This is a genomic window from Gemmatimonadota bacterium (genome assembly GCA_026706345.1).
In the GTDB taxonomy this organism is placed as follows: Bacteria; JAAXHH01; JAAXHH01; order JAAXHH01; family JAAXHH01; genus JAAXHH01.
The window spans coordinates 1-44795 of the sequence record JAPOYX010000015.1; the positions used below are offsets into that span (position 1 = coordinate 1).

Below are 44795 nucleotides of genomic sequence, written 5' to 3' on the forward strand. Positions count from 1 at the left end.
CCCTCGTGGTCTTCGACCAGGCGGGAAACCTCCTCTGGGGCACCAGTTTCTCGCACATCGTCCTAGTCCTGGGCGTGATCTGCGGCCTCGTGTACTTCTTCTTTTCACTGGAACACAAGGGTATGCTGGGACGCGTCTCCCGGGCGGGCATCTGGGTGTTGATGGTGACCTTCGGCGCCGCCTTCGGGTACACGGTCATGGCGCGCATATCCCTGCTCACCGGCAGAATGGAAGCCCTGGGCGCGTGGATCGGCACGATCTTCTAGCCGATGCCGTTCGATCGGCGATTCGTCTGCGCGATTTTCCGGGACGAGACCGATGTCGACGCCTATGATTTCTGTTGCGCACGGCCATGCCCCCCTGTTTCTTACAGAACCGTTCAATTCGGTCCCGGCGCGCTCCGCCGGGAGAGGGCGCACACGCAAGGGAGTTTCATGAAAGCCATTATTCCCGTCGCCGGCAGCGGCAGCCGATTGCGCCCGATCACGCTCGAAACCCCCAAGGCCATGGTCCCCGTCGCGGGGAAGCCGGTACTCGAATACATCCTCGACCAGGTTGCGGGCCTGGGGATCCGCGAGGTCGTGCTGGTCATCTCCCCCTCGGGAGACGCCATCCGCCGGTTCGTCGATCAGCGCGAAGACCTCGAAGCCCGGTACGTCGTGCAACAAGAGCCCCTTGGAATCGGCCACGCGGTGTACCAGTGCCGGACTCTCGTGGATGACGCGCCCGTCCTGATCGTGCTGGGCGACGTCATCTACCTCTCGGATTACGCCTTCCTGGGCAGGAAACCGCCGGGCAACGCGATCGGCGTCAAAAAGGTCGCGGGGGACCTGAGCCGCTACGGACTGGTGGAAGTCGCGGGAGACCGCATCACTCGGCTGGTGGAAAAACCCGACCGTCCGGTTTCAGATCTCGCGATCGCCGGGATCTACTATTTCTCCCGGGCCGCGCCGCTTATGGCGGGACTGGAAAGCCTGGTGCGATCCAGCCGGAAGACCCGTAACGAGTATCAACTGACGGACGCGTTGCAGTGGATGGTGGAACAGGGCGAGCACCTGTCGCCTTTCGAAGTCGACGACTGGTATGACTGCGGCACGCCGGACCGGCTGCTGGAGGCCAACAGGCGGCTCCTCGACCTGAACGGCGGGGCCTGCAGCATACCCGGCAGCGTGATCATCCCGCCCGTCGACATCGCGTCGGACGCCCAGGTCCACCGGTCCGTCGTCGGTCCCCACGTCGCCGTCTCGTCCCGGGCCTCCATCGCGCGCACTATCGTCCGTGACGCCACCATCGGAACTCACGCCCGGATCGAAAACTGCGATCTCCGGGGATCCATCGTCACGCCGCACGCCGTCCTGGCCGACCGGGTGCAACGGGAGACCGCCGGCGCGCACTGCGAGGTTTTCGTCTGACCGTACATCTGACCATATACCGGAATCGATCGTTTCCGATCCGCATGTAGTTCGTTAGGAGCATGACGCATGACACCTGGTTACCTCTTTACTTCCGAATCCGTTACCGAAGGCCATCCCGACAAGGTCGCCGACCAGATTTCCGACGCCGTGCTGGACGCCGTCATCGAACAGGACCCCTATTCCCGCGTGGCCTGCGAGACTTTCGTCACCACGGGCCTGGTGCTCGTCGGCGGCGAAATCACGACGGCGGGTTCCGTGGACGTCCAGAGCGTGGCACGGGAGACGGTCAAGTCCATCGGATATACCGATGCGGGCTTCGGTCTGGACTGGGAATCCTGCGGCGTGATCGTCTCCCTCGACCAGCAGTCGGCCGATATCGCCATGGGCGTGGACCGGCAGGGCGCGGGCGACCAGGGCATGATGTTCGGCTACGCGACCGACGAGACCCCCGAAATGATGCCCCTGCCCATCACCCTGGCCCACAGGCTGACCAGGAACCTCGCGGCGATCCGGAAGAACGGCGTCGCGCCTTACCTGCGCCCGGACGGCAAATCCCAGGTCACGGTGGAATACGTGGATGGCCGTCCCGGCCGGATCGACACGGTGGTGATCGCCGCCCAGCACGATCCGGACGTCTCAAACGACCGGATCAGGGAGGATGTCGTCAACGAGGTGATCGCCCCCGCGCTGCCGGCGGAGCTGATCGATCCGGGCCGGATCAAGTACCACGTCAACGCGACCGGCCGTTTCGTCACCGGGGGGCCGCAGGGCGACGCCGGTCTGACGGGCCGGAAGATCATCGTGGACACCTACGGCGGGTATTGCCGCCACGGCGGCGGCGCGTACTCGGGCAAGGACCCGACCAAGGTGGACCGCTCGGCTTCCTACGCCGCGCGCTACGTGGCCAAGAACGTCGTAGCCGCGGGGCTGGCCGGGAAATGCGAGATCCAGCTCGCCTACGTCATCGGCGTGGCCGAACCCGTCTCGGTAAACGTCAACACCTACGGCACCGGCACAGTCGAAGATCTGGAAATCACGCGCCTGATCCGCAAGCACTTCGACCTGACGCCCCAGGGAATCATCGAAAGCCTGGACCTGCGCCGGCCCATCTACGGTCCCACGGCGTCTTACGGCCACTTCGGCCGGAACGAGGCGGGTTTTACCTGGGAAAACTGCGACAAGGCGGAGGAACTCCGGAACCACGCCTGAGCCGAATGGGGCTGCTCCGGCCGGTCAGCCTGGTCAGGCTGACCAGCGAACGCGGTCCAGCCCAGCACCGGTCTCATTTCGGCGCCCTGACCAGCAGGACAAGCGCCAGTAATCCGAACAGAGCATTGGCACCCCATGCCGCCGCCATGGGCGGCAGTAAGCCGGCGTGTCCGAAAGCTTGCGCAAAGCGCAGCAGCCCCCAGTAGACGAAACAGATCCCAATGCTCAGGGCGAATCCCACCGCTACGCCTCCGCGTCTCAGGTGGGAGGCCAGCGCGCCTCCCAGGAGCACGATGATCAGGCCCGCGGAGGGGAAGGCGATCTTCAGGTTGAGGTCCACCAGGTAGCCCTGCACGTCTCCTCCACCGCGCCGCACGTTCTGTATCAACTGAGCGAGTTCGCCGTAGCTCATCTCTTCCGGGCGCTTTTGTCCTCGTAGAAAGTCCTCCGGCGTTTCCGCCCATCCGTCGGGTTCCAACGAGGCGAATGAGGTGAATCCGGATAGGCCGCCTCCGATCTGAAACCGTCGTTCCACTCCGTTGGAAAGCAGCCATCGCCCGTCCGTCCAGGCGGCGCTTTCCGCCGTCAGCACGCTGGAAACAGAGCCGCCTCGGAACTCGGTGACGCATATTCCGGTGCCTTCCGCGCTGTGTCCGTCGAATACGCGCATGTAGAACTGTCGTCCACCCTCTCCCCTGAAATACACGTCGTACCGGACGTGCTGTCCTTCGCCACCCTGCATGTCCACGTGTTCCGATTGGATTTCCGCCCTTTTCATACTCGTATGGGGCACGAGCCATTCACCGGCCCAGAACAGGCACGCACTGATCACGGCGCTCACGAGGAGCAGGGGCCGCAGCAGCCGGTACAGACTCAGTCCCGACGCTTTCATGGCCGTCAATTCGCCCAGCCTGGTCAGCTGGCCGAAGGTATAGAGGCTGGCGAGCAGCAGACTGACGGGAATTGTGAGTACGAAGATATAGGGCAGGTAATAGACGTAATAGAGCGCGATGTATCCCGGCGCTACGTTGCGGTCCAGGAAACGGTCCAGCTGCTCGATGAGATCGACGACAAAGAAAATGCTGACGAAGGCGACCAGGCTGACGGCGATCGCGGTCATGAACAGGCGGAGCACGTACCGGGTGATCAGGGACATGAAACGGCAATCCTTTGATGATTAGGAGGCATATTCGTCAGACGCGGTCTCTCCCGACAATCCAGACCAGGAAGGCTCCGGGCACGCCGATGACGATATTCGCCGCCCACATCGCCCAGACCGGATCGAACAGGTCGCGGTCCGCCAGTTCTTCACCGCCGAGCAGACATGCCCAGTAGAGCAGGAAGAAGCACAGGCTGACGCCGACGCTCACACCCATGCCGCTCCGGCGGATACGCACACCCAGCGGTGCGCCGATCAGCACGAAGACGAGACACGCCGCCGAAATGGCGTACTTCTTGTGGATTTCCACGATATAGCTGTTCTTCTGGCGCTGCTTCAGCGAGATCGTCCGCTGCGCCTTGGCCCTGGCTGCTTCGATGGAATCCGTCTTCGCCTCCGAGGGGACCGGTCCGGGTTCAAGATTCGCCGCGACCTCGTCGATCTCCCGTTGCCAGTCATCGATCTTCTCACGCATCATTTCGATGTTCAACTCGCGGTCGCCCCGGGTTCCCGCCTCCGACCGCTGCACGCCGCTCGGCGTGGTGCGAATCGAAAACCGCTGCCGCTCGAAGACTTCTTTGAAATAGCGCCCCGAAGCTTCGTTCTGTTGCAGCAGTTCCCCGTCGTAAAGCATGAGATCGAGCCGGCTGCCCGTCTCGTTGACGTGAAATACACCCGACTTCGCCGTCATGAGGCGCGGGTAGCGCATGTTCTCCGTCTCGTAGATGGTAATACGGGAAATCTCGTTGTTTCTCGGATTGACCCGGTCGATCAAGATACTGTATCCCGGAATGTCCTTCATGAATATGCCCCCGGTGAAGAGCAACGTGGGCCGCGCCCGGTGGATATCGTTCATGAGTGACCGCGCCCGGTAATTGGCTTCGGGCAGTATGACGTCCATGAAGTACAGATGGCAGGTCCCCAGAAGGATTCCCGACACCAGGACCGGTGAGACCATCTGGAAGAAACTGACGCCTCCCGCCTTGAACGCCGTGACTTCGTTATCGGCCGAAAGGCGGCCGAAGGCCATGAGCGTGGCGACCAGTACGGACATGGGAATCGAAACGGCGACGATCCAGGCCAAGTTGAGCACAAACACCTCGAGCACGATAAACAGGTCGAGGTTCTTTCCGATGATGAGGTCGGCAATCTGGAATATGATGTCCATCACGAGGATGAACGTGATGATCACGAAGGCAAACAGAAATGGCCCGATATGCGCTCTTAAAACGTATCGGTAGAGGTGAACCGGGAGGGTCATGGGCCAATCCGGCGGATAACGGACCGGGCGGGGCGTTCCGGCGGGTCCGATTACGGGTCCCGTCGACGAAAGTTCGATGTTTTCTACGATGTTTTCAAGGGCCCCTCGACTAACGGAATATACCGCGCGGCATCAAGGTGAGGCAAGCTGTTTTGTCCTGCGCGACAGTCCGGATATACAGGGTGAATTCGCTTGACTTGCCATACGTACCGCGCTATACTCATTTCTACCATTTTCTATAAGGAGTAACCTTGATGGCCAGTTTAAACAAAGTCATACTTATCGGCAATCTGGGCGCGGACCCCGAGTTGAGGTACACGCCTTCCGGCCGGGCCGTGGTCAACTTCCGCATGGCCACCACGCGCCAGTGGAACACGCAGGACGGAGAACGGCGGGAAGAAACGGAATGGCACCGGATCGTAGCGTTTTCGAAACTGGCGGAGATCTGCGGCCAATATCTTAAGAAAGGCGCTCCGGTGTATGTTGAAGGGCGGCTTCAAACCCGTTCCTGGGAGGACCAGAACGGGATGAAACGATACACGACCGAGATCGTGGCGAACGAGATGCAAATGCTGAGTGCCCGCCAGCAGAATGAACCTGCATCCGACGTGCCGCCCGGAGGAATCGGCAGTACGGTGCCGGAAGCGCCGCCTTCCGCGCCGGCGTCCGAGGCCGACGACGACCTCCCGTTTTGATTCCATTCGAGGTATAGTCCGTTCTTCGCACCGGTCGGTCCTTTCCACGTGGGCCTGTAGTGAGAACCCATGACCGTTAGACTTAGCGGCAACGGGCTTCCTCGAATAACAATTCTGATTGCCCGGCAGGAACCCGTCGCACCGCTGATCAGATGGTTGAGCGGCGCAGGTTACCCGTTAACGGAACTGCATTACACCGCTGTTGAAGACCTCCACGCGCGTATTCCCGAATCGGATGTCCTGCTCGTCCATACTGACCGTCCAAGATCGGACATCCCTTTTGTGATGGACGAGTTGCAGTCGAGGCAGTTCCGGCAGGCCCCCGGAGTGATCGTCCTGACCGGCTGTGACGCCGTCGGTGATCTCGACGTCACCCGGGGGATCGACGATTTCATATGCGCGCCATACAATCTCCGCGAGTTCGATCTCCGCATCAAGAACGTCCTCTGGCGCCGTCATAGCGTGCAGATTCAGGATATGATCGCCTGGGGCGACCTGCTGATCAATCTGGGCAACTACGAGGTTACGATCCGGGGCAAGGCGATCGACCTCACGCTCAAGGAATACGAGCTGCTCAAACACCTGGCCCGGCACCGGGGACGGGTGTTCACGCGGGATGAACTGCTGACCGCCGTCTGGGGATACGATTACTTCAGCGGTACGAGGACCGTGGACGTGCACGTGAGGCGGCTGCGAATGAAGATCGAGCGCCACGGGGTGCATATCATCACGACCGTCCGGGGCGTCGGATACAAGTTCGGTGACTGACATGCGCAAAACCTCATCGATCCTACTTGCTTTCGCGTGCGTGGTTTTCGGGTGCGCGTACTACAATACCTTTTACAACGCCAAGAAGGCGTTCAAGGAAGGGGAGCGTATACGTCTCAACCAGCAGACACCCGATGGCAGCATACACCCGATGGCCGTTGACTCCTACGAACTCGCGATCGAAAATGCGGGCCTTGTCCTGCGGGATCATCCCGGAAGCTCCCTGGTCGATGACGCGCTGGTTTTGATCGGCGACGCCCGGGCGATCCAGGGCCAGCACCTTCAGGCTATCAAACGGTATGAGCAAGTCCTCAGGCTGTTCCCCGACAGCGAGTTCGTTGCGCACTGTCTTTTTTCGCTGGGCAGAAGCCACTTCGAAGCAGGCAATCCCGTCCAGGCTGATGAACTGCTGGACCGTTTCATCCGGGAATACCCCGGCAGCGACCAGTCTCCCGACGCCTTCCTGCTCAGCGGTGAGATCGCCTTCGACGGCGGACGGTACGAGGAGGCCGTCACGCGTTTCGAAGTCTTTCTTACGACATATCCCGGTAACGATCGCGAGGCGGAGGCCCTGTTCTACATCGCGCGGTCCAGCCTCGAAATGAATCGTTTCGAAGGCGCGCGGGACCTTTTCGCGCGGGTCATCGGGCAGGCCCGCACGAAGACGTTGAGATACCGGGCGGGATTCATGACGGGTGAGAGCCTTCGCCGCGAGGGCGAACATGACGCCGCGCTCGAGGTGTTCGAATCGTTGCTGGAACAGCGCGATTACGCCCGATACCGCCCCGAAGTCATGCTGGCCATGGCCGAGTGCCAGGCTGGCCTGGGCGGCGTTGAAGGAGCCGTATCCCGCTACGTAACCATAATATCCGAATTCGAAACCGACCGCGATTACGACGAGGAAGTATCGCAGGCCATGTACGAACTCGCCGAACTGTACAGAAACACCGGCAGGCTGGAATACGCGGAGCGGCATTACGCGGACGCGCTCCGCAAGAGTCCCCGGGAATACTGGGTGGGTAAAGAAGCGGAAAGTAAAAACTTTGCCATACGCGAGTTGCGTCGCTTAAACGGAAATCTGGACAATCTGTTGAACGCGCTGGCCGCGACGAAGGCGCGTGAAAACGATGGTCCGAACCATGCTTCGAATGTGGCGAGGCTCACGGAGAACGTGGCCGGGATTCGTTTTCAACTGGCCGAGCACTACCTGTTCCAACTGGACATGGCCGATTCCGCGTTGAGTCGGTATCGTTCCATCGAAAACGAATCGGGCGACCCCTCCCTGGCCGCCAAGGCGGCCTTCGCAAGAGCCTGGGTCCTTGACGAAGTGATGGATGACCCGGCGCGGGCGAACGCCGTTTACGATACCATTGCGGAGCGGTACGCCGGGACGGATCACGCCGTGGAAGCGGCAATTATTCGTTCAAAACCGATCGAAGGCGAGCTTCCCGAGGAGAGGTTGTTTTCCGAGGCGGAGCGGTTGCTGTTCGAAGCGGATCGGCCCGACTCCGCACGCGGACTGTACGAACAGGTCCTCCATCGTTATCCGGACGGGGAATTCGCGCCGCGGGCGCTCTATGCCCTGGGCTGGCTCGCCGAGACGCGTTTCGGCGACCCGGAGACGGCACTCAAACGCTACAGGGATATCGTGGGCCGCTATCCCGGGTCGGACCAGGCGAAGTCGGTCCACGACAAGATTCGCCTCATGGAAGAACTGCGCCAGGACACGGGACCCGACAAATGATGCGTTGACTTCCGGCCCCGTTGGCTGTATCGTAGTGGAGCGAAAGCTGGAAGGCCATGCGACCCGGAACGTCGCGGTACCGGACTGACTGACCCGCGGTTTCCGGATGTGAACCGAATCCCGTCCGCCTCACAGCAGCGAGCATGTCGAACATCCCCATCTGCCAGTGTAACACCGAGGTCCTGTCCAACCGTGAAATCGGTCCCGGCCTTTACTGGATCGACCTGCTGGCGCCCGATATCACCCGCCACGCCCTGCCTGGACATTTCGTACACCTGGTCGCTTCCGACGTTTCCGAGGACAGCAGCCGGCAGACCTGGCTCCGCCACACCCCTCTGCTCCGGCGTCCCTTCAGCATCGCCGAACGAGATCCGGAAAAAGGCGTTTTCGGGCTCATCTACCGGATCGTCGGCGGCGGCACCGAGATCCTTGCGATGCGGCGCCGCGGAGAACGGATCAACGTACTCGGTCCCCTGGGACGACCGCTGGAACCGGTGAGGGCCGGGCGGTCCGCGATCATGGTGGCGGGCGGCGTCGGCGTGGCGCCTTTTCTCTCGCTGGCGCAGGAGACGGTCAGGGACGGCCGGGCGGGCCCGGAAGAACTGGCCGTGTTGTTCGGCGCGGCGACGGCAGGCCTGCTGAGCGGGGAAGAGAAGTTCCGCAGGCTGGGCTTTGACGTCAAACTGGCGACCGATGATGGTTCGACCGGCTATCACGGCCTGGTGACGGCCCTGCTGGAGCGGGAACTGGCCCGGTCGCCCGGCCGCTGCGCCTACCTCTATGCCTGCGGACCGACGCCCATGATGCGGCGCTGCCAGCAGATCGCCCGGGATGCGGGCATCGCCGGACAGGTCTCCCTGGAGGGGATCATGCCCTGCGGCGTGGGCGTCTGCATGGCCTGTGTCGTGCCATGTGTCGATCCCGCAGATCGATCGTCTCCCCGCCGCTACGAGCGGGTGTGCGACACCGGTCCGGTGTTCGATATGCAGGAGGTGGTGTTGTGAGGACGCTTCCCGACTTAACCGTAAATATCGGATCGTGCGAACTGAAGAACCCGGTCCTCGCCGCCTCGGGCACCTTCGGATACGGATCCGAGTACGGCCGGTTCGTGGATCTATCCGATTTCGGCGGCATCGTGACGAAAACGCTCACGCCGGAGCCATGGCCTGGCAATCCCCCGCCCCGGGCCGCCGAAACAGCCGCCGGCATGCTCAATTCCATTGGATTGCAGAACGTGGGCGTGGGTGCCTTCGTCCGGGACAAGATGCCGTACCTGAGAGAATTGGATACCGCGTTGATCGTGAACGTGGGAGGCGGTCCCGTCGAAGAGTTCGTCCGCGTGACCGAACGCCTGGCAGGCTGTGAAGGCATCGATGCCCTGGAAATCAACATGTCGTGCCCGAACGTTTCGGGCGGAATGGACTTCAGTACCGATCCCCGGCGCGCGGCCGAACTCCTTTCCGCGTTGCGCGGGATCACGGACCTGCCGATTATCGCGAAGCTGACACCGAACGTTACGGACATCGCGCAAATCGCCCGCAGCGTGGAAGATGCCGGCGCCGACGCGATTTCCGCCATCAACACCCTGCGAGGCATGGCGGTGGACGTCCGCACGCGCTGTCCCATGCTCGGGGCCGTCATGGGCGGTCTTTCCGGTCCGGCCATCAAGCCCGTGGCCGTGGCGGCCGTTTACCGGATCGCCCGCCAGGTGAGCATTCCGGTCATCGGAATCGGCGGCATCATGAGTGGCGAAGACGCCGTGGAGTTCCTCGTGGCCGGCGCCACCGCCGTGCAGGTCGGAACGGCCAGCTTCGTCGAGCCCCGCGCGGGCGCTTCGGTGGCGCGGGAGATGGCCGACTGGTGCGCCGGGTCGGAAGTGCGCTCGGTCCGCGAACTCATTGGAAGCATACAGATTCCGTCACAAGAGGATGTGCCATGTCACCCTTCGTAGATAGTCTGAACCGTGTACGCGTGTTGACGAACAGCCTGGTCTGCGTCGGGCTCGATCCGGACCTGGATCGATTCCCGGAGCACCTGAAAACGGAGCGCGACGCGGTATACGAGTTCAACCGGGCGATCATCGAGCACACCTCGGATCTCGTGTCGGCCTACAAGCTGAATATCGCATTTTTCGAGGTCATGGGCTCCAGGGGCTACGAAATACTCGAACGCACCCTCGAGATTATCCCGGATGGGGTGGTGGCCATATGCGACTGCAAGCGGGGAGACATGGGGAATAGCGCGCGCATGTACGCGCGTGCGCTGTTCGAGCACTTCGACTTCGATGCAGTGACTGTAAATCCGTACCAGGGAAGGGATGCCGTCCAGCCCTTCCTGGACTATACCGACCGGGGCGTTTTCATCCTTTGTCTGACCTCCAACGAGAGCGCGCGCGAGTTCCAGTACCTGCCTGTCAACGGACATCCGCTGTATCTGGAGGTGGCTAGTGTGGCCCAGTCCTGGAACACCGCGCGAAACGCGGGGCTGGTCGTAGGCGCGACGCAGGCGGAATCCTTGGCGGGCATCCGCGGCATCGCCCCTGAGATGCCCCTGCTGATACCCGGCATCGGAGCGCAGGGCGGCGATCTGGAAACGGTCGTCCGTGAGGGGGCCGACACCCATGGCGGCGGCCTGCTCATCAACTCTTCCCGCGGCATCCTGTACGCCTCCGACGGAACCGATTACGCCGAGGCCGCCCGGGCGGCGACGATACAGCTCAGGGATGAGATAAACGCCCTTCTGCCCTGAGATTACCGTGCAGTCCTGTTGCCGCGCATACGGCTTTACCGTTATGCGGCAATCCACGACGGCGGTGCGGGCGAGGTTTCTACTTTTTGAGGACCATTGTCCGATGCGGAATCGCGCCAGGCGGACTGGTGACATGGAAACGAACTTCGAGGTCCGCAGTTTCGACACGGAGATTACGAAGGAAGCGTACGACAGGCTGCCCAAGCTGCCGCTTTATTTCATCCTGGACAACTTGCGCAGCGCCTTCAACGTAGGGTCTATTTTCCGGACCTGCGACATCCTGCGGGTGGCGGGTTTGTTCCTGTGCGGATACACCGCCTGTCCGCCCCATGCGAAGCTGGAAAAGACCGCCCTGGGCACCATCGATTACGTCCCGTGGCGTTACTTTGAAGCGGCCGCCGATGCGGTCGGACACCTGCAGGACAAGGGCATAGCGGTTTGGGCTGCGGAAACGACCTCGGGTTCGGTTCCGTACGGCGACGCGGTGTTTCCGGACGAACTGGCGATCGTGCTCGGCAACGAGGCGCTGGGGGTGAGCCACGGCGTGCTGGATCGTTGCGACGGCGTCGTCGAGATCCCCACGCGTGGCTACAAGAATTCCCTCAACGTGGCGTCCGCCTGCGCCGTCCTGGGATTCAAGGCGCTGGAGGAAATGGAGGGCGTTCGGAAGGAATCATCCGGCTGAGCCGGTCGACCGTTTCGGGCTGCTCGACTGCAATGGGCCGCTCGACCGCTACGGGCCGCTCGACCAGGTTTTCTTGCCGACGAAGAACGGTCCCAGCGAATCGATGTACAACGCCGTCTGCTGGGTCTTTCTCATGTCCTGGACGACGCGTGAAAGCGGGTAAAGCGCCTTGCCGAGCAGTCCGATGACGAAGTCGTTGTCCGCCTCGTCGAGCCCGTAGCAGGCCAGGCGGATGTCGTGGGCGAAGTCGGCGCGGCCGTAGGCCCGGCCTATGTGGGCGTGCTCCATCAGGATCTGGCGCTGTTCCTTATGTTCCAGACGGGCGAAGGCGCCGTTCCGCCGCAGCGGATACCAGATGGCCCAGGGCCAGTCGGGGTTGAGCACGGTGCGGCGCGGCCTGTGGATGAGAGAATCCCGCAAATCCGGTTCGTACCCCAGGGAGTAGGTCCTGCCGAACATCGTCATGTTCTCGCGGCGCTCCAGCGCGTCGAAGGGGCTTCCGGTCAACAGGTCCCGCACATCGGTTACGAAGGTATCGGGATCTTCGGCGAGGAACAACACGCCGACTCCATTGGGATCGTTGACATCCAGATAGACCGCGGACTCCAGTCCGGAGTTTTCGAGGGCGGTGGCGATATTCGCCATGATTTCCGGCAGCGCCGGCGCTTCGATCACGTCGCCGTCCGGATCGAAAATGGCGAAGTCGTCTTTTATCACCCTGAACACGTTGAGCTGCATGTACAGCCGCTCTTCGCCGGTCTGCGGCTGCCCATCGACGGGCGCTCCATGTTCGAGTATGTCGGGGATCCGTCCGGTGTCTTCGGTCACGTCGCTTCCTTGTAGCGTCCTCGGTTGCTCCACGCGATGCATACAGTGAAAGACTTGGGTATATTACGGAGGAAGCGGTGGCATGGCAAGCAAATACAGGGTCGTATGTCCGCATAGGGAAAATGACCATTGAACTACGACGCATTGCTCCTGGTATCCTTTGGGGGTCCCGAGGGAACCGACGACGTCATTCCCTTTCTTGAGCGCGTGCTCAAGGGCCGGCGCGTCCCCAGGGAACGCCTGATGGAAGTCGCGGAACACTACCATCACTTCGGCGGCATCAGCCCGATCAACGGGCAGACCCGCGCGCTGATCGCGGCACTCGAAAAGGAGTTGGAAACCCGCAACCTGTCGTTGCCGGTTTACTGGGGAAACCGGAACTGGCATCCCCTTTTGACTGATACGGTCCGACGGATGGCCGGGGACGGGATAAAGCGGGCGCTGGCTCTCGTCACCTCCGCCTACAGCTCCTACTCCAACTGCAGGCAATACCTGGAAAACATTGACGAAGCCCGGCGGAAAGCGGGCAACGGCGCCCCGGCGATCGACAAGATCAGACCCTTTTCCCATCATCCGGGATTTATCGAAACGATGACGGCCCGGGTTAGCGACGCCCTGGATCGCCTGCCGGAGAAACGGCGTGCGTCGGCCCATCTCGTGTATACCGCCCACAGCATACCCCTGGCCATGGCCCGGGAATGCGCCTACGAAGCCCAACTCCGGGAAGTGTCCCGGCTGATCAGCGAACGCTCGGGCGCACCCTCCTGGGCGCTGGCCTTTCAAAGCCGCAGCGGCCCGCCGGCGCAACCCTGGCTGGAGCCCGATGTCTGCGACTACATCAGGTCGTTTCACGCATCGGGCGGCGGCCGGGCGGGCCGGGCGGGCCGGGATATCGTGGTGGTCCCCGTGGGATTCATATCGGATCACATGGAGGTGGTATACGACCTGGACGTGGAAGCGCGGGCGTGCTGCGATGAACTCGGGGTTCGTATGGTCCGGGCGGAAACGGCGGGAACCCATCCCCGCTTCGTGAAAATGATCGCGGAGCTCGTCGAGGAGCGCCTGTCCGCTTCGACGGCCCGGCCTGCCGTGGGTGTCCTGGATCCCTTGCCCGATAGCTGTCCGCCCGGCTGCTGTCCTTCAGGCAGGTGAGGCACCGGGAAGGAGTTGGGCGATCCTAGCCGCGGATACCCCACCGCTCCATGGGCTCGGCGGAACGCACCAGGCGCATGCCGGCCTGAGCGAACCGCCGGAACGCCTCCTCCGCCTCATCGGTAAAATCGATTACATCGGGGACGACGACCGGCGAGGTACAGTCCTCCAACAGCAGTATCCTGCCGGCGAGAGAGGGGTCCCGCGCCTGGATTTCCGTCCGGAGATCGTCCACCGTCCACGCCACGCAGTGACTCTTGGCCTGCCCGGCCACGATCACGGCGTCGAAGGTCAGCAGGTGGTCGACCAGTGACGTGTTCTTCACGCCGACCGCCTGGCCGTCGGGGTCTTCCATGACCTCGGGACGTAACACGGAGTAGTTCTCGGTGAGGGCATGGTTTCCCTTGATCTCGAAGCGCGTCTGCCGGACCCGGACGATGCTGTGAAAGAACACCGCTTCCTCGACCGCGGATACCAGAGCGTGGCCGATGCCTCCGAGCATGGCGTGGTACGGCCAGATCATGAGGGGATACTTGCCCTCCCGGGTGAGGCGCCGGACATAGTGCAGCGCATAGGCGGAAAGATCGACCCGGGTGCTGTAAAGGGCCTCCACGGCCGGATTGACGCGCCAGTTTCCCTGTTCCACGTCCTTCGGGGCAATGACCGTTTCGCCGCCTGTGGGATGTCCGCCTTCACCATCGACCCAGAACATGGGGTGGAAGATCTGCAGCGCCGTATGGGTGTCCATCGTGGAGATGATCTCCGTGATGGATTGGAGATTGCGGTAGATGAACGAGCAGAGGCGGATGTTGTCGTCCACGGCGCCCCGTCCGCTCCGTCCGCCCACGAAGAGCTCGAATCCGGGGAGACAGAAGGTGTTCTGGCAGTCTACGAGCAGCAGGGCGGTGCGGAAGTCATCGTCGGCGGAGGGACGAATCCGGTGGGTTTCCGCCCATGCGCGGGCTTCCGCCGCCCTTTCTCCGTAGGGCACGCGCCAGAACATTTCGACGGACGCTGCGTTGAAGTGGGGCGGTATTTCGCCGGGTGGTCTAAAGTTCATCGGGGATGCGATCCAGGTCCGACAGCCAGACTGCCGGTGAAGCATCGGAAGGCATCCGCCAGTCGCCGCGGGGAGAAATGCAGGTCATGCCGACTTTGGGCCCTTCCGGCAGGCAGTTCCGCTTGAACTGGTTCTGGAAGAACCGGACGATGAACACGCGGAGCCAGGTCTTTATCTCCTGGAGGTCGTACTTCCCCTCGAAGGCATGCAGCGCCATCCGGGCGATCCGGGAAGGCGAAAATCCGAAGCGCATGAAGTAGTAGATGAAGAAGTCATGCAGTTCGTACGGACCGATCTTTTCTTCGGTTTTCTGCGCGATTACCCGCGCGTTCGGGGGCAGCAGTTCCGGTGAAATAGGCGTGTCGAGGATATCCAGCAACACGTCGCGAACCGTCTTCTCCCGCTCGAAGACCACGTCGGCCGTCCATCGGATCAGGTAGGATATGAGTGTCTTGGGAATGCCGGCGTTGACGCCGTAGTGGCTGGCATGGTCGCCGAACATGGTGCACCAGCCGAGCGCCAGTTCCGAGAGATCGCCCGTACCGAGGACGATGCCCCTGACCTGGGCGGCGGTAGCGAGCTCTTCCAGCTTCCGGGTCCATGCCTGGGTGTTCTCGTAGACGAGGTCCTTCTTGTCTTCCGAATGCCCGATGTCCCCGAAGAACTGCCGCACGGCGGGCTTGATATCGATCTCGCGGAAAGTGGCGCCGACCGCTCGTATCAGCGCACAGGCGTTCTCGTACGTACGCTCCGTGGTACCCAGTCCCGGCATCGTCAGGGCCACGATCTGGGATCTTGGCAGCCCGAGCAGGTCCATGGTGTGCACCGCCACGTTCAGGGCGTGGGTCGAATCCTGGCCCCCGGAAACCGCCACGACGACCTTTCGGGCATCCTCGGGCAGCGATCTCAACTTGGTCGCCAGTCCGGTGGCCTGGATCATGAACACCTCGCGGCACCGCTGGCTTCGTTCCGCCGGGTTCTGGGGGACGAAGGGATGGGAAGGGATGTCCCGGAGGAAGGTCCGGTGTACCCCTTCCTTCGGCTGACCGGAGGCGTTCGAAGCGTCTTCTCCGGCCGGCTCGGGCCGGAAGCCCGTCAGCGACACGGACCGCCAGGATGACTTGTAGTCCATGGCGTTCTGCCGGAAGGAGCCCTGGACGCCGCGCTCCAGCGTCAGCGCCTCCACGTCGACGTCCGCCACGATGCAGGCTCCGTCCAGGTGAAAGCGCTCCGTTTTCGCCTGCATGTAGCCCCGTTCGGCGATAAACCCGTGTCCGTCCCAGACCACGTCCATGGTCGATTCCCCGAACCCCGCCGCGGCATACATGTGCACGGCCTCGTTGCGTCCCGAGGACGTCAGGATGAGGTCTTCGCGGTACTGCGCCTTGCCGATGACGATGTTGGACGCGGACAGGTTCGCCAGAATGCTCGCGCCCGCCAGCGCGGCCCTGCTGCTTGGCGGCACCGGCACCCAGTCGTCTTCGCAGATGGTCGGATAAATCACAACCCTCGGGTCGTCGGTCCGCAGCAGTACGTCGGGTCCGAGCGGCACCTCCGTGCCGCACAGGGTAACCGTATCAGCCTGGGCTTCGGCCGCGCGGGCGAAGTACCGGGTCTCGTAAAACTCGCGGTATTGCGGCAGGTAGGTCTTGGGCGTAACCGAGAGGACGTTCCCGCGGGTGCAGGTCACCGCGACGTTGAACACCGCGTGATCGATCCGCAGGGGCATGCCGAAACTGAAGGCCGTGTCGAGCCCCCGGGTCCTGTCCAGCAACTCCCCGAGGGCATCAAGCGCTCCGTCAAGCAGCGCCTGGGAGTGAAACAGATCGGCGCAGGTATAGCCTGTGAGACTCAGTTCGGGGAAGAGTGCGTAGGAAGCGCCCCGCCCGTCGGCCGCCTCAATCTGTTCGAGGTGATGCGTCACGTTCGCGGCGGGATCGCCTACCCGTATGCGAGGCACGGCGATGGCCAGCCGCACGAAGCCGTGACTGCGCACATCAAGGAACTGATCGGGCGAGCATGTCGGGTCCATGGTCTCTGAACTCCGGTACGACGAACGACGCGCCGTTTCGATCCGGTCTTTTCAACGCTGCTCCCCGCCATATGCCGGCAGGCTGACGTCACGGAAAAGATAAGGGATAGGCGATGGGACAGGCAAGACGCAATTTCCAGTGCGCCAGCGGGTTCGGGGACGGTCAGTCCACCTCGATCAGCCGGCCCTTCGAGTCATGACCGACCTCCGTGGCGTCGCGGCCCTGCCGTTTTCTCCGCATCCGGTCGCGGTATCGTACCGGCATTTCGCGGCTGCGCCAGGCAAGGAATCCCCGTTCATGCCGGTCCCTGTTCTTAAGCGATGGAGTCGCCGGTACGGAGATGGTCCCATGGGTGATGGCGGTCATCTTGCGGGACAGGGCAACGATTTCGCCTTTGTTCACGATCAGAGTGACGCCTACGTTGGCTTCTACGATGGGCACGCCGTTCTCCCTCGCACGCGCAAGCACCGCCCGATCCTGCGACCGGGCTGTCGACCCGAAGGAGGGAATGAGCAGGTAACGGGCGCCGTCGAGTACCGGAATGCGGGCGATATCCGGGTTCCAGCGGTCATTGCAGATGACCATGCCGGCCCGGCCGAAAGGCGTGTCGAAGGCGCGGCTGTTCTTGCCCAGGCGGTTGAACCACCAGGAACGGTGATGGCCCTCGGCCAGCTGCATTTTGTGGTACTTGCCGCGAAGGCGTCCCCGGTGATCGAGGAACACGGCGCAGTTGTAAATCTCGCCGTCGATCCGTTCCGCCAGGCCGAACGCAAGGCACATGTTCAGCGTCCTTGCGAGTTCCCGGAACCGCCCGATGGTCCGGCTCCGCATGGTGAGGGCTACCCGGTTCATTTCCTCCGGCGGGATCTCGCCGTCGATGATCTCGTTGACTACATACCCCTCCAGCACGCCTTCCGGCGCGACAGCCAATTCGGCCCCATCGGCCGCGGCATCCCGGAACATCTTTTCCAGTCGGTCTGCGTTCCCCTTCAGATCGAGTTTAACCGGTTTGAACGAAATCGCCGCCACGCGCACATCGCGAAACATGGTCCGCCTCCAGGAATCCAGGCCCGGTTCTCCGTGATCATCCTACTATGCCGAAACATGTATTCAGACCTGAGCATCTTCAGGTAAATGTTCTTGAATAAAAGCACCAGAAATATTGCGGCTCTACGACTAATGGAATATATTGCCGCCGTTCACGAATGCGCAACAGCGGCATAACAGGCCCTGGGTGTTTGGACTATAACCGGGGTATGTTTCGTCAGCCCGATTGATTTTCAATAGCGCTTAAAAGATCGCGGTTTGTGAACAACGGGAGGTTTCCCATGCCGTCACCTGATACGAGTAAGCCTCAAATCGAATACGTGACAAAGACCGACCTGGATGCCGCAATCGTCTCCCTGAAGGAACTCATGGACGCCCGGTTCGACACAATGAGCACCCGATTTTCCGCGATGGACCACAAAATCGATTCGCGGATATCCGCCGCCGCCAACAAGATCATGGTGGCACTGGTTGTTATCGCCGGTTCTATTATCGCCAGTCTCCTCTACACTTCCTGATGGATGGAACCACCATGAAGGCTGCCGTCGTTCTGCTCAGTGGAGGGGTCGATTCGGCGACGACGCTCGCCATCGCCCGGGACGAGGGCTTCGACTGCCACGCGATCACCTTCGATTACGGCCAGCGCCACAGGTTCGAGCTCGAATCCGCAAGAAGGGTCGCCGACTCCCTGGGCGTCGCCCGCCACGTAACCATTCCCTTTGACCTTCGGGCCATCGGCGGGTCGGCGCTGACGGACGACATCCCGGTTCCCAGGGATCAGGATCCGGATTCCATGGGCGGGCAGATACCGGTCACCTACGTACCGGCGCGCAATACCATCTTCCTTTCCTTCGCCCTGGGCTGGTCCGAGGTGCTCGGTGCTTTCGACCTGTACATCGGAGCCAATGCCATCGATTACAGTGGATATCCAGACTGCCGCCCCGAGTACATCGCGGCCTACGAGAACCTGGCGAACCTGGCGACCCGGGCCGGGGTGACCGGCCAGGGCAGGTTCAGCATCCACGCGCCGCTCATTGAAATGTCCAAGGCGGCAGCGACGGAGCCGGTCATCAGACCGCTGACGATGTGGGACGCCAGGCCGCGGACTACGCCCTCACGTCTAGTTGTTACGACACGGCGGACGACGGGGCGGCCTGCGGAGGCTGCGACGCCTGCGTCCTGCGGCGCAGGGGTTTCGCCGAAGCCGGAATCCCCGATCCGACGCGATACGTCTCATGACGTCTCCGGTCCGCGGGAATCCGCTTCGATCTGGTCCAACAACCCCTGCAGTCGTTTCGAAGAAACGGTCCGCCCGGTCCCAAGCTCCTGGGCGAACACCGAGACACGGTACTCCTCGAGCATCCACCTGAATTCGTTCAGCAGGGCGGGATTTACGTCGTCCCTGCTATGCAACGCCCTTAGCGCATCGTCGAAGGGTTTGACCAGTTCTGCCTTCTTCTGGTCCTTCGTCCGGTCTTCCCGCGCCCGGCGGGACCTCGTTTCAACGGCCTTCAGGTATCGAACCAGGTTGGGCAGTTCGACAGCCGGCGTCTTGCGCAGAAAATCGGACGGAATCAGCCGTTGGAGGTCGTCTTCCATGTCAGGATAACCGGGGGCCGTCCGGATATCTCCTCCGAGAACCCGTTCCAGGGGCCGCATCTGCTGCTGGAACCAGTTGGGTAGTTTTTTCAGCAGCCCGCGCGCCTGTTCCACGTCTTCCTCGAAACGGTCGGCCGTCAGGGGATACAGCGGCTCTCGGGTGAAAAGAGCGTCAAGCAGGTGGTCGTAAGCCGAGTTCTGAAGTGCTTCGAGGCCGCCGGCGTGGTCTGTCAGGGCGGGAAGATCCCGCAGAAACGCCAGGTCGCGCCGCAACCAGGCCATTTCCTCGCTCATCCGCCGTTCGAGCAGGCGGACTAGTCCCATGCGGGTTTCCTGATGCGCTTCGTGCCGGTCCCGGAACAGGCGCAGGTCGACCACGTCATCGGCCGCCTGCAGACCGGGCCAGGCGTACAGGGGCACGGTCCCCGACAGGCCGATTTCGACGCGGTCCGGCAGGTCGCCGATCGACCAGTCCCGCAGGTCGTATCGTTCCCAGCGCTCCGCCGCCTTCCGCCAGCTTTCCGATTCGACGGCCACGGCGCGGCCGACGATTTCAGCGCGGATACGTTCTGGGTCGCGAGTCGAAAGCACGGCGCCTCCGTCCTCATCGGTCACCAGGACACGCATTCTCAGGTGATCGGGGACGGATCCGACCGGCCATTCCGACGGGTCGATTTCGAGACCATGCCGCCTTGCGATAAATTCCGCGAGCGCCCCGGTAAGGGAGGTGCCGGCAGGGTCTAGATCCTCCACGATCATCCGCGCCGTTTCCGGAATGGGTACGAGCCGCTTGCGTTTCCTGCCCGGCAGCCCTCTGAGCAACGCTTCGATCTTCTCGCATAACAGGCCGGGGACGAGCCAGTCCAGCGACTCGAGGGGAAGCTGGTGCACCTTGCTGCGGGGCAGCGAAAGGGTGACGCCGTCCTCCTCCCGGCCCGGCCGGCAGGCGTACCGTAATGGCAGCCGTTCGCCTTCCAGCGTGAAATGCTCCGGGAAGTCCTCCGGGTGGTGCCGCGCGTCATCGGTCCCCGTGAGGTCCCTGGTTTCCATGCGCAGGAAAAGATCCTTCCCCGCCCCTTCCGTTTTAATGATCCGGTTCAGGTCGTGTGCCGAAAACACATGGGAAATCCGTTCCGCATAGAATTGAAAAGCGGCTTCGTCGAGATCGACGCGGTAGGCGTTGCGGTGTTGCAGCAGCCAGGTCTCGGCATCCCGTCTGGTCCTCCGGTTGTGATCCATGAAGGCGTACCGGGTCCTCAAATCGTCGTTCACCAGCGCACCGCGGATGAAAATCCGCGTCGCCTCTGCCGGATTAGCCTTCCCGTAATCAATCGTCCGACGAGAGACCAATAGGCCGTGCAGGAGCAGCGTTTCGTCGACGAGCACCCGCCCGGCGGCCGTTTCCCACCTGGGATTTGTATAGGAGGCCCGGCATAGATGGCGGCCCAGTTCAGCGGCCCACTCGGGTTGAACCCGAGCCACCGTGCGCGCATAGAGCCGGTTGGTTTCGACCATCTCCGCGGCGACGATCCAGGGCGCCGACGCCGTTCCGCCTCTTTGCCCGTCCTCGCCTTCCTTCCCGGGCCTTTCGTCCCGCTTTCCATGCCTGTTGTTCTTGCCGGAATCTTTGCCGGGTCTCCTTTGAAAAAGACCGGATCCGGGGAAGATCATGGCGGTCCGGTTTCTGGATCCGGTATAGAGATTGCCTTCCCGGTGTTCGGCGACCTGGCTCAGCAGGCCGCTCAGGATCGACCGGTGGACCGCGTCGTAGTGGGCGCTTCCGGTTCGTTCCGGGCGGCCGCGAAAGCCGTCGGATTCCCGGAGCGCGCGGCGGAGCTGCACATAGATGTCGCGCCATTCGCGCATACGGTTGTAGGAAAGGTAGTGTCTCCGGCAGAACCTGCGCATGGCAGCCTGGGTTTTCAGGTGCTCGAAGGTATTGTGGAAAGCCTCCCAGATATTGAGCAGGGTCAGGAAATCCGAGGACGCGTTCCTGAACTTCCGGTGCTCCTGGTCCGCCTGTTCCTGCTGGTCGAGGGGCCTGACGCGGGGATCCTGGATGCTGATGGCCGCCGCGATGACGAGGACCTCCTGCAGGGCGTTTTCCTGCCGGGCCTGCAGGAGCATGCGCGACACTGTGGGCGACACCGGCAGTCTCGCCATGGCCCGGCCCCGATCGGTCAGACGCCGTTCCCCGTCGATGGCCCCCAGTTCGGTGAGCAGTTGGAAACCGTCCCTTATAGCCTGGGGAGTGGGCCGGTCGAGAAAGGGAAAGGCGTGGACGTCGCCCAGTTTCAACGCCAGCATGCGCAGAATGACCTCGGCGAGATTGGCGCGTTGCAGTTCGGGCGTGGTAAACTCCGGCCGGTTCGTCAGGTCGGACTCGCTGTAGAGTCTGAGGCAGACGCCCCCGGACACCCGCCCGCAGCGTCCGGCCCGCTGTCGGGCGCTGCTTTGCGCGATGGGCTCGATCGGCAACCGTTGGGTTCGGGTCCGCGGCGCGTAGCGGCTGATCCGGGCGAGACCGGTATCGACGACGTACTTGATTCGCGGGATGGTCAGCGAAGTCTCGGCGACATTCGTGGCGACGACGATGCGGCGGTTGTTCCGCGGTTGAAAGACCCGCTGCTGGTCCGCGCTGGTCAGGCGGCCGAAGAGCGGAAGGACGTCGGTGTGCCGGTAGGATCTTCCATCCAGCCGTCTGCGCGTCTCGTGGATGTCCTTCTCCGAAGGAAGAAAAACCAGGATGTCGCCACGGCCGGGTTCTTCCATGATCCGGTCGACCGCGTCGACGGCTCCGTCGACATAGGTATAGTCGTCGGCGTCGCCCCGCGTTTCCTCGAGGGGCAGATACCGGATCTCCACCGGATGCAGGCGTCCCGACACCTCGATCACCGGCGCGTCGTCGAAAGCGTCCGAGAAGGCGGCGGTGTCGATGGTCGCCGAGGTAATCACGACTTTCAGATCCTTCCTGCGCCTGATCAGCAACCGGAGGTATCCCAGCAGGAAATCTATATTCAGACTGCGTTCGTGGGCCTCGTCGATGATGATCGTGTCGTATTCAAGCAGGTTCGGATCGTGCTGTATCTCGGCAAGCAACATGCCGTCGGTCATCATCTTGACCCGGGTCTCGGGCACGGTCTCGTCCGTGAAGCGTATTTTGCATCCGACTTCCCGGCCCCAGGTCGCATCGAGTTCCTCGGCAATACGGCGCGACACCGACAGCGCCGCGACACGCCGGGGCTGCGTGCACGCGATACGGCCGTACACGCCCCTGCCCGCCTCGAGGCAGATTTTGGGCAGATGCGTCGTCTTGCCCGATCCGGTTTCCCCCGTCACGATCACGACCGGATGGCTGCGCAGGGTTTCGAGTATTGCCTTCCGCCGGGCGGAAATGGGCAGCTGGCTGTCAATGGTGACTGATGTATTCGACCCGAGGCGCTGCTCCACGAGCGCTGCCGAGGCGGACGCCTGCTCCACCAGTCTTTCAAGCCGGCCGTGGTCCCCTCGCTCCGTGCCGCGTAACTTCTTCAACCGGCGCTGGATGTCCCGCCGGTCCTTCAGCGTGCATCGCGGCAGGAGCGCCCTTATCCCGGTCGCCAGCCCTTGATCCATGGAGGGCTTTTGCGTTTCGGTATGCTTATCGTTCATGAAAATCCAACTACATCAGCAGGCCCGCCACGGTGGCGGTCATGTTGGCGGCCAGGGCGCCGCCGATCATGGACCGGATGCCGAACCGGGCGATGTCCTTCCGCCTCTCCGGCACCAATCCGCCGATCCCCCCGATCATGATCGCGATGGTCCCGAAGTTTGCGAAGCTGCACAGCGCGTAGGTGGCGATGGTGAAAGAACGCTCCGATAGCTGTTCCCGCATCGTGCTCAGGTCCTGGTAGGCCAGGAATTCGTTCAGGATGGTCTTCTTGCCGATCAGCATGCCCACCGCCTGGGCGTCTTCCCAGGACACGCCCATCAGCAGGGCCAGCGGCGCGCAGGCCCAACCCAGGATACGCTCGAGGGACAGTGGCGCGCCGCCCAGGTGGGGAGCTAGCCCTACCGCCCAGTTGAACAGGCTGACGAAAGCAATCGCCACGATGAGCATGGCCGCCACGTTCAAGGCCAGTCTCAACCCGTCCGACGCGCCGCTGCAGGCCGCGTCGACGAAGTTGACTCCCGGTTTCGGAACGTCTACGGTCACCACGCCCAGGGTGCGGGAAGTCTCGGTCTCGGGCGTCATGATCTTGGCGACGACCAGCGCGGCCGGCGCCGACATGAGCGATGCGGCCAGGAGGTGGCCCGCGTCGGCGCCCAGGGCTACATAGGCGGCCAGTACCGAGCCGGCCACGGTCGCCATGCCGGAAGTCATCATGGCCATGATCTCCGAGCGGGTCATGGTCTTCAGGTAGGGAAGAATGACAAGCGGCGCCGTCGAGGCGCCGAGATAGACGTTCGCCGCGGCCGCCATGGACTCCGACCCCGATGCGCCCATGACGCGTACCATGACTCTCGCCATCTGCCGGACGATCCACTGGATGCAGCCCAGGTAGAACAGGATCGAAGTGATGGAGGACACGAATATGATCATCGGCAGCACGGAAAACCCGAACAGCGCGGTTTCCACCAGGTCGCCGAAGACGAAGCGGGCCCCTTCGTTGGAGAAGGCGATCACCTTGTTGATGGCCAGGCGGGCCAGGTCGAATACCAGCTGGCCCGGCGCGGTGTGCAGGAGGAGCAGGGCCAGCAGGGCCTGCAGGCCCAGGCCGCTTCCGATGAGCCGCCAGTTCAGACGGCGCCGGTTCTCCGACAGCAGCCAGGCTATAGCCACGAGAACAAACAACCCGAAGACACCAATCACGCGTTCCATGGGTTATCCTTGACTCGCTGTCCGCGGCCACAGGGAGGCCACGCCGACATAAAGGTAACCTGCGAAAAACAGGAAGAGGAAGGGGATGGAGGGGTAGATTCCGTTGATGGCCGTGTAGTAGATCAACAGGCCGAAGTGCAGGGCGAACAGCAGTTCCAGCGCCGGGAGCCAGGTACGGATTCCCCTGTAGCGCAACCGGCGCCACCGGTCCGTCTGGTCCGCTCCGCCGAGGATGCCGTACTTGGGCGTGCGCTGGAAACCCGACTTGCGGTTCAGCAGCGCCTCCAGGACGGCCCGCGTGTTGTTCAGGCAGATGCCGATGCCGATGGACATGAGCGCGGGCAGGAAAAAGAGGCACCGCTTCCATCGGTCCCGGTTGATCTCGAACTGCGCGAACAGGTAGAAGAGGGAAACGGAAACCGTGGCCGCGCACAGAAAAGGCAGGTCTATCCAGAAGGAATTTATCCAGCCGGCCTGCACCCGGATTACGATCGACGGGAAAATCAGCACCGAAAGCAACAGCATGAGCATATAGGCCATGTTGTTGGTGAGATGGTAGGTCGCTTCGAGCTTGTAGCGGAAGGGCAGCGCGCTGCACCACACCTTCGGAAGCATCTTCTTCGCGGTCTGTATGGACCCCTTGGACCAACGGTGCTGCTGGGTCTTGAATGCGTTCATTTCCACGGGGAGCTCGGAGGGCGTGGAAACGTCTTCGAGGAATACGAAGTGCTGGCCCTTGAGTTGCGCCCGGTAGCTCAGGTCGAGGTCCTCGGTCAGGGTGTCATGCTGCCAGCCGCCCGCGGCCTCGATGCTCTCGCGGCGCCAGATGCCCGCCGTTCCGTTGAAGTTGAAAAACCTGCCCGAGCGGTTCCGCGCGCCGTGTTCCATGACGAAATGGCCGTCCAGCATGATCGCCTGGACCCGGGTCAGGAGCGAGTAGCCCCGGTTGAGGTAGGACCACCGGGTCTGAACCAGGCCCACCCGTTTGTCGCGGAACAGGTGCATGGTGTTCTTGAGGAAATCCGGCGGCGGGATGAAGTCGGCGTCGAAAATCGCGATGAAGGCGCCCCGGGCTACGTCCAGCCCTTCCTGCAGCGCGCCCGCCTTGTATCCGGTGCGCGCCGTCCGGTGCAGGTAGTGAATGTCGAACCCGGCTTCCCGGTAGCGTTCGACGCAGCGGGCCGCCAGGTCCCGGGTTTCGTCGGTGGAGTCGTCCAGTACCTGGATCTCAAGGCGATCGCGGGGATACTCGATCCGGCAGACGGCGTCGATCAGCCTTTCCACTACGTATTGCTCGTTGTAGAGGGGCAATTGCACGGTAACCGCGGGGGCAGCGTCTCCCGGGAGTTCCGGCTTTACAGGCCGTGCCCGGTCCTTATATTTGTAGTACAGATACACCATCAGGTAACGGTGCACGCCGTAGACCGCGAGCAGGAACAGGACCAGGAAATACAGGAGAATGAATATCAGCGAAAGATAGCTCATACATGTCCGATTCTGCTTACAGATTCCCTTCCGGATTCCCCGGCCGGATCGCGATTACAGGACTTCTGCTTATCGCGGCCTGCATCGGCATAGCCTCCATCGGAGACCTGAGATCCGGCCTGTTCGACCCCAACGAGATCCTGCCCGATCCCCTGTCCGTGTGGGTGGCCCTGCCCGACGCCCTGCTGCTTTTCTGGGTCCCCTTCGTCGCGGCCTTCATCGTCTACGCCGTCGCCGTCGCACGCCAGGTAGGATCCGACACACCGCCGGATCGGAGACTGCTCTGGTTCATCCTCGCCGTGGCCGTCTTCTGCCGTGTCATCCTCCAGTTCAGTCCCCCGACCCTTTCCGATGACATCCACCGGTACCTGTGGGACGCCAAGATGCAGTTTCAGGGCGTCAATCCCTATGTGTACGCCCCGGAAAGCGAAGAGATCGCCCACCTTCGCGATGAATTCCACTTGGGAATCAACAACAAGGACGTCCCTACGGTCTATCCGCCCCTGATGCAGGCGGCCTTTGCGGTGGCCGCATACCTGTGGTACAGTCCCGCTTCGATGAAACTGCTCTTCACCCTGTGCGACGTGGGCGTAATCGTGCTCACGATCCTGATGCTCCGCCGTCGAAGCCTTCCGGAAGAGCGTGTGCTCATCTACGCCTGGAATCCCTTGGTCCTCGTCGAAATCGCGGGCAGCGGACACAACGATTCACTGCCCGTGGTGCTCATGCTCGCCGCGTTGCTGGCGATCGACGGACATCGTCCCACCCGCGCGGTAGCCTGGCTTTCCCTTTCCATGCTCGCCAAGTGGTTCACTGTCATGCTTGTCCCGGCCTTTTACCGCCGGATTCGCCGTATCAGGCCGTTCTGGCTGCTTCCGGTCCTGCTCCTGGCCTTCTACCTGCCCTACATGGACGCCGGACCACGCCTCTTCAGCGGACTGCTTGTCTACGGCGACAAGTGGCGGTTCAACGACAGCGTCTTCTCGATCTTCTTCTTCCTGACCGATTCGCTGAACGTGTCCAAGGTCATCGTGGCCGCGCTTTTCGCCGGATTAGTCGCCTTCTGCGCGTTCAGGATAACGGACCCGTTCCGGTCCGCCTTCATCCTGCTTGGCGGCTATCTCCTGCTCACGCCCACGGTACAGCCCTGGTACCTGGTCTGGGTCATTCCCTTCCTCTGCCTGTATCCCAATCCGGCGTGGGTCCTGCTCTCGGGCCTGGCCGCCCTGTCATACCATGTCGCGATCGGGTTCGTACTCACCGAAACCTGGGAAGAGGAGATCTGGGTCCGTTTCGTGCAGTACGTCCCTTTCTATGGTCTGTTGATCGCGCATTCCTTGAGGAACGGAACATGGCGGAACCTATTCAAACCGGCTTCCCGAACCCACTGAACCGGCCGCCGTGACCCTGGCTGAAGGCATGTCCTGCCACGCCGGCTCAAGTTAACCGGCGCGGGGGTCGGATGCAAGGGCAAACGCGCCGCCCCGTTGTCCCGGAACGGCTGAATTCGATTGACGAAATTCCGTCCCGGATATACACTTCACCGCCGTGTGCGAGTCATCGCCCGGAAACCCGCCGGTCATCGCCCGGACACCGTTTGCATGCCTGTCGACCCCCGTGTCATGGAGGATGCTATGCCGGATACATCCCTGTTTTCCCTGGAAGGTAAGACCATGATCGTCACCGGTGCGAGCAAGGGCATCGGCAAGGCCGTCGCGCTGGCGGGCGCCCGCGCTGGCGCCGACGTGGTGATCGGCAGCCGGACCCGGGCCGACCTGGAACCAGTGGCTTCCGAAGTCCGCTCGATGGGTCGCCGCTGCGTCGTTCAGACGGTGGACGTAGGCAAGGTAGGCTCGATCCGCGCGTTCGTGGAGCAGGTCCTGGCCGAGACGGGGCATATCGACGTCCTGGTCAACAATGCCGGATGCAACCGGATCATGCCCGTGCTGGAAGTCACCGAAGAAGTATACGACGAGATCATCGACGTGAACCTGAAAAGCGTCTTCTTCCTCAGCCAGGCCCTCGCCGCGCACATGATCGAAGCGGGCAAAGGCGGACGCATCATCAACGTATCTTCGCAGGTGGGCGTGGTCGGCGGTCCGTTGCGGGCGGCCTATACCGCGGCCAAGGGCGGCGTGTGCACGCTGACCAAGTCCATGGCGGCCGAATGGGCGGAGCACGGCGTTACCGTAAACGCGGTGGCGCCGACTATGACACGCACGCCCATGGTGGAAAAGGCTATGGAGAACCCGGGATTCCGGGCCAATATCAAGAAGATCCTGCTGGGCCGGCTCGCCGAACCGGACGAGATCGCCAGTTCGATCATCTACCTCGCGTCCGATGCCAGCGCCATGGTAACCGGTCACACCATGCTCGTCGACGGAGGATACACGGCGGTCTGACGACCGGGTTCGTCCAGCCGGGTGCGTGTCGAACCGGCGTCGTTCGGCCTGGTGTCATCCCACCAGACGGTACCCAACCAAGCGTCATTTCGCCGGGTCTCTCTTCGGCGGGTCCATCCCTGCTCAGGGCTATCTCTGCTGACGTTTGACCCGGGCTCTCGCGCGGTTGTGTTCCCGGTTGGTAATGGAAAAGATGTGGCTGCCGTCTCCCCTGGCCACGAAGAAGAGGTAGGCCACTTCCACGGGATACAACGCGGCGTGTATGGACGCTTCTCCGGGGCTGCAGATCGGTCCGGGAGGCAGGCCCGCGTGTACGTAGGTGTTGTAGGGCGAAGGATGGGAGAGGTGTTTTTCGTATAGCCTCATGTCAGGCCTCCCGATGCCGAACTTCACCGTGGGATCGGCCTCCAGCAGCATGCCCCTTTGCAGCCGGTTGTGAAACACCCCCGAAATCGTGTCTCGCTCCGCGGCAACCCGCGCTTCCTGCTCCACGATGGAGGCCAGGGTCATGATCTCGTGGACGGTATAACCCAGTTCGTCCGCCCGGGTACGGTACGCCTCCGTGATGGTGCTTCGGAAGCGATCCGTCATCGCCTTCAGGACTTCCTCCGCAGACATTTCCGGGTAGAAGCGGTAGGTTGCCGGGAACAGGTACCCCTCGAGCGTATTCGCCTCGACCCCCAGCGCAAGGCCGACCGCCGAATCGCCGGCAAGGCCGACGAAGGCGGTGGAATCGATGCCGATGCCGGCCTGCAGGATGCGGGCCGTCTCCTGGATGGTCAAGCCCTCGGGGATGGTAACGCGGTCCGTCGTAATCCGGCCCGAAACCAGCATGTCCAGGATCTCGGCGGCGTCCATGCCGGGCTCGATCTCGTACCGGCCGGCGTTGATCCCGCGATCGGCGCCGTTGAGCCGGGCCAGGATCTTGAAAAGCCCGGCGTGCCGGATGACCCCCTCCTCCTCCAACCGCGCGGCGACTTCGGACAGGGTCGTGCCGGGTTCGATGATGTACAGCACGGTGTCGTCACGGGCAACCGCGGAGGTGAGGTACCGGTAGGCCGTCACGAGCGCAGCCGCTCCGGCTAAAACGGCAAGGACGACGACAGCGAGAAGTAGTTTCTTCAATCGCGGGATTCCGTTTCGTCCGCCGCCCCGCGGCGGTAGTCCAGGTAGTTCTGCAACAGGAGCGTAGCAGCGATCCGGTCCAGGCTGCCCTTGTTTCCCCGCGTCCCCATGCCCATTTCGTTCATGGCGCGCCGGGCCGAGATGCTGGTCATCCGCTCATCCCAGGTCCGTACCGCACAGGATACCCGGTTCTGCAACTGGCCGGCGAAGGTTTCGACCTTCTCGGCTATTTCTCCCTTCGTCCCATCCATGTTGACCGGCAGGCCCAGGACGATTTCGAGGACCTGCTCCGCCTCCACAATCGACGCGATGGACGCCAGAGATTCGCTGGTGTTCTTCACTTCTATCGTTTCCAGGCCCTGGGCGATCAACCCGGCGGGATCGCTCACGGCGACTCCGACCCGCCGCTCACCGAAATCGATGCCGAGTATCCGTCCCTCTGGGGGCTGGCGGCCCCCGACGCCCTGGACAGGAACGATATGCGTGAGATCGCCCGGAATCCCGTCCACCTGTTTTGGCGGCGCCCCGTGGCGGCGCTTGCGTGACGCCCGCCGTCTGTCTTCTTTCAGGGTGTTGTCCGGCTTGTTTTTTCTCGGCATGCGGCTAATCCCACTCGTGCTCGTTACAGACCCGAAGGTGACTTTCAGTTCTTCGCCGCCCGCTCCCGTTCGATCACCGGGGGCAGGCCGGTCACGCTGATTCGCCAGAGCAGGCGGCTGTCCCGGGGACCGGTGGCCGGCTGCAGTACCGTGGCCTTGTGCAGGGTCGAAAAGGTATCCCAGGCCCCGGCGTCGCCCACAAGGAAGTCGTACTCCGCCAGGTAATCTGGCTTCGTCGCGTGGGCGGCCAGTTCATCCAGCAGTTCGCAGGCCTCGTCATCCGGCATGCCCACAATGCCGAAGGAACTGCCGCAGACGCCGTAGAGCGCCTTGCGTCCGGTCACCGGGTGGCGCTTGACCAGGGGATGGTAGACGTTCTCGACCCGGTCCTTCTGGTCGAGGGTCAGTTTTTCCGCCGAGGTTGCGGATTCCTCGTTCGTGTCCGCTCGATTGCCGTAGTGATGAAGGACGGTCAGGTGATCGATGGTGTCTTTCATCTTCGCGGGCAGATCGTCGTAGGCCGCCATCTGGTTGGCGAAGTAGGTCGGACAGCCGCCTTCCGGCCACTGGCGGCCGTACACGACCGTGGAGCTGTTGGGCGGGTCCTGGTAGGCCACGTCCGTGTGCCAGAAGGCCGCGCCCTCGTAAACGCCAATGGGTCGCTCCTCTTCGAAAATATTGGAGAGGTTGAGTATGGCCGGGTGGTTTTCGTGGCGCAAATGGTCCAGAAAATGGGGTTTCTGCCTGCCGAATTCCCTGGTGAACGCGTCGTAACGGCCGAAGGTCATTTCCTGGTGGGGGATCACGATCAGTCCATGGGCATGAAACACTTGGAGGATCTCCCGCATGACGGCCGGTTCCAGCGGTACAGACAGATCGACCCCGGAGATCTCCATGCCGAATCCGGGCAGGGGTTTCGTGGAAACACGCATGACGGTCATCTCCCGTCCTTCATGGCGCCGTCGTAATCATCGCTACGCTGTCCGCCCGCCTACGCGGGCGCGCCATAGGGACTGTCTCCGAACACTGCCTTGAGGTCTTGCGCCCATCCCGCGTCAGGCAGAAAGCGGACGCTGTCGTTCCAACCCGATTCGAGGGCCGCGCGAAACAGCGGTTCCGCGGATGACCGGGGCCATGTACCGATCAGCCGGAACAGCGCGGGCGAATAGGCGGTGGGTCTATCCGTTTTAGTCGATTCCGGCCGGATCATGCAGTGGACGGCCGCCGCGTAAAGCCGTTCGCCGTACCGGGCCAGAAGCTCTTCTACCGGGGTTCCGTCGTCCTGCGCCGGTTCGCCTTCCGTTTCGTACAACAACCGCAACAGGGGCAGCATGGCGCCACCGGGGAGCGATTCGACCGGACATTCGAGCAGGGAGACATACGCCACGTCGTGGACGTATTCCGCTCCCAGGCTGCCAAGGTGGTGGTATCGGTCGTCGATATCCGGCGGCGTACCATACGAAACCGGTGCCAGGGTCCTTTCCGGGGGCAGGTCCGTTCCGGCGTCCTTTGGGAAGATCTCCCGGTAGGCCGCCAGCGTGATCCGCTTGACCTCGTAAGAATACATATCGGGATGGACGTCCTGGACGCGGTCCGCCGCGTACAGCAGCCATCCGGGCGCATGGACGGCCTCGTCCCGGTAGAGCCCGGCGCGAATGGGCTCTGATGCCTCGTCGGCCAGGGGCCGCAGCTCGGCGGGGTCCAGGGAAAGATCCCGGACGGCCCGGTGCGCCACGTCGAACAGCACCGCCACCTTTCGCAGTTCATCCTCCTCTTCCAGCCGCAACGTGGATTTCATGGTTCTGTCGGCGGCCCGCCCGAGCCTACCCAGCGGTTCGACCACCTCCCAGTTGCCCCGGATCTCCGTCTGTCCCCGGCCGATCCACCCGCCCCGGTTGAACCAGTTCGCGATCGTCCGGACAAGCAGGATCGCGATCACGACGATCAGGGCGAGGGCGAGCAGGCGTTGAAACATGATGTCCTAACGGGCAAGACCCAGCATGTCAACGACGATGCCGCAGTAGGCCCGTGCGACACGGAGGGTGGATTCTATGCTGACATACTCGTTGGCCTGGCACGTGTTTCCCCCTTCGGGCCCGTACACCAGCGTCGGGATGCCTCCGGTCACCGCAAAGTGGTTCGTGTCGGCCACGCTTCGCGCCAGGGCGTAACGCACCGGTCGGCCGAGCTGCTCCTCGACCCGCTTCCGGGTGGACTGGACGAACTTCGAATCGGGATCCACGATGTATGGCGCCGGAGCGGGCGTGGGCCGGTCATCCCACGTGACGCGCCACTGCGACTCGATCGACAGGGACCGGATCAGTGCTTCGAGGTCCCGAGCGGCCTGGTCGATCGATTGTCCGGGCAGAATGTGCCTGTCGAGAACGACCTGCGCGTGTTCCGGCACGAGGATGAGGTTCCTCCCCCCGCTGATTTCGATGACGCATATCGTGCCGCCGAGTTCGTATTCCTCGTTCCAGCCCAGTTCGATCCGGTTCAGCGCCGTGATGATCGTCGCGGCGTCATGGACCGCGTTGACGCCCTCGCCCGTGTACGCGGCGTGGGCCGTCCTGCCCGCCAGGTCGACCTTGATGACGTGCCGCCCCCGCGAACCGACGCGCAGTCGCCCTGGCGGCGTGGGTTCGGGGATGAGGCATCCCGCGCACCCCGCGAGCAGCCCGCTGCCGATCAGCGCATGGGCGCCCCGCGACCAGTTTTCCTCGTCCGTCGTGGCGGAAACGATCAAGTCGCCGGCCAGCTCCACGCCGGATCGGACGATGGCCTCCACCGCGGCGAGTACGGCCGCGGCCCCCGCCTTCATGTCGTGGGCGCCGAGCCCGTACACGCATCCGTCTCTGACCACGGGCGACCACGGGTCCGTTTCCCACCCGTCACACGCATCGAAGGTGTCCTGGTGGAAATTCAGCATGAAGGCGCGGCCGTGTCCGCGGCCATTTCCGCGGCCGGGAATCCGCACGGCCAGGCTGTCGCCCGAATCCTCCACCGGAATCCGGCGAACGTCGGAAAGACCGATCTCCTCGAAATGCCCGTGGAGCATGTCACCCAGCGCCTGTTCGCTTCCCGTGACCGATGGAATGGAAACCAGTCCCGAGATCAGTTCGGTGACACGCCCGGAGGTAATGGACGTGGAAATGGCGTCTGGGGTCATATGGCCGGCTGCCGTATCGCGTGGTCTGTGGCCCGTCTCCATCGGTCTTTCGCTCCTTTTCATGATACAACGTAAAGTCATGGCAGACAAGAGAATTATCTTGACATGCAGGCCCTTGAACGTTAGTTATACCAGCGCTTTCGGGGCAGTTGGAATCCATTCATTTTCCGGAGTAAGACATGGCATCAGATATCTACGACGTGGCAGTGGTCGGCGGCGGGCCCGGCGGGTATGTTTCGGCGATTCGGGCGGCCCAGCTCGGCTTGAAGCCGGTTGTGATTGAAAAGGACAAACCCGGCGGCGTGTGCCTGAACTGGGGCTGCATTCCCACCAAGGCGCTGCTGAAGAACGCCGAACTCGTCCTGACCATGCGCCACGGTGAAGACTACGGCATCTCCTGCGACAACCTCCAGTTCGACATGGGCAAGGCCGTGCAGCGCAGCCGCAAGGCCGCCGACACCCTCGCCGGAGGTATAAAGTTCCTCCTCAAGAAGAACAAGGTGGATCTCGTCAGCGGCCACGGCCGCCTTGCTTCGGCCACTTCCGTCGATGTGACGATCGGCAAGGGCGAAACGCAGACCGTAAACGCCCGTTCGATTATCCTTGCGACGGGTTCGCGCTCCAAGGCGATCCCGGCTGTTCCGGTGGACGGAAAGCGGATCATCACCAGTACCGAGGCCATGCTGATCGAAGAGCCGCCGGGATCGATGACCATCATCGGCGGGGGGGCGATCGGCGTGGAGTTCGCCTACTATTACGCGGCCTACGGAACCGAGGTCACGATCGTCGAGATGCTGCCCCACCTGCTGCCCGTGGAAGACGAGGAAATCAGCGAAACGCTGGAGAAGAGCTTCGCGAAACTGGGTATCGGGATCAAGACCGGGGCGCGCGTCGAGTCGGCTGAATCGGATTCGGACGGCACATCGGTAACCGTAACCGTCGACGGAAAAGAAGAGACGTTGAAAGCCGACGTCACGCTCCTGGCCATCGGGCGCGACGCGAATATCGAGGATATCGGCCTGGAGGAACTCGGCGTCGAGACCGACCGGGCCTTCATCAAGGTGAATGAGCAGTGCCAGACCACGGTGTCCGGCGTCTACGCCATCGGCGACGTCACGGGGCCGCCCCTCCTCGCCCACAAGGCCTCCGCGGAAGGGATCAACCTGGTGGAACGGCTCGCGGGCCATCCTTCGCCGCCCATCGATCGAGAAAACATACCCGCGTGCACCTATTGCCAGCCCCAGGTCGCCAGCGTCGGCCTTACAGAGACCCAGGCCGCGGAAGGGCGTGAAATCCAGGTGTTCCGGATGCCTTATCGCTCCAGCGGCAAGGCCGTGGCCGTCGGCCAGACGGACGGCATGGTGAAACTGATCGCGGACGCGAAGTACGGCGAGATACTCGGCGCGCACATCATCGGGGCGGACGCCACCGAACTGATCGCGGAGATCTGCACCGCGCGCACGCTGGAATCGACCACCCGGGAACTGCACAAGACCATACACGCACACCCCACGCTGTCGGAACTGGTCATGGAGGCCGCCGCCGGAGTGGAGGGCGCGGCGATCCACATCTAGGGATTCCCGCTTTTCCGTCTTTCGGCAGACCTTCCGAGATCCGTCCGTTTGCGTACACCCCGGTGCGTGGCGCATCGCCCGGTTATTACTACTCAGCAGACCAGGGCGGGTTTATCCATGATGCTCGGAATACCGCCATACACGGCCCGGATTCGCTGTGTTTCCTCCATCCCCGCTTGCGCCATCCTCGTCGTATGCATCCTTCTCGCCGGACTGTCGGGACCGGGTTGCGGTTCGGGGTCGGACCGGCCAGACCAATCCGACCCTTACCGGAACCGGCTGGCCGATGAGATAAGCCCGTATCTTCAAAGCCACGCCAACAATCCGGTGGACTGGTATCCCTGGGGCAGGGAAGCGATCGAACGCGCGCGGCGGGAGGAAAAACCCATCTTCCTCTCCGTCGGCTACTCGACCTGCTACTGGTGTCACGTCATGGAACGCGAGGTGTTCTCCGACCCGGATATCGCGGCCGTCATGAACGCCCATTTCGTGAACGTCAAGGTGGACCGCGAGGAACGTCCGGACATCGACGAGATCTACATGACGGCCACGCAGCTCGTCACGGGCAGCGGGGGGTGGCCCAATTCGGTATTTCTCACACCCGACCTGGAACCCTTCTTCGCAGGCACGTACTTTCCTCCCGAGGACCTGCCGGGCCGGCCGGGTTTCCCGCGCGTACTGAACCTGTTGAACGAGGCCTGGAACACCAGGCGGGGCGACCTCGTCGAACAGGCCGTCCGGATCGCCGAGGCGATCCGGACGCTCCAGCAGGACCTGGTTGCCGGGGACGGGTCCACGATCATCGACGGATCCGCCGCCGTCGACGAGGAAATCGTGGCCGGCGCCCTGACCTATATGAGGACCCGTTACGACGTCGAAAACGGGGGATTCGGCCCCGCGCCCAAGTTCCCGCCGCCCATGCGCCTCGAACTGTTGCTGAACGAATACGAACGGACGGGCGACGAAACCCTGCTGTCCATGGCCACCCACACTCTGGATGTCATGATGAACGGCGGCGTGTACGACCATGTCGGTGGCGGATTTCACCGGTACGCCACGGATTCGGACTGGCGCATCCCCCACTTCGAGAAGATGCTGTACAACCAGGCGGATCTCGCTCGCGTTTACCTGCTGGCCTACGACGTTACCGGAAGGGACGTCTACCGGGCTGTCGCCGAAGACGTGCTCAATTTCCTGGGACGGGAGATGACGGGCGACGAAGGCGCGTTTTACTCGGCCGTGGATTCCGAGACAGCTGCCGTGGAAGGCAGATACTACCTGTGGTCCGAGGCGGAAATCAGGAAAACGCTGGGCGCGGACTCAGACGCCTTTCTGGCGAACTACGGCCTGGCGCCCATGCCCGACGCAGTTGCCGGGAGCACCGGGCAGGGGAACCCGGAAAGGGCGTCCACAGGTCCCGCAGAAGACGCGGCGGAAGGCCCCACAGAAGACGCAGCGAAAGGTGCTGTCCTTTACATCCGGGGAGAGGCGGATTCCGTCCGGCTCCGTTCCGATCTCGAGCTTATGCGGTCCGAACTCAGGACGGTACGCGCGAAACGCAGCCCTCCGATGGTCGACGCCAAGGTGATCACCGCCTGGAACGGACAGATGATCGACGCGTACGCCTATGCGTGGCTGGTGACGGGAGAACGGGAGTATCTGGATAGGGCGACGCGCGCCGCGGAATTCATCCTCGAACGGCTGCGCGACGGCGAGGGCCGCCTGCGTCGTATCTATCTGGGGGGCGAGACGCGACGGGAAGCGTTCCAGGAGGATTATGCCTACCTTGCCCGGGGATTGACGCGGCTGTTCGAGGCCACCGAGGACGACCGCTGGCTGGCCGAAGCTCGGTCACTCGCGGACCGGATGAACGGCCTCTTCTGGGATTCTGCCGCGGGTGGATACTATTTCACCAGCGACGAGCAGGATCTCATCGTCCGTACCCGTAATCCCTACGACGGTGCCCGGGCTTCCGGCAATGCCATGGCCGCCCATGCGCTGCTTGCACTGGCGGGCCACACGGGGGAAACCCGCTATCGCGCCCGGGCTGCCCGTCTGTTCGAAGCCTTCGCCCCGTCGATGGAAGAGAACCCCGGCCGTTTCACCTCCATGATCCTGGCCCTGCGGAATCATCTCTACGGCGAGCGGGAATTCAGCCGGCGACGTGCCGTCCACGATGGACGAGATGCCACCGCGGATGTGTTAATGCAGGAGACGGTCACGGGAACCGGCGTAGCGCGGACTGGAGCGGATTTCAACGATAGCGCCAAGGTCGAGGCGCATCTCGAGGCAGCCGCCGCGGGTGGGGACGCCTTCGATGCGACTGTATCGATCCGCATCGCGGACGGCTGGCATATCAACGCCAACCCGGCCTCTTTGCCCGGACTGGTCCCCACGGCCGTGACCTTCAACGCGGACGTGCCTATTCAGGTAGACGCGCTCACGTATCCCGAAGGGGAGGCTATTCGGTTCTCCTTCGCCGATGGTCCGCTGGAGGTTTATCGAGGGGCGATACGCCTGCGCGCCCGGCTCGTCGTCGAGGCGGTTCCTGTACCGGAAGACACGCGGCTGTACGCGACCCTGTACTACCAGGCCTGTAATGACACGGTCTGCCTGGAGCCCGGAGAGGTCGCCCTTTCGGTCCGGCTCGGCCGGTGAGCAGGGTCTGGAGGGTCGACACCTCGACGGTCGATGGCGTCGATGGCGTCGGTAAAAGGGAAAAAAGGAGCTGCAACCGCTTGTCCCGGTGAAAGTGTACCGGAAAGACCGCAGCGTATATACATTGTGTATACGCCGGTATGCTGAAGCCATTCGAGACATTGCGTATACGTCCCTAAACTGAACCCTTCGGGAATACGATACGGTAAAATGCGGCCTTTACCGGCCGGTTCGCGAACCACTGGACTGATCATGCCTGCAACAAGTCTCCATTCCGATCCTCGCCTCAGCGCGCCCATGCGCCGGCATATTCGATCGCTCCAAATGGACACGGTGGAAGCCTACATGTCCTGGTGCCGCGAGAACGGGTTCAACGCCCGCCTGAACAAGACTCTGCTCCAGCGCCGGCAGGAACTGGCCGAGGCGCGGAAGACCTCGGACCGGCACCGGAAGGACGCCGAACTCAAGGCCCACATTGCCGCTCTCGGTCTGGGTTCGGTAGCGGCTTACCGGGCCTGGTGCCGGGAGAACGGCGTCGGGGACGGCCTGCAGAAGAGCAAGACGCAGCGGCAGCAGGAGATCCGTCTCGACCGAGAGCTGCGTAACCGGAAGTTCGCCGCCAGGTCCACGGCCAGCCAGCACAAGCGAAGGCGCAGGGACACCCTGAAGCGAATCGCCGCGGGCCAGGCGGACGCGCGGGAACTGACCAGCCCCGTCCTGCTGCGCGTTCACCATCTGTTTCACCACGAGCTGAACGATCCATCCGCCCGTGCGGCCTTTCTTGAACTCCTCCTGCACGTAGAAAGAGATCGAAGGCTGTTTCACCTGAAACCCGTCGTGCCCCGGTACGGACCGGTGCCCCGGAACAACTTTATGGACGCGCTGGCCGCGCTGGCCACGTGGCACGATCGGTGGAAGCGCAAGGCCGCGGACTGGCAGCCGGACAGTCATAACGGCCGCCGTCAATTCGGCGCGCTGGCCCGCCATCTTCTGGCAGAATACGATGTGCCCGAATGCATGGACACCGCCTTCTTCATGGGCCTGGACGACGGGGCCAGGGTCCGGCAGCACTGGTTCGTGGAGGTAGGCACGGGCAAGAACATCCGGAAGGCCGGCATTCCGGTGCGTCTGACCAAGCGAATGGCCCATGTTTTCGCGCTTTCCGCGCCGTCCGAATACACCGTGGACGCGGCGCTCCGATGGGCGCAGGTGGTGGGAATGGGCGGCGATGACCTGCTGGCCGAAGCGGTCTGCGATTCGATGCTCGGCGAGCATTTCGACGAGGGATCGTTCTGGGAGACCGTGCTGCACTTCTTCGTGAACAATCCCATGCTCGACGTGGCCCACGTCGGCCCCATTGTAGACTACATTCATCACCAGCGGTTCGTAAGGCAGGAGCGGCGGAATCCGGATGGGAGCGTCTCTCCCATCGACCCGCCCGAGCCGGGTTTCACGATGAAGGGACGGACGCCGGACTCCATATTGAGACGCGTGGAAGCCTGGCACAACGCGCTGTCGAAAGCGAAGGCAAAGACACCCAAAACCTGGCCGTCATCCGGTATCCGGGGCTTTGAATGGGTGGACGAGGACGAAAGCGCGGGCGAGATACGCAATTGGAAGATCGAGGAAATCCTCAACGACCGCGCCCTGATGGAAGAAGGCAAGTCCATGCGACACTGCGTGGCGTCCTACAAGACCTCGTGCGCCAACGGTCACAGGTCCATCTGGTCCATGCAGGTAGGGTACCTGAGTTCGGGAAACACCCGCCGCGTCCTCACCATCGAACTGGTCAACAACAAGAGGTATATCCGCCAGGTACGCGGGCGGAGCAACACCCGGCCCCTGGACGCCCACAGCGGCCGCGCCCAGGACGGTTGGGACATACTGATGAAGTGGGCAAAACAGGAAGGCCTGACGCTGCCCGGCGCGAAGTCGGTTGCCATGCGAAGGATCTAGGTCACATGCGCAGGATCTGGGTCACATGCGCAGGATCTGGAAAAAAGAAAAGCGACGGCATAAGGGCGACCGCGTTGGAAGCGGCAAGGTATGCCGTCGCTGTATGATGGATATGCTCCCGCGGGACGCCGGAGTCATATCAATCCTATGACTATTGGCAGGCCATCGATCATGGCCGTGATCTCGTCACGTGTTTCGATTCCTGCCTGTACTTACTCTATTAGACTCCGAACTGCTGAAAAAGATGCATTAAAAAGATGGGTTAAATCGGTCATCGCATGCGTATTCCAGTTTCCGAAACCCCGTAGGCCAGGTCGCGAACAGTGGATATCGAGGCAATCACCTTTCTTGCCGCCATCATCGGCTATGCCGGGTTGACTGCGAACATGGTCCTGGTCGCGGCAAGCCGCCACCGACGGGTTTACATGCTGCCGGTCGCGCTGATCGTATTCGCCCACGTCCTGCTCGTCTGGCAATACAGGTACGAATGGGAGATCGCCCAGGCCACGAGAAATGGCTACGCGGGATTCCTTATCTTCCATACCGCGCTGCTCGGCATCCTGTACGCCCCGCTGGCGAGGGACCGGGACGCACGGCGGCTTGTGGCCTTCTCGTTCCTAGTTGCCGCCATGGGGGCCAGCGGCGCCGTACTCCGCTACGACGAGGTGGCGGTCTACCGCCTGCCCGTCTTTGTATGCGACCTCGTCGGCCTTGGCGCGTTTGCGCATTGGGTGTACGGACCGGCGAAAGGGTATCTAAACCGGTTTTCGGGACGGAACCGGCATGGTAGCGGTCGGCATGGTAGCGGTCGGCATGGCCGGCGCCGTCTCATCGTGACGGAAAACCGGCGGCAGAACGATCAGGACCGTTGATTGAATCGATGGCAGGGATTTGACAGGAGAGGCACCATGGCGAGTCTGGCTGAACAGAAGGCCTTTTTTGAGGAAGAGGGATATCTGATCGTCGAAGACGTGTTATCGGAAGACGAACTGGCCGAGTGCCGCGAGGAAATCGAACGCCTGCACCGGCTGTCCGCGGAACTCGAGACCGCCGGAGATCCGGGATTCGCGCGTTTTCAACGCGAGCCGTACGCCGATGGCGTCAACCGGCCGGACGGCCTGCCCGTGCTGAGGAAAATCGAAGATACACGGGAGGTCTCGGCGTTTTTTCGTAACCTCTCGGCCCACCCGAACCTGCTTCGGGTATTGGGTGAATTGCTCGGACCCGACCTGCTGCTGTTCCGAAGCACCTTGATGCTCAAGCCCGCCTTTCACGGCTCCGCCCACGCGCCCCATCAGGATTCGGCCTACTGGCCCATCGACCCGCCCGCGCTGGTGACGGTCAGCGTCGCCCTGAACGATGCCACGACCGAGAACGGCTGTTTCAACGTCATCCCGCGGAGCCACAGGGGGGAGTTGAAAGACTGGGGACTCATCGCGCAGGCGCAGGACGCGAAATTGGTGTACGAAAACGGCTTGGAGGAAGCGCGGCAGGTCGATGTGCCGCTGAAGGCGGGCAGCGCGCTCTTCTTTCACTGCCTGATGGTACACGGATCCGGCCCCAACAAGTCCCCTCATCCGCGCAACACGGCGCTATACGCCTATTTCCCGCCCTACGTGCGCTACGTCCCGAAGAGCGGTAGTTCGCCCGTGAAGACCTACCCGGTGGTATCCGGCCTGGATGGCAGAGAGACCTTCACGCTGGAAGCGGCGACTTAGACGAAGTGACGAAGTCCACGCGTCAAAAATAAATACATTGACTTATATTTATAGTAACTATAAAAATTCATCATATAGAAATTACAAGCTTCATTAATCGATGGATTCCGGGACTGAGTCAGGTTGCATCATCCGGTCAGGAGAGTTTATGAGAAACGCCGAGGCGCAGCAGATTAACGCGTTACTGAATGAACTGCGCGGGGATCTTCGCGAGGTCGTGATACTGTTGTCCACAATAGCCAGGCATATTGACGATTTCAGATACGAGACGCACAAACTGAACAGATATTTGAAGAGAACCATCGGCGAGGAGGAGTCCGGCGTTTGATCCCCGGTTTCGGGCAGGAATCAGCCCCCGGTTCTGGAACGAACTCTCTCTATAATCATTGATTCCCTTCAATGGTCTCCGTTAAATTGTCGGGTTTAGTGTTTCCCAAGTTAAAGGACGATACCAGATGGCCGAGCGCTCAAGATGTACTATGACCAGAGTACGTTCGATATCCGATGCGAGTGGGGAGCCGAAGGGCTTTCGGCCCTGCTGCCCGGCAGCAGGGCCGTAGTCGTCGTCGATGTCCTGTCTTTTTCCACCAGCGTGGACATCGCCGTGGGCAATGGGGCTATAGTCTACCCTTACCGTACCAGGGACCATACCGCCGCGGACTATGCCAGGTCGTATCACGCGCTCCTGGCCAACTCCACCCGGGAATTCGAGGGTGGAGGATATTCGCTGTCCCCTTCTTCCCTGGTAGACATACCCGCCGGTACCGCCCTGGTCCTGCCCTCTCCCAACGGATCTACACTCTCCCTGTCGACCGGCGACATCCCGACATTCGCGGGATGCCTCAGAAACGCAACCGTCCTTGCCGATGTCTTGCAGCAGTACGAAACCGGCATCAGTATCATCCCTGCGGGAGAACGCTGGAAGGAACAGCGGACCCTCAGGCCCGCGATTGAAGACCTGGTCGGCGCGGGAGCCATCATTCATGCGCTGAAAGGCACCCGTTCACCGGAAGCCGAAACCGCGGCCGCCGTATTCGACAAGTTTAAAGGCAACCTGGCATCTCTCCTGAATGCATCGGGTTCCGGAAAAGAGTTAATCGGCAGGGGATACGAAGAAGACGTACGGCTCGCCGCGTCCCTGGACGTGAGCGGCAGCGTACCTGTGCTGGCCGGCGAGGCGTATCGGCTTCGGAAGAGTTAGACTTCATACGCGGTCCACGCGTCCACGGCCAGGCCTCCGACCTCCTCCGGATTGACCTCCGTGGCAGTTAATCATGCTCATCTGTTTTACCCGACGGGGCCAGATCCGGCTTAGATACTAGTACCCTAATCCCTCAATTTATCGATATTGAACGACTGTTTGCGAAATGAGAAGCAGATGCTCAAGTCGTGGAGCAAGACGATAGCCGATCGGTTTTGAGTCATTAACCGGAACCGGCCGAAACTCGACCAACTCGGATCAGAAACCGATGAAGACCCTGATTTCGCGTTACGTCATTCTGAGTACGCTGATCATGTTGCTGTGTTTGCATCTCGGCTTAGTCGTATGGACGCTGGTACGCTACGCGCAGATAGAGCACTGGTCGCCCGGCATTCGGTTCTTCGGAAACGAGATGATCCTGACCAAAGGATTGACCAGAAGTGCGGCGAGTAACCTGCAGGAGGGCACGTGGTTCCATCTCGTCAAGGTCCGCAAAGACGGCGGAATCTCCATAACCCAGGTGGTACCGGACAGCCCTGCCGACCGGGCCGGGCTGCGGCCGGGTGATGTGATCATATCCGTGAACGGCGTGAATCTGGGTTCGCATCCGCAGGCCTATTTCCAGGCGCGTCTGCGAAGCAGGCCCGGCGACGAACTCAAACTCGCCTGGCGTCGTGACGGCGTATCGCACACCGGGACCTTGACGCTCGAGGCCGAAGAACAGGTACGATATTCCCTCGCGGTTAACGGACAGAGTATCGAAATGGGCGCAGGGGCGATGACCTGGTTCCAGCGGGCCCCGTACCTGATCTACCCGAGCGTCCTGCTGTGCCTTGGAACGTGGATGGGTTTTCGAAGTCCGCACAATCCGGTCGCCTTCCTGTGTGCGTTGCTCTTTCTCGTTACGGCGCTTTCTTCCACACATGCTTTTCATCCGATGATCGCTGGATGGCCGGACTGGATCCTGTCAGTCAGCATATTTGTCGTTACCTCGACAACGGCGCTTAAGGCCATGCTCATGTTTCGGATTCTGTCGGTCTTTCCAACTGCGACAATACTTGGGTTGTGGTTTCAAAAAAGAGCTTGGGTCGTATTGTCAGTTCTATTGACCGCTGCGTCATTTAGCCTCGTTTACGTGTACAGGCTGACCTATGGATGGGACAACACAATGGTTCGATTGGTCTACAGTATCGTCGAGCCTATCCCGGAGCCTACGTATCCCCTTCTTATCATGGCCATTGCGGGATGCCTTCTTCTCGCCCAGGGATCCATTGCGCATCAACAGGAGAGGATGCGCCTGCATGTAATCGAGGTTGGTTTCCTGGCGGCCCTCGTCCTCGCACCGTTGTGGATAACAACCAAGCCGGGCACGCTTTTGGCTTCGTGGGGGCTTTTGCCACTACAGGGTCCGATGCTACCCGCGACTGTCTGGTTCCTCGACAGTATAATCCGTATCGGACTGCAGTGTGCCTTGCCCCTTTCGTTTGCCTATGCGATTCTGGCTCATCGGGTTTTCGGCCTGAAATTCCTGTTCGGCAGGAGCCTGATGTATGTCGTCGCCAACCAGGGTGCGAATCTCATTCTGTGTTTCGGGATATTCATCGTGCTCCATGAAGCGGTTTCCGCAATACCGGTGGATCTGACGATGTCCGACCTCCTGGTCGCGTGTACTGCAGCGGGATTCACACTGGTCCTCCTTGGCGGATGGGTTTGGATAAAGCAACCCGTCGTCCTATTCATGGATCGACATCTCTTCAGCAGGGAGTTTGAGAATAGACAACGTCTGTTCAGACTCGGAAGATCGCTATCGCGTTATCAAGATCGAAACGTGCTGGTCAGCAGGGTCGGACAGGAGCTGCTGGACGGACTGGATCTCTCGTGCGCGGCCATCTACCTCGTCAACGGCGCTCGAGCATCATTGTCCGTTTCCTGGTACGGCATCAGCGACGTGCCCGGTCAGGTAAGGGTGGCCAGTGAATCACATATCAATTCGGCAACACCGAAAATCGAATGCGCGTTACGAAACGCGCCGGTTCCAAAGCCCTTAATCGAAATCGACGAGGCAAAAGCCGAAGACTGCGTGAAAGAGTCCGGGTTTGAACTCATTACCGCTCTCCGTGGAAGCGCCGGCTGGCAGGGATGTATGGCCCTGGGCGCCAAACTGTCTGAAGAGCCGTTCAGCAACGAAGAGAAGGAACGACTGCTGATCCTGGCCGCCGAGGTGGAGTTGGCGCTGAAGAATGTCGAGATGGCCGCATCGCTCAGGCAGCAGGCGCAAGGATTACGGAGACTTTCCAGACGCCTGATCGACGTGCAGGAAACGGAGAGGAGCCGGCTGGCTCGAGACCTCCATGACGATACCGGTCAAGCGCTTACGGCGCTCAAGATAAACCTGGAACTGACCCGGAGGGAGTTCGCCGGGATTTCCGGTCATGCGGATTCACGGCTGAAAGACGCCGTCGTCTTGACGGACGAGACCATGGGGAGACTGAGGGCGATCGCACATGGACTTCGCCCGCCCATCCTCGATACTGCCGGGCTGAACGCGGCGCTCGAAGCGCAGTGCGAGAGTTTCGGCCAGCTTACCCGGATACCGGTTGTATACCGTGGCCTGGATTTGCCGAACGTACCAGATAGAGCCAGC

The 44795-nt window shown here is 62.1% G+C and carries 36 protein-coding genes and 1 pseudogene; 23 read left to right on the forward strand and 14 right to left on the reverse strand.

Features of this window, described 5'->3' with window-relative positions:
* The 3 genes from OXG98_01430 to metK form a co-directional block, all read left to right on the forward strand.
* On the forward strand, positions 1-266 hold a 266-nt coding region (locus tag OXG98_01430), incomplete at its 5' end, for a hypothetical protein (protein MCY3770675.1).
* A gap of 168 nt (positions 267-434) precedes the next feature.
* On the forward strand, positions 435-1412 hold the full coding sequence (locus OXG98_01435) for a sugar phosphate nucleotidyltransferase (protein MCY3770676.1): 978 nt from the start codon (positions 435-437) through the stop codon (positions 1410-1412).
* Between the two features lie 69 nt (positions 1413-1481).
* The gene (gene metK / locus OXG98_01440; protein ID MCY3770677.1) at positions 1482-2624 is read left to right on the forward strand and encodes a methionine adenosyltransferase; all 1143 of its coding nucleotides are present in this window, start codon (positions 1482-1484) and stop codon (positions 2622-2624) included.
* Positions 2625-2697: 73 nt separating this feature from the next.
* On the opposite strand, the gene OXG98_01445 is transcribed toward metK, so the two are convergent.
* On the reverse strand, positions 2698-3780 hold the full coding sequence (locus OXG98_01445) for an LptF/LptG family permease (GenBank protein ID MCY3770678.1): 1083 nt from the start codon (positions 3778-3780) through the stop codon (positions 2698-2700).
* A 37-nt stretch (positions 3781-3817) separates the two neighbouring features.
* Positions 3818-5044 (reverse strand): LptF/LptG family permease, encoded by a 1227-nt coding sequence (locus tag OXG98_01450; GenBank protein ID MCY3770679.1) that lies wholly within the window; start codon positions 5042-5044, stop codon positions 3818-3820.
* A gap of 254 nt (positions 5045-5298) precedes the next feature.
* Between OXG98_01450 and OXG98_01455 the strand changes: the two genes are divergently transcribed.
* The 7 genes from OXG98_01455 to OXG98_01485 all read left to right on the forward strand — a co-directional run bounded on the left by OXG98_01455 (position 5299) and on the right by OXG98_01485 (position 11684).
* On the forward strand, positions 5299-5739 hold the full coding sequence (locus OXG98_01455) for a single-stranded DNA-binding protein (protein MCY3770680.1): 441 nt from the start codon (positions 5299-5301) through the stop codon (positions 5737-5739).
* Positions 5740-5808: 69 nt separating this feature from the next.
* On the forward strand, positions 5809-6507 hold the full coding sequence (locus OXG98_01460) for a response regulator transcription factor (GenBank protein MCY3770681.1): 699 nt from the start codon (positions 5809-5811) through the stop codon (positions 6505-6507).
* A gap of 1 nt (position 6508) precedes the next feature.
* Positions 6509-8251: a tetratricopeptide repeat protein gene (locus OXG98_01465; GenBank protein ID MCY3770682.1), complete on the forward strand. Its 1743-nt coding sequence runs from the start codon at positions 6509-6511 to the stop codon at positions 8249-8251.
* 143 nt (positions 8252-8394) lie between these two features.
* Positions 8395-9255 carry a dihydroorotate dehydrogenase electron transfer subunit gene (locus tag OXG98_01470; protein MCY3770683.1) on the forward strand — a complete coding sequence of 287 codons (861 nt, stop codon included), beginning with the start codon at positions 8395-8397 and terminating at the stop codon, positions 9253-9255.
* A complete protein-coding gene (locus OXG98_01475; protein MCY3770684.1) occupies positions 9252-10202 on the forward strand; it encodes a dihydroorotate dehydrogenase in 951 nt (316 codons plus the stop codon). The genes OXG98_01470 and OXG98_01475 overlap by 4 nt, the downstream gene beginning before the upstream one ends.
* Positions 10187-10999 carry an orotidine-5'-phosphate decarboxylase gene (gene pyrF / locus OXG98_01480; protein MCY3770685.1) on the forward strand — a complete coding sequence of 271 codons (813 nt, stop codon included), beginning with the start codon at positions 10187-10189 and terminating at the stop codon, positions 10997-10999. The genes OXG98_01475 and pyrF overlap by 16 nt, the downstream gene beginning before the upstream one ends.
* A 133-nt stretch (positions 11000-11132) precedes the next feature.
* Positions 11133-11684 carry an RNA methyltransferase gene (locus OXG98_01485; GenBank protein MCY3770686.1) on the forward strand — a complete coding sequence of 184 codons (552 nt, stop codon included), beginning with the start codon at positions 11133-11135 and terminating at the stop codon, positions 11682-11684.
* A gap of 48 nt (positions 11685-11732) precedes the next feature.
* On the opposite strand, the gene OXG98_01490 is transcribed toward OXG98_01485, so the two are convergent.
* Entirely contained in the window at positions 11733-12512 is a 780-nt protein-coding gene (locus OXG98_01490) for a chlorite dismutase family protein (protein MCY3770687.1), read from the reverse strand.
* 129 nt (positions 12513-12641) lie between these two features.
* Here OXG98_01490 and OXG98_01495 point away from each other — a divergent pair, with 129 nt between their 5' ends.
* A complete protein-coding gene (locus OXG98_01495; protein ID MCY3770688.1) occupies positions 12642-13664 on the forward strand; it encodes a ferrochelatase in 1023 nt (340 codons plus the stop codon).
* A 25-nt stretch (positions 13665-13689) separates the two neighbouring features.
* Here OXG98_01495 and OXG98_01500 read toward each other — a convergent pair whose 3' ends face one another.
* The 3 genes from OXG98_01500 to OXG98_01510 all read right to left on the reverse strand — a co-directional run bounded on the left by OXG98_01500 (position 13690) and on the right by OXG98_01510 (position 17804).
* Entirely contained in the window at positions 13690-14724 is a 1035-nt protein-coding gene (locus OXG98_01500) for an isochorismatase (GenBank protein ID MCY3770689.1), read from the reverse strand.
* Positions 14714-16756: an NAD(+) synthase gene (locus tag OXG98_01505; GenBank protein ID MCY3770690.1), complete on the reverse strand. Its 2043-nt coding sequence runs from the start codon at positions 16754-16756 to the stop codon at positions 14714-14716. Before OXG98_01505 ends, OXG98_01500 begins: the two co-directional genes overlap by 11 nt.
* Before the next feature lie 163 nt (positions 16757-16919).
* Positions 16920-17804 carry a carbon-nitrogen hydrolase family protein gene (locus OXG98_01510; protein ID MCY3770691.1) on the reverse strand — a complete coding sequence of 295 codons (885 nt, stop codon included), beginning with the start codon at positions 17802-17804 and terminating at the stop codon, positions 16920-16922.
* 281 nt (positions 17805-18085) lie between these two features.
* Here OXG98_01510 and OXG98_01515 point away from each other — a divergent pair, with 281 nt between their 5' ends.
* Both OXG98_01515 and queC read left to right on the forward strand, forming a co-directional pair.
* A complete protein-coding gene (locus OXG98_01515) occupies positions 18086-18322 on the forward strand; it encodes a hypothetical protein (GenBank protein ID MCY3770692.1) in 237 nt (78 codons plus the stop codon).
* A 14-nt stretch (positions 18323-18336) separates the two neighbouring features.
* Positions 18337-19043: pseudogene (gene queC, locus OXG98_01520) on the forward strand (7-cyano-7-deazaguanine synthase QueC).
* On the opposite strand, the gene hrpA reads toward queC, so the two are convergent.
* The 3 genes from hrpA to OXG98_01535 are packed head-to-tail and all read right to left on the reverse strand — an operon-like array spanning position 19038 to position 25749.
* A complete protein-coding gene (gene hrpA, locus OXG98_01525) occupies positions 19038-23054 on the reverse strand; it encodes an ATP-dependent RNA helicase HrpA (protein ID MCY3770693.1) in 4017 nt (1338 codons plus the stop codon). The pseudogene queC and the gene hrpA sit on opposite strands and share 6 nt — an antisense overlap.
* A gap of 10 nt (positions 23055-23064) precedes the next feature.
* Entirely contained in the window at positions 23065-24264 is a 1200-nt protein-coding gene (locus OXG98_01530; GenBank protein MCY3770694.1) for a NupC/NupG family nucleoside CNT transporter, read from the reverse strand.
* Positions 24265-24267: 3 nt separating this feature from the next.
* On the reverse strand, positions 24268-25749 hold the full coding sequence (locus OXG98_01535) for a glycosyltransferase family 2 protein (GenBank protein ID MCY3770695.1): 1482 nt from the start codon (positions 25747-25749) through the stop codon (positions 24268-24270).
* Positions 25750-25751: 2 nt separating this feature from the next.
* On the opposite strand from OXG98_01535, the gene OXG98_01540 reads away from it, so the two are divergent.
* Positions 25752-27140 carry a hypothetical protein gene (locus OXG98_01540; protein ID MCY3770696.1) on the forward strand — a complete coding sequence of 463 codons (1389 nt, stop codon included), beginning with the start codon at positions 25752-25754 and terminating at the stop codon, positions 27138-27140.
* A gap of 210 nt (positions 27141-27350) precedes the next feature.
* Positions 27351-28151, forward strand: a complete 801-nt coding sequence (locus tag OXG98_01545; GenBank protein ID MCY3770697.1) for a glucose 1-dehydrogenase — start codon at positions 27351-27353, stop codon at positions 28149-28151.
* 129 nt (positions 28152-28280) lie between these two features.
* On the opposite strand, the gene mltG is transcribed toward OXG98_01545, so the two are convergent.
* From mltG to OXG98_01570, 5 genes are read right to left on the reverse strand one after another with little or no spacing between them, the layout of a single operon-like run.
* Positions 28281-29276 carry an endolytic transglycosylase MltG gene (gene mltG, locus OXG98_01550; protein ID MCY3770698.1) on the reverse strand — a complete coding sequence of 332 codons (996 nt, stop codon included), beginning with the start codon at positions 29274-29276 and terminating at the stop codon, positions 28281-28283.
* Complete coding sequence (gene ruvX, locus OXG98_01555) at positions 29273-29875, reverse strand: Holliday junction resolvase RuvX (GenBank protein ID MCY3770699.1); 603 nt, start codon at positions 29873-29875, stop codon at positions 29273-29275. The genes mltG and ruvX overlap by 4 nt, the downstream gene beginning before the upstream one ends.
* 44 nt (positions 29876-29919) lie before the next feature.
* The gene (locus tag OXG98_01560) at positions 29920-30816 is read right to left on the reverse strand and encodes a TauD/TfdA family dioxygenase (protein ID MCY3770700.1); all 897 of its coding nucleotides are present in this window, start codon (positions 30814-30816) and stop codon (positions 29920-29922) included.
* A gap of 50 nt (positions 30817-30866) precedes the next feature.
* Positions 30867-31850, reverse strand: coding sequence for a hypothetical protein (locus OXG98_01565; GenBank protein ID MCY3770701.1), 984 nt, complete (start codon positions 31848-31850; stop codon positions 30867-30869).
* A 6-nt stretch (positions 31851-31856) separates the two neighbouring features.
* Positions 31857-33044, reverse strand: a complete 1188-nt coding sequence (locus OXG98_01570) for a M20/M25/M40 family metallo-hydrolase (GenBank protein ID MCY3770702.1) — start codon at positions 33042-33044, stop codon at positions 31857-31859.
* A gap of 179 nt (positions 33045-33223) precedes the next feature.
* On the opposite strand from OXG98_01570, the gene lpdA reads away from it, so the two are divergent.
* The 8 genes from lpdA to OXG98_01610 all read left to right on the forward strand — a co-directional run.
* Complete coding sequence (lpdA, locus tag OXG98_01575) at positions 33224-34618, forward strand: dihydrolipoyl dehydrogenase (GenBank protein ID MCY3770703.1); 1395 nt, start codon at positions 33224-33226, stop codon at positions 34616-34618.
* Between the two features lie 117 nt (positions 34619-34735).
* Entirely contained in the window at positions 34736-37276 is a 2541-nt protein-coding gene (locus OXG98_01580) for a DUF255 domain-containing protein (protein MCY3770704.1), read from the forward strand.
* 252 nt (positions 37277-37528) lie between these two features.
* A complete protein-coding gene (locus OXG98_01585) occupies positions 37529-39232 on the forward strand; it encodes a PcfJ domain-containing protein (GenBank protein ID MCY3770705.1) in 1704 nt (567 codons plus the stop codon).
* A 323-nt stretch (positions 39233-39555) separates the two neighbouring features.
* On the forward strand, positions 39556-40104 hold the full coding sequence (locus tag OXG98_01590; protein MCY3770706.1) for a hypothetical protein: 549 nt from the start codon (positions 39556-39558) through the stop codon (positions 40102-40104).
* Between the two features lie 36 nt (positions 40105-40140).
* Positions 40141-40950, forward strand: coding sequence for a phytanoyl-CoA dioxygenase family protein (locus OXG98_01595; protein MCY3770707.1), 810 nt, complete (start codon positions 40141-40143; stop codon positions 40948-40950).
* Positions 40951-41098: 148 nt separating this feature from the next.
* Complete coding sequence (locus OXG98_01600) at positions 41099-41278, forward strand: hypothetical protein (protein ID MCY3770708.1); 180 nt, start codon at positions 41099-41101, stop codon at positions 41276-41278.
* Positions 41279-41422: 144 nt separating this feature from the next.
* Positions 41423-42151 carry a 2-phosphosulfolactate phosphatase gene (locus OXG98_01605; protein MCY3770709.1) on the forward strand — a complete coding sequence of 243 codons (729 nt, stop codon included), beginning with the start codon at positions 41423-41425 and terminating at the stop codon, positions 42149-42151.
* Positions 42152-42419: 268 nt separating this feature from the next.
* A partial coding sequence (locus OXG98_01610) for a PDZ domain-containing protein (GenBank protein MCY3770710.1) occupies positions 42420-44795 on the forward strand: 2376 nt, incomplete at its 3' end.

Bases quoted from the DNA above. Each gene is read 5' to 3' on its own strand.
- hrpA (MCY3770693.1), bottom strand. From the start codon at position 23,054: ATGAACGATAAGCATACCGAAACGCAAAAGCCCTCCATGGATCAAGGG.
- OXG98_01585 (MCY3770705.1), top strand. From the start codon at position 37,529: ATGCCTGCAACAAGTCTCCATTCCGATCCTCGCCTCAGCGCGCCCATG.
- OXG98_01455 (MCY3770680.1), top strand. From the start codon at position 5,299: ATGGCCAGTTTAAACAAAGTCATACTTATCGGCAATCTGGGCGCGGAC.
- OXG98_01485 (MCY3770686.1), top strand. From the start codon at position 11,133: ATGGAAACGAACTTCGAGGTCCGCAGTTTCGACACGGAGATTACGAAG.
- OXG98_01460 (MCY3770681.1), top strand. From the start codon at position 5,809: ATGACCGTTAGACTTAGCGGCAACGGGCTTCCTCGAATAACAATTCTG.
- lpdA (MCY3770703.1), top strand. From the start codon at position 33,224: ATGGCATCAGATATCTACGACGTGGCAGTGGTCGGCGGCGGGCCCGGC.
- OXG98_01445 (MCY3770678.1), bottom strand. From the start codon at position 3,780: ATGTCCCTGATCACCCGGTACGTGCTCCGCCTGTTCATGACCGCGATC.
- OXG98_01570 (MCY3770702.1), bottom strand. From the start codon at position 33,044: ATGACCCCAGACGCCATTTCCACGTCCATTACCTCCGGGCGTGTCACC.
- OXG98_01535 (MCY3770695.1), bottom strand. From the start codon at position 25,749: ATGAGCTATCTTTCGCTGATATTCATTCTCCTGTATTTCCTGGTCCTG.
- OXG98_01580 (MCY3770704.1), top strand. From the start codon at position 34,736: ATGATGCTCGGAATACCGCCATACACGGCCCGGATTCGCTGTGTTTCC.
- OXG98_01470 (MCY3770683.1), top strand. From the start codon at position 8,395: ATGTCGAACATCCCCATCTGCCAGTGTAACACCGAGGTCCTGTCCAAC.
- OXG98_01510 (MCY3770691.1), bottom strand. From the start codon at position 17,804: ATGTTTCGCGATGTGCGCGTGGCGGCGATTTCGTTCAAACCGGTTAAA.
- OXG98_01560 (MCY3770700.1), bottom strand. From the start codon at position 30,816: ATGACCGTCATGCGTGTTTCCACGAAACCCCTGCCCGGATTCGGCATG.
- OXG98_01530 (MCY3770694.1), bottom strand. From the start codon at position 24,264: ATGGAACGCGTGATTGGTGTCTTCGGGTTGTTTGTTCTCGTGGCTATA.
- metK (MCY3770677.1), top strand. From the start codon at position 1,482: ATGACACCTGGTTACCTCTTTACTTCCGAATCCGTTACCGAAGGCCAT.
- pyrF (MCY3770685.1), top strand. From the start codon at position 10,187: ATGTCACCCTTCGTAGATAGTCTGAACCGTGTACGCGTGTTGACGAAC.
- OXG98_01465 (MCY3770682.1), top strand. From the start codon at position 6,509: ATGCGCAAAACCTCATCGATCCTACTTGCTTTCGCGTGCGTGGTTTTC.
- OXG98_01545 (MCY3770697.1), top strand. From the start codon at position 27,351: ATGCCTGTCGACCCCCGTGTCATGGAGGATGCTATGCCGGATACATCC.
- OXG98_01505 (MCY3770690.1), bottom strand. From the start codon at position 16,756: ATGGACCCGACATGCTCGCCCGATCAGTTCCTTGATGTGCGCAGTCAC.
- OXG98_01515 (MCY3770692.1), top strand. From the start codon at position 18,086: ATGCCGTCACCTGATACGAGTAAGCCTCAAATCGAATACGTGACAAAG.
- OXG98_01435 (MCY3770676.1), top strand. From the start codon at position 435: ATGAAAGCCATTATTCCCGTCGCCGGCAGCGGCAGCCGATTGCGCCCG.
- OXG98_01450 (MCY3770679.1), bottom strand. From the start codon at position 5,044: ATGACCCTCCCGGTTCACCTCTACCGATACGTTTTAAGAGCGCATATC.
- OXG98_01595 (MCY3770707.1), top strand. From the start codon at position 40,141: ATGGCGAGTCTGGCTGAACAGAAGGCCTTTTTTGAGGAAGAGGGATAT.
- OXG98_01605 (MCY3770709.1), top strand. From the start codon at position 41,423: ATGTACTATGACCAGAGTACGTTCGATATCCGATGCGAGTGGGGAGCC.
- OXG98_01600 (MCY3770708.1), top strand. From the start codon at position 41,099: ATGAGAAACGCCGAGGCGCAGCAGATTAACGCGTTACTGAATGAACTG.
- OXG98_01500 (MCY3770689.1), bottom strand. From the start codon at position 14,724: ATGAACTTTAGACCACCCGGCGAAATACCGCCCCACTTCAACGCAGCG.
- ruvX (MCY3770699.1), bottom strand. From the start codon at position 29,875: ATGCCGAGAAAAAACAAGCCGGACAACACCCTGAAAGAAGACAGACGG.
- OXG98_01565 (MCY3770701.1), bottom strand. From the start codon at position 31,850: ATGTTTCAACGCCTGCTCGCCCTCGCCCTGATCGTCGTGATCGCGATC.
- OXG98_01540 (MCY3770696.1), top strand. From the start codon at position 25,752: ATGTCCGATTCTGCTTACAGATTCCCTTCCGGATTCCCCGGCCGGATC.